Source organism: Kocuria marina, from assembly GCA_014652975.1.
GTDB classification, from domain to species: domain Bacteria; phylum Actinomycetota; class Actinomycetes; order Actinomycetales; family Micrococcaceae; genus Kocuria; species Kocuria marina.
Map to the genome: position 1 here is coordinate 1 of BMZV01000001.1, position 56,473 is coordinate 56,473.

A 56,473-nucleotide genomic window follows, 5' to 3' on the forward strand; every position below is an offset into this window, starting at 1 on the left:
CAGTTCCTTCGGCATAACTCCATCCTCGTTTCCAAGGTCAGGAGCCTCCAACAAACTCAGGGCGCTTCACACAGCACGGTTCACTAGGCTGGGCGGGTGAGCACAAACCTTTCCAAGATCTTCGTCGCGAGACTCATCGGCCTGGACGTCTTCGACCCGTTGGGCGACCGCCTGGGGCGATTGCGCGACGTCGTGGTGCTGTTGCGCCCGGGTAGCAAACCGTCGGTGCGCACCCGCCCGCTCGTCGTGGGTCTCGTGGTGGAGGTGCTCGGGAAGAAGCGTGTGTTCGTGCCCATGACGCGTGTTACGAGCATCGACGCGGAGCAGATCATCTCCACCGGGCTCGTGAACCTGCGCCGCTTCGAGCAGCGCGGTGCCGAGACGCTGGCCGTGGGTGAGCTCTTCGACCGCACCGTGGTGCTGTTGGACGGTTCCGGGACCGCCACGATCGAGGACGTGGCCATGGAGAAGAGCAACAACCGGGGTGACTGGGTCATTTCGCAGTTGTTCGTGCGCAGGTCGCAGGCCACGGGAGGCTTGATCCGGCGTCGTAATCAGACGCTCGTGGTGGACTGGGAGGACGCGGACGACCCGTCCAACGCGGGGCCGCAACCGGCCACGCAGTGGATCGCGCAGCACGAGGAGGACCAGGCCGCGGACATCGCGGACGAGCTGCGGGACATGCCGGACAAGCGCAAGCTCGAGATCGCGGCGGAACTGCAGGACGAGCGGCTCGCGGACGTGCTCGAGGAGCTGCCGGAGGACGACCAGGTCTTCATTCTGACCCACCTGGACAACGAGCGCGCCGTCACGCTGCTCGCCGAGATGGACCCCGACGACGCGACCGACCTGCTCAACGAACTGCCGGAAGCGGAGGCCGAGCGGTTCATCACCATGATGGAACCCGAGGACGCGGAGGACGTCCGGCGCCTGCGCGAGTACGAGGAGGGCACGGCCGGTTCGCTCATGACGCCCGTCCCCATCGTGCTGCCCCCGGAGGCCACCGTGGCGGAAGCGCTCGCGCACATCCGCCAGGAGGAGGTCATCCCGGCCGCGGCATCCGCGGTGCTCGTGTGCCGCCCGCCGCTCGAGACCCCCACGGGTAAGTACCTGGGTCTCGTGCACACGCAGCGACTGCTGCGTTACCCGCCGCCCGAGGCGATTGGTAACCTAATCGATCGGTCCATCGAGCCCGTCTCGGACCAGGCGTCCTTAGCCGACGTCGCTCGCGAACTGGCCACGTACGACCTCACGATCCTGCCGGTCGTCAACGACCAGGACCGGCTCGTGGGTGCGGTCACGATCGACGACGTCCTGGACGCCCTGCTGCCCGAGGACTGGCGCACGTACGACGACGGAACCCCGGTCCGGAAGGTGGGTAAGCGGTATGAGTAATCCCCGGCGCAGCGCGTCCTCGCAGTATTCGCCCGCCCCCCTGGACCAACCGCGCGAGAAACGCCCGGGGTACCTGACCCGCTTCCGCCCCAACCCGGACGCCTTCGGGCGGCTCACGGAGTCCTTCGCCCGCTGGATGGGCACGCCCCAGTTCTTGCTGTGGATGACCGTGTTCGTCACGGTGTGGTTGGCGTGGAACACCCTGGCGCCCGAGAGCATGCAGTTCGATCCGCGCGCGTTGAACTTCACGCTGCTGACACTGATGCTCTCGTTGCAGGCCTCCTACGCCGCTCCCTTGTTGCTGCTCGCGCAGAACCGGCAGGACGACCGTGACCGCGTGGTCGCCGAGGAGGACCGTAAACGCGGGCAACAGAACCTCGCGGACACCGAGTACCTCACCCGGGAGATCGCGTCCCTGCGCATCGCGTTGCGCGAGGTCGCGACCCGCGACTACGTCCGCTCCGAGTTGCGCGGGCTGCTCGAGGAGATCCTCGAGGACCAGGACCGCCGCGCCGCCGGTCAGGCCGCCGCGCAGTCCCAGGCCACCAAGTCCAAGACCAAGAAGTCCGAGGGCAAGAAGTCCGACGGCTCCACCAGGGCCCCGCGTGCGAAGAAGATCGAGCTCGAGGACCCCGAGCAGGAAGGACCGCATCAGTGAACGGGAGCACCATCGACCCCCGACTGCGCGCAGCCCTGGACGGCGTGATCGACCCCGAGCTGCGCCGCCCGGTGACCGAGCTCGGGATGATCCCCGAGGCCGTCCTCGAAGGCGGGACGGCACGCGTGACCGTGCTGCTCACGGTCTCCGGGTGCCCCATGCGCACCACGATCGAAGCGGATCTCCGTGCCGCCCTGAACGAGCTCCCAGACGTCCGCGACGTCGCCGTGGACGTGGGTGTGATGACCCCGGCGCAGCGCCAGGAACTGCAGGAGAAGCTCGGGCACCACCGCACCAACCCGTTCGCGGACCCGCATTCACTCACCCGCGTGCACGCGATCACGAGCGGCAAGGGCGGGGTGGGAAAGTCCAGCGTGACGGTGAACATCGCCGCCGCGCTGGCCGCGATGGGACGCACCGTGGGCATCGTGGACGCGGACATCCACGGCTTCTCAGTACCCGGTCTTCTGGGGATCGCGCAACCACCCACGCGCGTGGGGGACATGATCCTGCCGCCCGTCGTGGAGGTCCCGGAGGGTGCGGACCGCCGGCCCGAGGACAGCGCGGCTGGGGCCGGTCACCGCTCGCGCGGGGTGCTCAAGGTGATCTCGATCGGGATGTTCGTGGATCCCGCCCAGCCCGTGGCGTGGCGCGGCCCCATGCTGCACCGCGCGGTGGAGCAGTTCCTCACGGACGTGCACTTCGGGGACCTGGACCACCTGCTCCTGGACCTGCCCCCGGGCACGGGGGACATCGCGATCTCGGTGGGTCAGCTGCTGCCCCGCTCGGGCGTGGTCGTGGTCTCCACGCCCCAGCACGCCGCCGTGAGCGTGGCCCAGCGTTCGGGGACGCTCGCCGAGCAGACCGAGCAGAAGGTCACGGGCGTCGTCGAGAACATGTCTGCGATGGTCATGCCGGACGGCACGCGCATGGAAGTCTTCGGAGCGGGCGGTGGCGAGACGATCGCGAGCTCGCTGTCCGAGCGCCTGGGCTACCCCGTCCCCCTGCTCGGCAGCGTCCCCCTGGACGTCACCGTGCGGGAGGCCTCGGACCGCGGCGTGCCCGCGGTATGGGATCGGCCGAACTCCCCCGCCGCCGAGCAGCTGTGGGCCGTCGCGCGCGCCCTGGATCAGCAGGGCCGCGGGCTGGCCGGTAAGAATCTGGGCATCACGCCGCGCGGTTGAGCGATCTCCCTCGGGACGCCGCCGCCGCACGGCCCGGTTCCCGCTCGCCCGGCACCTACCCGTCTGTTCACGCGGCGTCGACCTCCGCGCGGCGTCGGTCTGATGACGGGACGGTTGTCAGCTCACGCGGCGCGCGGCCGATAGCGCGGCGGCCGGTTGCTCACGCCGCGCTCGACGGCTCACGTGGCCTCGGTGTCGAACGGGGCGCGTTCGCCTCGTGCGAGCCGTCGCACCGTGGGTGCGGCCACGGTGGAGGCCTCGTACTGGTGGCGGTTCTGTTCCTCGTCGTCCTCGAGCAGCGCTTCACGCACGATCACGCGCGGGTCGTACTGCCGGGGGTCGAGCTTGCGCCAGTCGAGGTCCGAGAATTCCGGGCCGAGAGTCGCCTTGAGATCGTCCGTGGCACCCGTGGCGTAGCGCCGGATGGACTTGACCATGTCCTTGAACTTCTCGGCGTACTCGGGCAACCGCTCGGGCCCGATGATCACCAGGGCCACGATGAGAATGATGATGGCTTCCCCGCCTGAAATCCCGAACACCCGCTGAGCCTATCAACGTCGTGGAACGCCCCGGTGGGGGCGGTCCTTAACCGAAAATTTCCTTGAGTCCGTCCGCGACCGTGGCCCCGAAACTCTCGTCCTTCTGCGAGGGCAGGCTGACCCGTCCCCGGTCCTCCGCCACGACTGCGCTCACGGTCTGGGCCAGGGTGGCCGGTGCGGTGTCCGATGTGAGGGTGTACACGGCGTCCGGGCGCACCATCACCGCGCGCCACGGTTGGGAGCGGTCCACCCACAACCGCGCGCCGTCGAGCACCGACCGGTGCATGCCCTCGGCGCCCACGGGGAGCCCGGTGATGCCGTCCATGGGGTTGTCGGGATTGATGTCACCGCGCTGCTCCACGATGGTCACCGAGCCGTGATCGTTGTGCAGGGCCACCGCCACGACGGGCTGGCCCCCCACCTGCGACTGTTGGATGTCCGCGACCGAGTACCCCTTCGCGGCCAGACCCGGAACGGCCCACCCCCGGGCGCGCAGGCTCTGGATGTCGGCCTCCGAGGTGGTGTCTACCATTCCCCGGGGACCGGGTGACCACGTGGCCTCCGACCGAGCGTCCGCGCTCTGGCGCTGCTGCACCTGCTTGCCCACGCTCCACACGGCGGTGGTCAGCAGGGCGACGCACACGCAGGCCGCGAAGGCGGTCATGAGACCCACGGCCCGCCGACTCGGCCGACGCCAGGGCCGGCGCACCCTGCTGCGACCCGCGACCCGTGTGGACACCCCGTCCCCCTCCCTGTTCGTCCCCTGCTGCGACCGCCCTGCGGCGGCCGCGTTCGACGCCCCAATTGTGCGGCAGGATTCTGACAGCGATCTGGACACCGACCGGGCGTTCCCGGCGGTGCCCTCAGACCGCGATAAGCTGAAGCACCGTGAGCCCGGACATGACGCCGGGCCCGCCACGTCGAAGCGCTGGGTCCGCGGGGATCCGGGCACACACAGCAGTGAAGGGCACGCCGCGTCCATGAGCACGGATAAAACCACGAGCTGGGCCTATTGCGAGGCCTACGCCACGGAGGACGAAACCGCTTTCCGTGCGCGCGAGCGCTCCCTGGCCCTGCGCTTGGACCCCGTGACCCCGGCCACCGCGGCGCTGCTGACCGTCCTGGCGTCGTCGTCCCGCCCCGCGACCGTGGTGGAAGTGGGCACCGGTGCGGGCGTCTCGGGGCTCGCGCTGCTGCGCGGGATGCCGTCCGAGTCCGTCCTCACGACCATCGACACCGACATCCGGGCCCTGCGCGCCGCGCGGGACACGTTCCGCGAGGCCGGTTTCGAAACCAAACGCACCCGCACGATCTCCGGTGCGGCCTCCCTGGTGCTGCCGCGGCTCACCGAGAACGCGTACGACATGGTGTTCATCGACGCGGACGTGGTCAACACCGCCGAGTACGTCATCGAGGGTGCCCGGTTGCTGCGTCACGGCGGGATGCTCGTGGTCAACGACGCCCTGCACCAGGACCTAGTCCCCCAGCCCGCGCAGCGCCAGGAGGAGACCGTGATCATGCGCGACGTCGTGCGCACCCTGCGGGACGAACCGCGGTTGTCCACGGCCGTCGTGCCCACGGGAACGGGTGTACTGCTGGCCGTCCGGCTGTGAGCGGCTCCCTGTTCAAGGACGCCGGACTCGTGGCCCTCGGCGGCGCCGCGGGGAGTCTGGCCCGCTGGTGGGTGTCCCTCGTGCTTCCGGCAGGATCCGGGTGGTCGTGGGCCACGTTCGCGGTCAATGCCTCCGGCGCCTTCCTGCTCGGGCTGCTGCTCGAAGCGCTCACCCGCCCCGGCCGGGAGCGCCGTGGTGCCCACACCGCGCGCATGCTGCTCGGCACCGGGCTTCTCGGCGGGTTCACCACCTACTCGACCTTCGCACTGGAGCTGTGGGAGCGCGTGCGCTCCGGGGCGAGCGCGGCCGCGTTCGGTGACGCGGTGCTGATGCTCGTCGCGGGGCTGGCCGCCGCGGCCGCGGGTCTCGCGGTGGGCGCCTGGCTCCGGGGACGACGCCGCGGCACGCCCACCGCGGGAGCGGCGCGGTGATCGCGGTACCCGCCGTGGCCCTGGGCGGCGCCGTGGGAGCGGTCCTGCGTTTCCTCCTGGACCGCGGGATCACCGCCCGGTGGGCTCCCACCTTCCCCGCGGCCACACTGCTGATCAACGTGACGGGGTCGTTCGTGCTCGGTGTGGTCACCGGACTGAGCGCGGTTCTGGGACCCGTGTGGACGCTCGCCCTGGGCACCGGGCTGTGCGGTGGCTACACGACGTTCTCCACGGCCATGGTGGACGCCGTACGGCTCGCGCGAGAACAACGTGCCGGGGCCGCGGTGGTGTCGGTGCTCGGAACCGTCCTGTGGAGCCTGCTCGCCGTGGCCGCGGGGCTCACCCTCGGGAGCCACTGGGCGTTCTGAGCCCCGAACGCCGCGAGGGCCCCTCACTCGATGTGAGGGGCCCTCGCGACACGGGCGTGGGGGGTGTCGGTGCTACTGCGTCACCGAAGCCAAGCACTCGCGCAATTCCGCGGCCTCGTCCGACTTGAGTTCCACCACCAGACGCCCTCCGCCTTCCAGGGGGACCCGCATGATCAGACTGCGTCCTTCTTTGGTGACCTCCATGGGTCCGTCACCCGTCCTCGGCTTCATGGCCGCCATTTATGAGCTCCTCTTCGTGAGTACTTACGCTCGCTATCTTATCGAACGCTCAGCCAGTACCGTGACCCGGCACACGACGCGGGAGCGCTCGGAACCATCTGTGCCATAGCGCGCAGCGCGTGTGTGGACAGCGCCTGCGGCAAGGGCCGCCGCGCGGGGTCACGGCGGGTAGTCGCCACCGCCGGGTAGTTGCTTCCAGTGCCACAGCCACCCGACCCACACGATCTGCAGCACTGCCCCGAAGATCACGAGCAGCACCCGATAGGCCCGCGAGTCGCTCACGTGCACCAGGGCGGCGGCGAGCGGCGCCCACGGCAACAGCAACCGGAACGTGGAGCTCTGCGGGTTGAGCACGAGCAGCAGATAGCACCCGTAGGCCGCGATCCACACACGGACAAAGAACGGCAGGGCCCGCTTGACCGTGTCCGAACGCAACAGCATCACGACCGCCGCCACGAGCACCACGGGAGCGACGAGTCCGGCGATCGGGCCCAGCAGATCGGTGGCCTCGCGGAACCACGGCAACACGGGGATCACGTGCTGGCTCCCGCGCCAGGCGGCCTCCGTCTCGGTGTAGGCCATGGGCTCCCGCGTGACGACCCACGCGATGGCCGGCCACGCGAGGGCGGCAGCGCACGCGATCAGCGCCACCACGAGCCAGCGGTCCAGGCACCGGTACCACGCCCGACGTCGCGCGAGCACGTCCCCCACGCTGCGCCACAACCACCACACCCCCAGCGCCGCGGCCAGGGCCACGCCGGTGGGTCGGGTCAGTGCCTGCGCCACCACGAACACGGTGACCCACACGGGCCGGTCCCGCACGACGCACAACATGGCGCTCAGCAAGAACAGCATGCTCAGCGCCTCGGCGTACGGGGTCTGCAGCACGGGTGCCACGGGGTTGAACGCGAACACCGCCACGGCCCACAGTGCCGGGCGTGAGACGCCCCCGGGAGTGCGGGGCCCGGCCATCACGGGTGCTTGGCACACCAGTCGGTAGAACACCAGGGCCGCACCGAAACCGGCCACGAGGGACACCGTGGCGGCCGTGACGGCCCACCCGGTCCCGGTCAGTGCGTCGATGCCGCGCACGAGCAGCGGGAACACGGGGTAGAACGCCCACGCGTTCTCGGACACCGTGCCCAGCGAGTCCCGGGGCACCTGGAACGGATACCCCTCCCGGAAGATGGTGTGGTACCAGTCGGCGTCCCACGTGTTCACGAAATCCAGGTAACCCAGGGCGCCGTTGCCCCACGGCCCGGGACCCTGTTGGGCACCCACGACCGTGAACACCGCCCAGCCCCAGACCCGCGACACCCCGTAGACCACGAGCACGGCGAGCCACCACGGAGCCGCCGCCCACAGTCGACGCATCCTCCCCGCACGGGAGTCGTGCGCGCTGCGCGCGGGGTCCGCCACCGCCGTGGAACTCACGCGCCGGAACCGGGGGCGCGAGCGTCGTCGCCCCTGGAACGGGGTATTGCGGTGCCAGGGTCGGTGTCGCCGCGCACGGAACCGCGCGCGCCATCCGCGGGAGCGGCGTCGTCGCCCCCGGAACCGGGCGCCGCGGCGTCGACCGCTGCCTTGCCCGGGGCGGGAGAGGCACCCGGGGCGGGGCCGGAGACCGGGATGCCGTCGTCGTCGGCGTGGACCGCGGTGAGGATCTCCACGACCTCGGCCACGCTGTCCGTGACCCGGAACAGTTCGAGGTCCGCGGTGGAGACCTTGCCGTCGGCCACCAGCGTGGTGGTGATCCAGTCCAGCAACGGGCCCCAGTAGTCCGTGCCCACCAGGATCACCGGGAAACGCGTGATCTTGCCCGTCTGCACGAGGGTCAGTGCCTCGAAGAGTTCGTCGAGCGTACCGAAGCCGCCCGGCAGCGCCACGAAGCCCTGGCTGTACTTCACGAACATGGTCTTACGGGCGAAGAAGTAGCGGAAGTTGATGCCCAGGTCCACCCAGTCATTGAGGCGCTGTTCGTGGGGCAGCTCGATGCCGATCCCTACCGAGTGCGCGCCCACGTCCACCGCTCCCCTGTTCGCGGCCTCCATCACACCGGGGCCGCCGCCCGTGACCACGGCGTAGCCGGCCTTGCCGATTTCCCGTCCCAGCTCGCGCGCGAGCTCGTACTCCGGGTGCCCCGGCGCGGTGCGCGCCGACCCGAAGACCGAGACGGCGGGGCCCAGGTTCGCGAGTGCGTCGAAGCCTTCAACGAACTCCGCCTGGATCCGCAGGACGCGCCACGGGTCGGTGCGGGTGAAGTCGTCCGGTTCGGCGGGGCGCTGGTCCAGGAAACGCTGGTCGGACGTGCGCCGATGCAGCTGTTTGCGGCGCAGCACCACCGGCCCCTTGTGACGCTCGGGGGGTAGGGAACGTTCGTGCGGTGTCTCAGGGGTGTGCATGCCCACCAGGCTACGTTCTCGTGCTGCACGACGCCGCAGAATTCCCCGGCGCACAGCCTCCCGACCGGGGGGACGCCACGCCACGAGATCCGTGTTGTGTTGCGCATTACTTTTTCGTGAACGGTGCATTAGTTTGTTCCCATGTCTCACGCAGCAGCCTCCTCCACCCCGCCGCCCGGGGACCGTTCGGCGGCGTCGTCGGCCCCCGTATCGACCGCGCGACCCGCCGCGGACGACGTCGCTCCCGCGGACCGCGCGCACGGCGCCGATCGCGGCGACGAACCCCTGGTCCGGATGAAGGGCGTCAACAAGCACTTCGGGGACCTGCACGTGCTCAAGGACATCGACCTGGAGGTCGCCCGCGGCGAAGTGGTCATGATCATCGGGCCCTCGGGCTCGGGCAAGTCCACGCTGTGCCGCACGATCAACCGCCTGGAGACCATCGACAGCGGCGAGATCACGGTGGACGGCAAACCCCTCCCCTCGGAGGGCCGGGGGCTCGCGCGATTGCGCGCGGACGTGGGCATGGTGTTCCAGTCCTTCAACCTCTTCGCCCACAAGTCCGTACTGCAGAACGTGACACTGGGCCCGGTCAAGGTCCGGCGCAAGGACCGCGGGGCCGCCGAGCAGCGTGCCCGGGAACTGCTCGACCGCGTGGGCGTGGGCAATCAGGCGGAGAAGCTGCCCGCCCAGCTCTCCGGCGGTCAGCAGCAACGCGTGGCGATCGCCCGCGCCCTGGCCATGGACCCCAAGGTCATGCTGTTCGACGAACCCACGTCCGCGCTGGACCCGGAGATGATCAACGAGGTCCTGGACACCATGGTGTCCCTCGCGAAGGCGGGGATGACCATGGTCGTGGTCACCCACGAGATGGGCTTCGCCCGGCGCGCCGCGGACCGCGTGGTGTTCATGGCGGACGGGGCCATCGTGGAGCAGAACACCCCCGAGGAGTTCTTCACAAACCCCCGCAGCGAGCGCGCCAAGGACTTCCTGGGCAAGGTCCTGGGCCACTGAGGCCAGCACCGCAGGACTCCCACTTCTCTTCTTCACCGCAGCACCACCCGTTCATCCCTGGATCCCGAGGAGTACATCGTGAAATTCCGTAAGAGCGTCGTCGTCACCGCCCTGGCCGCCACCGCCGCCCTGTCCCTGTCCGCGTGCGGCGGGGGCGGGGACTCGGGCGGCTCGGGAGGTTCCTCCCAGGCGGGCGGGGACACCCTGCGCGTGGGCATCAAGTACGACCAGCCCGGCCTGGGCTTCAAGGACGGCGACACGTACAGCGGGTTCGACGTGGACGTGGCCCGCTACATCGCCAAGGAACTGGGCTACCCGGAGGACAAGATCGAGTGGGTCGAGTCCCCGTCCGCGAACCGCGAGAACATGCTGTCCAACGGGCAGGTGGACATGATCGTGGCCACCTACTCCATCACCGACGCCCGCAAGCAGACCGTGGACTTCGCGGGACCGTACTTCGTGGCCGGTCAGGACCTGCTCGTCAAGGCCGACAACACGGACATCAAGGGCCCGGAGGACCTCGAGGGCAAGAACCTGTGCTCGGTCACTGGTTCCACGTCCGCCCAGAAGATCAAGGACAAGTACGCGGGTTCGGTCAACCTCGTGGAACAGGGTGGCTACGCGGACTGCGTGACCATGCTGGGCTCCGGTGGCGTGGACGCCGTCACGACCGACGACATCATCCTCGCGGGTCTTGCCGCCACGGACGCCAACAAGGGCAAGTTCAAGGTGGTCGGCGCGCCGTTCACCGAGGAGAAGTACGGCGTGGGCATCCCCAAGGATTCCGACAAGTGCCAGGCGATCAACGACGCCATCACCAAGATGGTGGACGACGGCTCGTGGGAGAAGGCCGTGACCTCCAACACCCAGGGCGCGGACTACAAGTACAACACCAAGCTCAACCCGCCCAAGCCCGAGCCCTGCTCCTGATCCAGCGTTCGGTCCGTTCCCGGCGTGCGCGGTTCGCGCACGCCGGGACCCCCGGGAGGAAATAGTGTCCGACTACCTCGGTGACTTCACGTCACTCCTGTCCCAGTACGACGTCCTCGCGGCGTTCTGGGTCAACATCCAACTGACCTTCTGGGCCGCCCTGGGGTCCCTGGTGCTGGGTTCGGTCCTGGCCCTGATGCGGATCAGCCCGGTCGCTTCGCTGCGTGCCATGGGTGCCGGGTACGTGAACATGGTGCGCAACACCCCGTTGACCATCATCCTGGTGTTCCTGGTGCTGGGGGTGTGGTCCCAGCTGGCCATCAACTTCAGTTCCGACTTCAATCGCAACTTCTTCATCTACGCGATCATCGGCCTGAGCCTCTACCACGCGTCCTTCGTGTGCGAGGCGATCCGCTCGGGCGTCAACACGGTCCCCCTGGGACAGGCCGAGGCCGCCCGGGCGATCGGCCTGGGGTTCTTCCCCGCGGCGCGCCACGTGATCTTCCCCCAGGCGCTGCGCGGTGCCGTGACCCCGTTGGGCAACACGTTGATCGCCCTGACCAAGAACACCACGGTGGCCGCGGCGGCCTCCGTCACGGAGATCTCCGCCCTCATGAAGACCATGATCGAATTCCGCCCGGACGTCATCGTGGCCATCTTCCTGACGGTGGCGCTGGGCTTCGTGGTGATCGTGATCCCCGTGGGTCTGCTGACCACGTGGTTGTCCCGGAAGGTGGCGGTGAAGCGATGAGCACCACGGTCCTGTTCGACGCCCCCGGCCCCCGCACGCGGCGGCTCACCCTCGTGCTCAACGTGGTGGCCCTGCTCGTACTGATCGGCCTGGCGGTCGTGGTGCTGCAGAAGCTCGGGGCGCAAGGACAGCTCGAGCCCGCCAAGTGGCAGGCCCTGCTCACCGAGCGCACGTGGGCCAACTTCCTGATCCCCGGTCTGATCCAGACCCTCAAGGCCGCGCTGCTCGCGGTGGTGGGCTCGGTCGTGTTCGGTCTGGTCTTCGGCCTTGCCCGGCTCTCCGGGGCGTGGCCCGTACGGGCCGTGGCCGCCGTGGTCGTGGAGTTCTTCCGCGCGGTGCCCGTGCTGGTCATGATGATCTTCTTCTACCTGGGGCTCGCGCGCACCGGGTTGGTGTCCCCGTCCAGCACGCCGTTCTGGGCCGTGGTGATCGGGCTCGTGCTCTACAACGGCTCCGTGATCGCGGAGCTCGTGCGCTCGGGCGTGTACCAACTGCCCCGAGGGCAACGCGAGGCGGGGCTCGCGGTGGGGCTCACGCCGTCACAGTGCCTGCGCAGCATCCTGCTCCCCCAGGCGCTCACCGCCATGCTGCCCTCGCTGATCTCCCAGTTCGTGGTGATCCTCAAGGACACCGCACTCGGCTACATCATCACCTACCCCGAGCTGCTCGCCTCCGCGCGCCGGCTCGGCTCCGGTGACGGCAACATCCTGCAGACCCTGCTGGCCGCCGCGGTGGTGTTCATCGTGATCAACACGCTGCTGTCGCTCGCCGCCGGGCGACTGTCCCGCAGGCTCAGCTACCGCACGGCGGGCAAGACGCGCGCTCTGCACGAGGCCGCCGAGGGCAACGAGATCGGCTGAGCCGCCCGTCCCTCGGGCTGTTCAGGACTCAGGACAACCAGGACGCGAGCGCGCGGTGGCAGGCCCGGACGGCGTCGTCGAACACGTGCTCGTCGTCCGTGTGCGCGAGCAACGCGTCCCCGGGGCCGAAGTTCACGGCGGGCACCCCTGCCTCCGAGAAACGGGCGACGTCCGTCCAGCCGTACTTGGGCATGGGATCCCGGCCTACGGCGGCCACGAACTGCGCGGCGGAGGGCCGGTCCAGTCCCGGACGGGCCGCGGGTGAGAGGTCCTGCCACTCGAGCTCGTAGCCGGTGAAGACCTCCCGCATGTGCTCCTGCGCCTGCTCGAGGGACTTGTCCGGGGCGAAGCGGTAGTTGATCTCGACCCACGCGGTGTCCGGGATCACGTTGCCCGCGACTCCCCCGCCAATGCGGATCGCGTTGAGTCCCTCGCGGTAGTCGAGACCCTCCACGGTCACGGTGCGCGCCTCGTACGCGCTGAGCCGGGCGAGGACGTCCGCCTGCTTGTGGATCGCGTTCTCCCCGATCCACGACCGCCCGGAGTGGGCGGCCTTGCCGTGGGTCGTGATCCGGAAACGCATGGTGCCGTTGCACCCGCCCTCGACCGTCCCGTTCGTGGGTTCGAGCAGCACCGCGAAATCCGCCTCGAGCAGCTCGGGGCTGTTGCGCATGACGCGGCCCAGCCCGCTCGCGTCGCTCGAGACCTCCTCGTGGTCGTAGAACACGTAGGTGACGTCCCGGTTGGGCTCGGTGAGTTCGTGCGCGAGCACCAGTTGGACGGCCACGCCACCCTTCATGTCGGTGGTGCCGCGGCCGTAGATCACGTCACCCTCCGCTTCCCGACGCCGCGTGGCCGGGACCCCGCCCAGCGATCCCTCCACGGTGGGCAGGGGCACGGTGTCCAGGTGGCCGGCGAGGATCACGCGTTCGTCTCGGCCGCGGTCCGTGCGGGCGATCACGGTGTCCCCGTCCCGGTGGACACTGAGATGGGGCAGAGCGCGCAGGGCTGTTTCGACGGCGTCGGCCAGGGGGCGCTCGTGATCGGACACGGACTCCACGTCCACGAGCGCGGCGGTCAGATCCGCGGGATCCATGGTGAGGTCGAGGGTCACGGAAGCGTCTGAACTCATGCGTGCCAGCCTACAGTTCGCCCCTGCGCCCCGCAGTGTGGCTATCTCAACCCCACTTGGCCCCGGGATGACGGCCGGAAATGGACCCACCTTGCGCGAGACCAGCGTCATGCCTGCGATGCCGGGCATGTCATCGCATGGGACGAGCCAGTTGTCATCGGCGGCCTCCACGGGTAGCGGTATGGGCCACTCGATGGGCGGCGCGATGCTGCTCTACCACGCGACTGCCGTGGTGGTGAGCTGGCTGCTGGTGATGGTGGGCGAGGCGTTTTCGCGCCTACTGAAGCGATGGTTGCGCGGCATCGAGATCCCGTCCTTGCGGTGCCCGCCGCGTCGTTTCGGGTCGTCCATGTGGCCCGGTTGATTCTTGTGGAGCGCCCGTGGGCGCTCAACGCTCCGAACCTATTGAGGGGCCCCCGGTAGCGGTGTGAGGCGGCACTTTCCGCGGCATGCCCTACGCGACTTCGCTGGGCCTGTCAATTTGTCTGTGTAAGCGGGGTGTTCACAGGTAGGGGTTGATCCTGTCGGGATAGGCCGCTGCGAGCTGCGCGAGGGCCTGTTTCCAATTGGTGACGACTTGGCCTTCGACTAGTCGGCCCTGGGCCTTTCGCTGGCTGGTGGGCTTGCCGCGGTCCTTCTCGCGTTCTGCGGCGCGTTTGTCTTCGATGTTGCAGATCGCCAGCCACAGCAGCTTCACTGCCGCTTCCGTGGTGGGGAAGTGTCCGCGGTTCTTGGTGACCTTCCGTAGCTGGAAGTTCAGCGATTCGATGCTGTTAGTCGTGTAGATGACCTTGCGCAGCATGGGCGGGAACTGCAGGAACGGGATGAACCGCTCCCACGAATTCGCCCAAGTCGCACTCGCGGAGGGATACTTCTGTCCCAGCTCGGAGGCCTCGAACTCGGCCAGCGCCTTGCGGGCGGTCTCCTCGCTCGGGGCGGTGTAGATCGGCTTGAGCGCGGTGGCGACCTGTCTGCGGTCCTGATAAGCCACGAACCGCATCGCGGCCCGGATCAGGTGGACCACGCAAGTCTGGACCATCGACTCCGGCCACGCCGCCTCGATCGCCTCCGGGAGGCCCTTGAGCCCGTCGCAGCACACGATCAGCACGTCCCGCACACCCCGGTTGGCGAGGTCCGCGCAGACGTGGGCCCAGAACGCCGAGCCCTCGGTGTCCTGGACCCAGATCCCCAGCACGTGCTTAATCCCGTCGAGGTCGACGCCGACGGCGATGTAGGCGGCACGGTTGAGGACCTGGTTGTTCTCTCGGATCTTGATCCGGATCGCGTCGAGGTAGATGACCGGATAGAACTCTTCCAGCGGCCGCGATTGCCAGGCCAGGACCTCCTGCGAGACCGCGTCGGTGATGTTGCTGATCGTCTCGTGGGAGAGCTCCGTGCCGATCGTGGAGGCCAGGTGGTGCTGGATATCGCGGATCGTCATCCCGCCGGCATAGAGGCTGATGATCATCTCGTCCAGCCCGCCCAGGCGCCGCTGACCCTTGGGAACCAGCCGCGGAGTGAACGAGCCTCCCCGGTCGCGGGGCACATCCAGCTCGATCGGCCCGACCTGGGACTGAACCTTTTTCGACGTCGTGCCGTTACGGGAGTTGGCGTGCTTCGCCGCGTCCTCGGAGCCTTTCTCATAGCCCAGATGGCTGGTCAGCTCCGCCTGCAGGCCCCGCTCGAGGGCTGCCTGGACGATGGCCGGCACGAATCCATCATCGCCGGTCAGCTCGACCTTGCCCGCGTCGATCTGGGCGAACAGGGCATCGAGCTGCCCGGAGGCCTTCAACTGCTCGACCAACTCCTGGCCCGAAGGACCACCGTCTCGCTGTTCCTCATCGGTCATAGTCATGATTCTCGCCGTTCCTCTCGTTACGGCTTACACAGACCATCTGACACGCCCACTTCGCTCGCGCCTTCTCAATCCGGCCCCTTTGGGCTGCAGGAGACACCACAACCCATGAGTACTTCCATGGCGCCCTCGCGCGCCGACATGAACCCGAACGACCCATCAACACCCTCACGATGGCTATCGAGCCCCGCCACGCCGGCATCGCCGTGGGCCGGCATGGCCCGGCGACTCCACTTCTACGCCGGCTTGTTCATCGGCCCCTTCCTGCTGGTGGCCGCCGTCACCGGCTTCTTCTACTCCCTCGCTGCGACAGCGGAACAGTGGATCCACCACGACCAGATCGCCGCTACCAGCCCCGCGCAGACAGTGCCGCTGGACCGGCAAGTTGCCACGGCCTGCTCGCTCCACTCATGCCACGGATCACGACCATGACCATCTAAAGGACTCACGGCACCGTGCTCCCGCCGCGCCAAGATGAAGCTAGGAACCGTCATCAACCCGGCCAGTCACGGTGATGCCGAGGCACGACTCTCGGCTACTTAAGGGGGCGGTTATCGACGAGCCGGTCTCGCTGGATCGCTTTGGACGATCCAGCTCTAAGATGGCGTTGCGCCGATCGCCCTGATCCTCACCCCTGACGAGCTCGACGCCCTGTTCGTGCGCCCTGTTCGTGCCCAGGCCCGGTGCGGGTGGTCGGCGCGGCGCCCGTTGCCCAGGAGACCGTGGTGGCGGCTGTGGACGTCAGCACGGTCACCGCGTGATCCCCGGGTTCATCTCTGACGCTGGGGTTGCCTGCGTCGAGCGAGTTCGGATGACACCCTCGTGAGGAAGCCCGATGATACTCCCAAGCTCCTTGGCGGCAATCAACATTTCGAGATGTGACGTGGGGGTGGTCGGGTTTGACAGGGGTCAGCGGTTTTGCCAAGCGTCTGGCGCGGTGAGCAGTTGTCGGATGTGCTCGGGGTACCGCCCGCTCAGGACGTCTTGGAGGCTCACGTCGTCGAGCACTTGCCGTAGTGCGACTCGCAAGGCGACCCATAGTTTGGGAAGGTGGCTGGCCAGATCCTCGTAGGACGTCTCGTGCGGCCGTAGCCCGTGGACCCGGGCCAGCGGGCCGTCGACCGCACGGAAGATCTCGCCGATCGACACTTCTGAAGGGTCCTGTGCCAGCTGGTAACCGCCTGCCGGTCCGCGCTGGCTGGTGACCAACCCGTCACGCCTGAGGTCGGCCAGGATCGCCTCGAGGAACTTGCGCGGGATGTTCTGCGATTCAGCGATGGCGGCCACTGACGAGGAGCCAGGCTGGGCGGCGAGGTACAGGAGCGCCCGTACGGCGTATTCGACGCGGGTGGACACGTTCACGATGGACCATTCTGCCAGCACCGCGCTCACGGACCGGGATGGGTGTCGCCTAGGACCGGACTCCCCGAGGTTGAAGTGCGTCCTGCATTCCGGACAGTTGGGGACCGTCGGTTGCGCCCTCGGGATAAATCCTATAAAACCGATGTACTAACTAGGAAACGGCGATGAAGGATTTCGCGATGCTACACACCGCACGGCACCACGATGTGCTGACGCGCGCCATGGTGGGCATGCAGCACCGACCGGGGATGTCCCGGCTGGTCGGTAGGTACCTCACCGCTCGTCGTCACGTCGACCTCCTGCGGGTCTCCTCGGCGCTCTGTCGCTGATCCTGACGTTCGTCCCGTTAGTCCGCAGCAGCCAGCCGCGTGCCAGCTGCAGTCCGCACACATGCATGGTCCTTCAGCACGGCCTTGGGTCCACGTGATCAACGTCGCCGGACGGATCTGCACCCCGCTGGTGGTGGCCGGCAGCGTGGTCATCTCCCTCGTCGGCATCACCATGGGCACCCTGCTTCGCCTGGCCGGACGCGCCTCCGACGAGACCATCAGCGGCTGAACCAGCCACACCGCGTCCGCCCCTAAAACCACCCTCGGTTCTTCCGCGAGAGGAATTCCCATGACCATCACCACTGACAAGCCCACCACCGGCACAACCAACCTTGGCCCGCGCATCGAACCGCTCGGCCCCTCCATTGGGGCCAGGGTGCGCGCCGTCGACCTGCGCCAGTTGACTGACAGCGACGTCGCCGTTGTCCACGAGGCCCTGCTGCGGCACAAGGTGCTGTTCTTCTCCGGTCAGGAGCTCACCGACGTCACCTTCGTGCAGCGCCCGCCGGCCGGCTCCATCCTGCGCGCCGTGACCCTGCCGCCCACCGGCGGTGACACGCAGTGGGCCGACAGTCAGGCCGCCTACCGCTCGCTAGCAGAGCCGGTGCAGCACGAACCGGATGCGCTCGAGAACGCCCACGAACACAGCACGGGAAGTACCGACAGTGCAGTGCTTGTGGACGCCGACGCCTGAGCCCATTACGCCATGACCGACAACCCAGTCACCCGCCCCACCGCCTCGACGCGAGCCGCCACCGCGTCCGAACTGGTCCAGTCCGGGCCGGGCCCCTCGTCCGGTCCGGACGAGCCCACCCGTCGGCGGCCTCCCTGGCCGGGACGCACCCGCCTGAGACTCTGGGGCACGGACTTTGCCGCTTTCCTGGTTGTCCTGTTCGTCTGGTGGGCCCTCACCGCCAGCAAGACGATCCAGCCCCTGTTCCTCCCCAGCCCCCAGTCGGTGGTACGCGCCTTCATCGAGGCGAACTCCTGCCGTCCGATCGCGGCCGGCAACCCGCGCGTCGTCTGCGGCGAGCAGGGTTACTTCCTGTGGGAGCACCTGCTGGCCAGCCTGCAACGCATCGGCATCGGCGTCCTCGCCGGTATCGCGGTGGGAGTGCTGCTGGGTTTCGCGATGGCCCTCATCCCGGTGCTCGATCGGCTGATGGAGCCCTACCTGAACTTTCTGCGGTCCCTGCCGCCGCTCGGCTACATCGGCCTGCTCATCGTCTGGTTCGGAATCGGTGACACCTCCAAGATCTGGCTGCTGTTCCTGGCTGCATTCCCACCGATTGCCCTGGCGACCATCGACGGTGTCAAGGGCATCCGCAGTGATCGCGTCCACGCGGCCCAAAGCCTGGGCGCCAGCAGGATGCAGGTGTTGCGGTTCGTGATTCTGCCCGCCAGCCTGCCCTCGATCATGAGCGGCGTCCGGCTCGCCACCGGGTTCGCCTGGACCACGGTCGTGGCGGCGGAACTCAACAACGGCATCCCGGGAATCGGTGGCCTCGCCTACCTGTCCGGCACCCAACTGCAGACACCGTTGACCATTGCCTGCATCATCGTGATCGGCATCGCGGCGATCCTGCTCGACGCGCTGATCAAGCGCATCACCTCGCTGCTGGTGCCATGGCAGGGACGCGCATGACCAGACCGCACAAGCCCACCGCCCGCCCCGCCCATGTCACCAGTCCAAGGAGTCGCACCGTGCCCTCACCCTCCGCATCACCCGCCCGGAGCAGGAGCCTGCGTGCCCTGGCCGCAGCCGCGGCCGTGGCACTGCTGGGGACCGGTGTGCTCACCGGATGCACCACCGCCCAGGAGGCCGAGACCAACGCGAACGCCTCCCTGGGCACCACCACCTGCCCCGTGACGACCAATGACGACGTCACCGGCACTGTGCGCATCGGCTACCAAGCTGTGCCGAATGCGAACCTGCTGGTGAAGAACCAACGCTGGCTGGAAAACTGCTTCCCGCACGCCACCATCTCGTGGCTGAAGTTCGATTCCGGTGCCGACGTCGTGCAGGCGTTCGGCTCAGGCTCCGTCGACCTGGCCACCCTCGGATCGAGCCCCGCCACCAAGGCCCTCTCGGCCCCGCTCAACATCGACATGCAGGTGGTGTGGATCGACGACATCATCGGCAAGGCCGAGTCACTGGTGGTGCGCGAATCCGGCGTCACGTCGATCCAGCAGCTCAAGGGCAAAACGATCGCGACGCCGTTCGGGTCGACATCGCACTACAGCCTGCTGCAAGCGCTCAGCGCCGCAGGCCTGAGCAGCACCGACGTCAAACTGGTCAACCTCGCACCGGACAAGATGATGGCGGCATGGCAGGGCAACCAGATCGACGCCGCCTGGGTCTGGGACCCCGTGCTCAGCCAGCTCACCAAGACCGGCCACATCATCACCGGCAGTGACGCCACCGCGGCCTCCGGGCACCCGACCTTCGACCTGGAGGGCGCCACCACCTCGTTCATCCAGTCGCACGCCTCGTTCATGGAGACGTGGACCAGCGTGGAGGATTACGCCGTGGGCCAACTCGTTGCGCATCCCGACACCGCGGCGCAGTCCATCGCCGTGGAGCTCGGCAGCACGACGGATTCGGTGACCACACAGCTCAAGGGCTACATGTATCCGACCGCGAAACAGCAGGTGTCGCTCGTCAAGAAGCTGCCCAGCCAGCTGTTGGCGACCGCCCAGTTCCTCAAGACCCAACAGGGGGTGGACGCCGTCAGTTCGCTCAACGCCTACACATCTGGCGTCTACACCACCGCGATCACGAAGGTGGCCTCATGACGACCATCAGCCCGGCACCCACGCCGGCGTCCGGTGCACCGGGGACGCTGCACAAAATCGAGTTCGAGGAGGTGACCAAGACCTACCGCACCGACTCCGGTGACAGCGTGCAGGCCCTGGCGTCCACCACGCTGTCAATCGACGAGGGTGAGTTCGTCTGCATCGTCGGCCCGTCGGGCTGTGGCAAGAGCACGCTCATGCAGATGCTCGCCGGCTTCCACCAACCCACCACCGGCCGGGTGCTGGCGGATGGCGCGCCGGTCGTGGGGCCCGATCGCGATCGCGGTGTTGTGTTCCAGCAGGCCAACCTGTACCCGTGGCTCACCACCCGCGCGAACGTGGAGCTCGGCCCGCGCATGCGCGGGGTCGCCAAGGCCGAACGCCGCGCGGTGGCCGACCAGTACCTGGAAATGGTGGGGCTGACGAAGTTTGCCGACCGCAAGCCCTACGAGCTGTCGGGCGGCATGCAGCAGCGCGCGCAGATCGCCCGCGTGCTCGCGAACGCCCCTGACGTCATCCTGATGGACGAGCCATTCGGCGCACTGGATGCCCTCACCCGGGAGAGGATGCAGATGGAGCTGACCCAGATCTGGCGCGAGCGGCGCACGACGGTCGTCTTCATCACTCACGATGTCGAGGAGGCGATCTTCTTGGGGACGCGGGTGCTCGTCATGACTGCCCGCCCGGGCAGGCTGATGATGGACCTCCCCGTGCAGCTGACCTCCGACGGCGTGGCAGTGCCGGAACTGCGCTCGCAAGCCAACTTCATCGAGCTGCGCGACACCGTCACCGAGGCCATCTACCGCGCCCAGGACGGAGCGACCCAGTAACGATCACCTTGACCCATGATCGCCCCGGCCCCCGACGACACACCCCGCAACCCCCAACGACCCTGCAAACCCTTCCGTCCCCACCGACCGCGGCGGGGGAGTGTCTGACTTAGGGAGGACCCGGATGATTGATGTCATGCACCTGTTCGGCGGGCGCGGGTGTGCGCGAGGCGGTAAGAGTGGGTGCCGGTCTCGATGATGGTGGCGTTGTAGGTGAGGCGATCGACGATCGCTGCGTACAAGCGGGGGTCGGTGAAGGTGGAGGCGGGTCGCGAGGGTGTAGCGGACACGGTAACCCTGCTCGGCAGCGGCCGTCCCGAGGGCGATGAGCAGGTGGGACTTGTCTGTGCCGGAGTCCCCGATCAGGCACAGCGGGTCACCGCGACGGATCCAGTCGCCGGTCGCGAGCTCGTTGATGGTGGCGGGATTAATGTTCGGGTTCACGTCGAAATCGAAGTCGGCCAGCCACTTCTCCCGGGGGAAACCGGAGCTCTTGATGCGACGCGGGGTGGAGCGCCGGTCCCGGTCGTCGACCTCGGCGAGCAGGAGCTCGGCCAGGAAGCCCTGGTAGGTGAGCTGTTCCTTCGTAGCAGCCGCCACTGCGTCGTCGACGACGGCACGGATGGTGGGCAGCCGGAGCCGGCGGCAGGCCTGGTCGATCGCGGCCTGCGCGGCTTGTTCGGTGAGGCCCTGACGGCGACGAAGACTGGCGGGCCGGGCGCTGCTGGTGGTCATGGGGTTCCTGTCGAAGTGTGGTGATGGACCTCGGCGCGGGCCGGGGCGGAGTCGGCGTGTCGTCGCCGCAGGAGCTCGTCGTAAGCGGTCACGGTGGGCAGGGGCCGAGTGTCCTCGGGGAGCTGCGCGATGACCTGGTGCGGGTCGATGGGGCGCCGTGGCGGCAGGTTCACGACCGTCCCGACACGGCCCGTGGCCGGTGTTGCAGGTGTGTGGCTGGCGGCGTGGCGGCGGGCCTCGACGGTGACGACGTCCGGGCTCGTGGCACCGACCGACAGGGCGGAGGTGATGCCGGCGATGACGGCATCCGCCGGGAGGGATCGGTGGAGCAGGAGCACGTCGATCAACGCTTGGGTTCCGGCCACATCGCCGCTGGTCTTGCGGGCGGCGGCCCAGAACGCGTCGTGGGCAGGGGTGAACGCCCCGGCGGCGCGGGCCTCGAACACGACCACGCACGAGGCACGCAGGAACACGCGGATGCGTTGGCCGATCAGGTGCGCGGGCACGGAGTACTTGACCATGCGGACGGTGACCAGGGCGGAGCGGTCGACGCGGGGTGCAGGATCAGGCCGGGGTCGAAGTCGTCGGCCGGCAACGGCGCCAGGTGAGGCAGTTCGGCATGGTAGTCCTACCCGACCGTGGTGGCATGCCCAGCAATGCGGCGGGTGTTGTCGTCGACTTCCCAGGCGCGGATCTGGTCGTTGAGCTCGTCCAGGATGGCGACCTCGGGCATGGGGGTGAGGTGGTTGCGGCGGAACCAGCCGACCTCGCCCTCGACGCCGCCCTTCTCATGGGCGCCGTCGATGCCGGGCTGGCAGTAGAACGCGTCGAAGCCGTAGTGGGAGCGGAACAGCACCCAGCGTTCGTTCTCGTCGCGTAGCCGGTCACCGCCGTGGATGACCTGCACGACGGCGGAGGTGAGGGTGTCGTAGCGGATGTGGCGGGCCGGGATACCACCCAGGGCGGGGAAGGCCTCGATGTGGCCCTCGAGGACGGCTTCCTGCCCGCCGGTCGGGTAGACGCGGTGGCTGGCCTTGCCGAAATGGGACAGGCGGTAGACGAACATGTGGCACTTGGTCTTGACACCGTCGAGGATCACGTACACCTCGCCGAAGTCGACCTCGGCCTCAGCGCCGGGGGCGTGATCCTGCGGCACCATCGTCTCCACCCGGCGACCGGCCTCCAGCTGGATCTGCGCCCGGCGCACCCTGACGTAGTCGCGCACGGTCGAGTAGGACAGGTCGGTGGCGTCGTGCTCGTCACGCAACCGGGCCAGGATCCGGGTCGCGGTGTGGCGCTGCTTGCGGGGTGCGGTCAGGTCATAGAGCAGCATCGCGTCGATCGCGGACTTGTACGGATCTAGACGCGGAGCGGACCGTACCGGGGTCTTGCGGGGCGGGGGTTCGGCTGCGGCCAGCGCCTGGCGCACGGTGTGGCGATGTACTCCGTGCTTGGCCGCGAGTTGCCGGATGGACAGGCCATCGACTCTCGCGTCATGGCGGATGTCGGCGTACAGCTGCACTCGTGACCCCATCTCGGCTCCCTCGCCCCTTGAATAGTTCCCGTAGATGGGGACCAGCGTTCAGAGGTGGGGCCACTTCAGACCGTCAACACCCCGGCAAGTCGCACGCGGGGCCAGTTCAGGCCGTCACAACGAGGCCCAATCAAGCTGTCACAACCACCGCAGTGGGCGTCGCGGTCGGCTGCCGCGGGGCCTCATTGACGAGCCGCGCGGGTCGGGTCATCTACCACCGGGTCACGGGGCATCTTTTAGGATGGGCCCATGACTTCAACGAGCGAGAGCACCGAGAATTCCCGTATCGCCTCCGGAGTGGGGCTGGCCACCGTGGTGGGCTCCGGCGAGCGGGAGGGGACCGTGCTGGACGTCTTCTACCCTGCGCCGAGCCTGAGCGCCAACCCGGATACGAGCTACGAGGCGGATCTGCGCGTGGCCGCCACCACGGACCCGGATCGCAACGTGCGCTCCGAGATCGTGACCACCGTGATCAACCTGGACGAGGCACCCCAGGACGCCGCGGACGCCTACCTGCGCCTGCACCTGCTGTCCCACCGCTTGGTGCGGCCCAACACCCTCAACCTGGACGGCGTCTTCGGCAAGCTCGCGAACGTGGCGTGGACCAGCCGCGGTCCCGTGCTCGCGGAGGAACTGACCCGCTCCCTGCTGCGCCTGCGCGCCAGCGGGACCGTGACCGTGCTTGGCGTGGACAAGTTCCCGCGCATGGTCGATTACGTGGTGCCCTCCGGTGTGCGCATCGGTGACGCGGACCGCGTGCGCCTCGGTGCCTACCTGGGCGAGGGCACCACCGTGATGCACGAGGGGTTCGTGAACTTCAACGCCGGCACGCTCGGCGAGGCCATGGTTGAGGGCCGGATCTCCGCCGGCGTCGTGGTCCACGACCACACGGACGTGGGCGGCGGCGCATCCATCATGGGCACGCTGTCCGGCGGCGGCAAGCAGCGGATCACGCTGGGCCAGCGCTGCCTGCTGGGCGCCAACGCGGGCGTGGGCATCTCCCTGGGTGACGACTGCGTCGTCGAGGCCGGCCTGTATGTCACCGCCGGTACCCGCGTGAGCCTCATCGAGGGCGGCGCCGAACCCCGCGTGGTCAAGGCGTCCGAGCTCTCCGGCGTGAACAACCTGCTGTTCCGCCGCAACTCCACCAACGGCGTCGTGGAGGCGCTGCCCCGCCAGGGCAGCACGGTGGAGCTCAACGCCGCACTGCACGCCAATTGATCCCCGCCGTCGCGCGTCCACGGATCGCGACGACGACGCCGCTCGGCCGGGTCCCGCAGCTCGCGGGCCCGGCCGCGCGTTTTCGTGAGGTCCACTGGATAGGGTGGGGACCATGAAGATTCTTGTCACCGGGGGAACCGGGTACATCGGCTCGCACACGGTTCTGGCGCTGCTCGAGGCGGGGCACGACGTCGTCGTCCTGGACAACCTGTCCAATTCGTCCAAGACGTCGCTCGAGCGGGTGGCGGAACTCGCCGGACGCGACGTCGCGGCGTTCGAAGAGGTGGACCTGCTGGACCGCGAGGGTCTGGACCGCGTGTTCGCGCAGCACCGCCCGGACGCCGTGATCCACTTCGCGGGGCTCAAGGCCGTGGGGGAATCGGGGCAGAAGCCGCTGTGGTACTACACGAACAACGTCAGCGGGACCGTGAACCTGTTGTGGGCCATGGAGGAGAACGGGTGCCGCAGCATAGTGTTCTCGTCCTCGGCCACCGTGTACGGCGCCCCGGAGACCATGCCGCTGACCGAGAAGCTGTCCATGGACGCGCAGAACCCGTACGGCCGTACCAAGGAACACATCGAGGACATGCTCGCGGACCTCGCGGCCTCTGATGACCGCTGGTCCGTGGCCCTGCTGCGCTACTTCAACCCCGTGGGCGCGCACGAGTCCGGGCGGATCGGTGAGGACCCCTCGGGGATCCCCAACAACCTCATGCCGTTCGTCGCGCAGGTGGCCGTGGGCCGGCGCGAGAAGCTCATGGTCTTCGGCGACGACTACCCCACCCCGGACGGCACCGGCGTGCGCGACTACATCCACGTGGTGGACCTCGCGGACGGACACCTACGTGCCCTGGACCGGATCAGCCGGGACCACGGCGTGCACGTGTGGAACCTGGGCACCGGCCGCGGCTACTCCGTGCTGGAGGTCCGCGAGGCATTCCAGAAGGCCTCGGGCCGGGAGATCCCCTACGAGATCGCCCCGCGCCGCCCCGGCGACGCCGCTGTGTCCTACGCCGATCCCTCCTCCGCCCTCGCCGAACTGGGCTGGTCCGCGGACCGGGACATCGACACCATGTGCCGGGACCACTGGAACTGGCAGAAGAACAACCCGAACGGTTACGACGGCTGAGCCGAGCGGCGGCGTCGTGCCCGCACCGACGAACGAGCCCCGATCACCGAACGGTGATCGGGGCTCGTCGGTTTGACCGGGGAACTCAGTTGGCGGTCGGGTAGTGGCGTTCACCCTCGCCCACGTAGAGCTGGCGGGGGCGGCCGATCTTGGTCTCGGGGTCCTCGATCATCTCGCGCCACTGCGCGATCCAGCCGGGCAGGCGGCCGATCGCGAAGAGCACGGTGAACATCTTCTCGGGGAAGCCCATGGCCTTGTAGATCAATCCCGTGTAGAAGTCCACGTTCGGGTAGAGCTTGCGCTCCACGAAGTAGTCGTCCGCGAGGGCCTTCTCCTCCAGGCCGATGGCCAGGTCCAGCAGCTCGTTGTTGCCGCCCATCTTGGCCAGGACGTCGTGCGCGTAGCCCTTGATGATGCGGGCACGGGGATCGTAGTTCTTGTAGACACGGTGCCCGAACCCCATGAGGCGGACGCCGTCCTCCTTGTTCTTGACCTTCTCCATGAACTCGTCCGCGGAGAGCCCACGGTTCTGGATCTGGTCCAGCATGGCCAGCACGGCCTCATTGGCACCGCCGTGCAGCGGGCCGTAGAGGGCGTTGATGCCCGCGGAGACGGACGCGAACATGTTGGCGTGGGAGGAACCCACCAGGCGCACCGTGGAGGTGGAGCAGTTCTGCTCGTGGTCCGCGTGCAGCATGAACAGGATGTCCAGGGTCTTGGCGACCACCGGGTCCACCTCGTAGTCCTCGGCGGGCACACCGAAGCACATGCGCAGGAAGTTCTCCGCGTAGTTGAGGTTGTTGTGGGGGTACAGCTGCGGCTCGCCCACGGACTTCTTGTACGCGTACGCGGCCAGAGTGGGGACCTTTGCGAGCAGGCGGATGGTGGAGATCTCCACGTGCTCCTTGTTGAACGGGTCCAGGGAGTCCGAGTAGAAGGTGGACAGCGCGGACACGGCCGAGGACAGCACGGGCATGGGGTGCGCGGAGCGGGGGAAGCCGTTGAAGAACATCTTGATGTCCTCGTGCACCATGGTGTGCGTGGTGATGCGGTGCTGGAAGTCCTCGTACTGCTCACGCGTGGGAAGCTCGCCGTAGATCAGCAGGTAGGCGGTCTCCAGGAAGTTGGAGTGCTCCGCAAGCTCCTCGATGGGGTAGCCGCGATAGCGCAGGATGCCCTGGGCGCCATCGATGTAGGTCACCGTGGAGCGCGTGTTCGCGGTGTTCACGAACCCGGGGTCGAAGCTGACGTTGCCGGTCTCCTTGAGCAGGGAGCCCACGCCGTAGCCCTTGTTGCCCTCGGTCACCTCCAGCACGGGGAGCTCGAGGGACTTGCCCTTCTCGTAGTTCAGCTCCACCTTGTCGGTGGACTTCTTGGCCTCTGCCATGATGTGTCCTTCACGGTTCGCTAGGTGTTCCACGACGGGTTCGCGGTGCGGTTCACCCCCACGCCGTCGTGGCGGTTCGGGTCGGTGCGCACCGGGCGGGAACACGGTGTCATTCCCCACCAACCTACCCGTTGGTGTGATCGGGATTCCACTTGCCCACCCGTGTGCGGCGGGCTCAGACGGCGCCTGAGAGCCGTTGCACGGCGGCCGCCATGCGCTCGTCGCTCGCGGTCAGGGACAGCCGCACGTAGCCGTGCCCGGCGTCCCCGTAGAAGGTCCCGGGGCCCACCACGATGCCCAGGCGGGCGAAGCGTTCCACGGTGTCCCACGTGTCCTCACCGGCGGTGGCCCACAGGTACAAGCCGGCCTCGGAATGCTCGATCGTGAGCCCGAAGGCCTCCACGGCGGGCTTGAGTGCCTCGCGCCGCTGCCGGTAGAGGTTCTTCTGCGCCGTCACGTGCGCGGTGTCCCCCAGGGCCACGCGCATGGCTTCCTGCACGGGATAGGGCACGATCATCCCGGCGTGCTTGCGCGAGTTGATGAGCGAGGGCATCAGCGCGGGGTCACCCGTGAGGAACGCGGCGCGGTAGCCCGCGAGGTTCGACTGCTTGGACAGCGAGTACGCGCTGAACAGCAGGGACGTGTCCCCGCCGCTCACGCGCGGGTCCAGGACGGACGGCACGGGTTCGCCACCGCGTGCGGGATCCCACTGACCCCAGCCGAGCTCGGCGTAGCACTCGTCGGAGACCACCACGGCCCCCTGCGAGCGGGCCTGGTCCACGAGCCGCTTGAGACTCTGCGCGTCCCGCACGATGCCCGTGGGATTGCCCGGCGAGTTGACCCACACCATGCGCACGCGCTCGCGCACCGAGGGCTCGAGCTCGTCCAGCGAGTCCGCGGCCACGGCCTCGGCGCCGGCGATCTGCGCCCCGATGTCGTACGTGGGGTAGGCGACCACGGGACGCACTACGACGTCGCCCGGGCCCAGACCCAGCAACAGCGGCAGCCACGCGACGAGTTCCTTGGAACCCACCGTGGGCATCACGGCGTCCGGGTCCAGATCGGGCACACCGCGACGATCGGCGAACCACGCGGCCACGGCCTCCCGCAGCGCGGGGGTCCCGTGCGTCGTGGGATACCCGGGGGCGTCCGCGGCGGCGGCGAGCGCATCCTGGATCACGAGCGGCGTGGGGTCCACCGGGGTCCCGATGGACAGGTCCACCACACCATCCGGGTGCTCCTGCGCGGTCCGGCGGTACGGCGCGAGGGAGTTCCAGGGGTAGTCGGGCAGGTTCAGACCGAATCCGCGGGCCACGCTCACCGGATCAGTCCTGGTTCTGCGGGGGCAGTTCCGCGATCATGGGGTGGTCCTTGTGGGTGTTGCCGAGCTTGGCGGCCCCACCCGGAGAGCCCAGATCGTCGAAGAACTCCACGTTCGCCTTGTAGTACTCGGCCCATTCCTCGGGGGTGTCGTCCTCGTAGTAGATGGCCTCCACGGGGCACACCGGTTCGCACGCACCGCAGTCCACGCACTCGTCCGGGTGGATGTACAGGGATCGCTCGCCCTCGTAGATGCAGTCCACGGGACATTCCTCCACGCAGGCCTTGTCCTTGACATCCACGCACGGCTGCGCAATTACGTAAGTCACGGTTGACGAACCTCTCCTTCTGTTCCCAAGTCCTCGACCATTCTAGCGGCGGGCATTCGAGGCTACCGCGCCCGCGAGCGCACCAGCCAATGCCCCGTAACAATCACGGAGGCCATGACCGCCACGAAGATCACGGCGAACCACAGCAACCCCACGATCCCCACGGGCTCGGCCCACGTGGTGACCACGAGCGCCGAGCCCTCTCGCAGGTACGCGGTGGCCCAGGCGATCACGTACGTCACGAGCCCTGGGACGGCAGCCGCCCACACGCGCCGGGTCGCGGTACCGCACCACACGCTCGCGCACAGCAGCAGCGCCCCGGAGAATACGAGCCCCCACGGGAGCCACCAGCCGTCCAGGTACCAGATGTTGGCGTGCATGGCCGTGGCCACCGCTCCCGCCACGAGTCCCGTGAGCAGTGCCGTCACCAACGACGACGCCGCTCCCGGCCGTTGCTTCTCGGCACCCCCGGGCGCGTGGTCGCCGGCGGTCTGCGTGGCCGGGGCGCTCTCCCACGGGGCGGTGCGGTGCAGTCCGGACGCGCTCATTGTCCGCCCCGGCGTAACAGGCGGAACGTCTCGGTGGCGCTGAGGGTCTGCGGCACGCCGTTGGATAGCTTGTACGTGGTGCCCTGCGGGTCCTCGCCCAGGGTGATCTGTGTGGCGTGCGCCGCCATTGCGGCGCGCTTCACCGCCAGATCACCGTGGATCGCCGCTTGCGGCCGTTCGTCCGAGGGGTTCACGTCGCTCTCGATCCCCCACGTCAGGGGGACGTCCCACGCGTCGTGGGCGGTGTCCGGTGCTGACGCTGCGAGGTCCACGGCGCGCAGCGTGACCCCGTGCGTGGCCACGTGGTCCGGGTGACCGTACCCGCCGTCGTCGTCGTAGGTGATCACGGCGTGGGGACGCACCGCGCGGATAGCTGCGGCCACGTGGGCGGCGGCCTCCTGCGGATCCGCCGCCGTGAGCGCTGCGGGTGAGACGTCCTCGGCGGGCTGCGGGCGGCCGTCGGGCCCCCAGCTCATCCCGGAATCCACGTACTTGTCCGCGCCGTTGGCGAAACCCTCGGCGGGATCGTGGGCGGGGGGCTCCCCCGCGAAGAACCGGTCCGCGAGCCCCATGGCGGCCGCGGCGGCGTCGAGCTCACCCACACGGTAGAGCCCCAGCGCGGTGCCGTCGGTGTCCGGGCACCCGGGTTGGCCCACCTCGAGATGACGCAGGGCGGGCGGGATAACCTCACCGCGTTCGCCGCGCGTCATGGTCAGCAACACCGTGGTGGCGCCCAGCGCGCCGTAGTACCCGATGGATACGCCCGTGACGATGGCTTCGTCGTCCGGGTGGGCGTGCACCCACAACACACGAGCCCGGGCGGGATCCACGCCCCCGGGGAGCAGTGTCTCCACCGCCCCCTCGGTCGCGTGTCCCCCGCCCGGGTATCGAGGATCGGCCACGATCAGGCGCGCGCCCGCTGCCGGGCGACCTTGAGGCGCTCGTTGGCGTCCAGGACCACCTTGCGGATGCGGATGGCCTCCGGGGTGACCTCCACGCACTCGTCCTCGCGCGCGAACTCGAGGGACTCCTCGAGCGTGAGCTTGCGCGGGGGCGTGAGGTTCTCGAAGCTGTCCGCCGTGGACGAGCGCATGTTGGTGAGCTTCTTCTCCTTGGTGATGTTCACGTCCATGTCGTCCGCGCGGGAGTTCTCACCCACGATCATGCCCTCGTAGACCTCGGAGGTAGGCTCCACGAAGAACGAGCCGCGCTCCTGCAGGTTGATCATGGCGTACGGGGTGACCACACCGGCGCGGTCCGCGATCATAGAACCGTTGGTGCGGTACTCGATCTCCCCGGCCCACGGCTCGTAGCCGTCCGCGTAGGAGGACGCGATGCCCGCGCCTCGGGTCTCCGTGAGGAACTTGGTGCGGAAGCCGATCAGACCGCGCGAGGGGACCTTGAACTCCATGCGCACCCACCCGGTGCCGTGGTTGCTCATGCCCTCCATGCGGCCCTTACGCGCGGCCATGAGCTGGGTGATCGCACCCAGGAACTCGTCCGGAGCATCGATCGTCATGTGCTCGTAGGGCTCGTGCACCTTGCCGTCCACGGTCCTGGTGACCACCTGTGGTTTGCCCGCGGTGATCTCGAAGCCCTCGCGGCGCATCTGCTCCACGAGGATGGCCAGGGCCAGCTCACCGCGGCCCTGCACCTCCCACGCGTCCGGGCGCTGGGTGGGCAGCACGCGCAGCGAGACGTTACCGATGAGCTCCTTGTCCAGGCGGTCCTTGACCTGGCGCGCGGTGACCTTGGCCCCCTTGACGCGTCCGGCCAAGGGCGACGTGTTGATCCCGATGGTCATGGAGATCGCGGGATCGTCCACCGTGATCAGCGGCAGCGGCTCGGGGTTCTCGAGGTCCGTGAGGGTCTCACCGATGGTGATGTCCTCGATCCCGGCCACGGCCACGATCTCACCAGGCCCGGCGCTCTCCGCGGGCACCCGGTCCAGGCCCTTGGTGGCCAGCAGTTCGGAGATGCGCACGCTCTTGAGGGTTCCGTCGTGACGCGCCCACGCCACGGTCTGGCCCTTCTTCAGCGTCCCGTTGAAGATGCGCAGCAGGGCCAGGCGACCCAGGAACGGGGAGGCGTCCAGGTTGGTCACGTGCGCCTGCAGCACGCCGTCCGGGTTGTAGGACGGCGCGGGGATGTGCTCGATGATGGTGCGGAACAGCGGCTCGAGGTCCTCATTGTCCGGCAGTTCGCCGTTGCCGGGCTGGTCGGTGGAGGCACGGCCGGCCTTACCGGAGGCGTAGACCACGGGCACGTCCAGGACGGCGTCCAGGTCCAGGTCCGGGTGGTCCTCGGCGATGTCCGAGGCCAGGCCCAGCAGCAGGTCCATGGTGTCGGAGACGACCTCGTCGATCCGGGCGTCCGGGCGGTCCACCTTGTTGACGACGACGATCACGGGCAGCTTGGCCTCGAGGGCCTTGCGCAGCACGAACCGGGTCTGGGGCAGCGGGCCCTCGGAGGCGTCCACGAGCAGCACGACGCCGTCCACCATGGACAGACCGCGCTCCACCTCGCCACCGAAGTCGGCGTGACCCGGGGTGTCGATCACGTTGATTGTGATGGTCTCACCGTTGGCCGCGGGGCCGTCGTAGAACACCGTGGTGTTCTTGGCCAGGATGGTGATGCCCTTCTCCCGCTCCAGGTCGCCCGAGTCCATGACTCGTTCCTCGACCTCTCCGTGGCTGGAGAACGCGTTCGTCTGCTGGAGCATGGCATCGACGATGGTGGTCTTGCCGTGGTCAACGTGGGCCACGATGGCCACGTTGCGCAGATCGGCGCGCTGGGTGGTGGTTTCAGACATGCACAGGTCTCTCTTCATGAGTGGATGCAGAGGGGAATCGTGGCGATTCTACTCCCCTCCGCCACCACCCGGAGCACACGTGATGCATGTCTCCCGTGTGCTCAGCCGAGCAGTTCGGGGCGCTGCCATTCCTCACCCAGCACGTGTTCGGCCAGGAACGCGAGCACGGTCTCGTACCACGCCCGCGAGTTGGCCGGCTTGAGGATCCAGTGGTTCTCGTCCGGGAAGTACAGGAACCGGTGGCCCTCCACCCGGGTGCGCAGCTGCAGATCGGACCACAGCTCGATGCCCTGGGAGATCGGGACCCGGTAGTCCTTGTCCCCGTGGATCACGAGCATGGGGACCTGGATCCGGTCCACGAACCGGTGCGGTGAGTACACGGCGGCCTGGGCCGGGCCCATGGCCTCACGCCACTCGGTGTTGTCCGTGGTGGCACCCATGGAGTCCAAGTTCCACAGGGACGCGTGGGTCACAATGCACCGGAACCGGTCCGCCGTCTGGGTGGCCACCCAGTTGGCCATGTACCCGCCGTAGGAACCGCCCAGCAGGGCTTGGCGCTGGGCATCGATGTCCGCCCGCTGCGTCGTGGCCTCCACGAGCGCCATCACGTCCGTGAACGGCGCCCCGCCCAGCTCCTGCTGACCGCGGTCGATCATGGCCTGTCCGTAACCCGTGGAGATGGCCGGGTCCGGGAACAGCACGGCATAACCGCGGGCCACGAACGGCCACGGATTCCAACGCCAGCTCCACTGGTTGTTGGACGCCCACGGCCCACCGTGAACGAACACGAGCAACGGGTGTTCGGTTCCTTCCCCCTCGGGCAGCGCGAGCCACGCGCGGATGCTCGTCCCGTCCTCGGCGGTCGTGGTGACCTCCTCGAGGCGGCCGGGGACGGCGTCGTCGGGCACGAGACCGTCGATCCGGGTGGGCTCGGCGCAGAACTCCCGACCGGACCACGTCACCGCCTCGAGGGGGTGGTCGTAGGTGGCCCGCAGACCGTAGAACGCGTCCCCCACGGGGTGGACCGCGCAATAGGTCCACGGCTGCTCGGCACCGCCGGCCAGGACGTCGATCGAGGAGTCCCCGCCCCGCGGGCACGTGACCCTCAGCACGATCCCCCGGCCCTGATAGTCGGACGTGCACACGAAGGAGTCGTCATCGATCCACCGGGATCCCCCCGCCCAGTATTCGTCTGTGGGCACGACTTCCGTGTCCCGACCCGTGCTCAGGTCGTGGATCCACAGCGAGATCTGCAGGTTGACGCCGTCGCGCCACACGACGTCCCGCTCCAGGACGACCCGGCTGCCGTCCGGGGAGACGGGCCCGGGCTCCCACCAGTCCTCCTCGGTGGCGTCCCGGAACAGTTCGGCCTGACCGGCGCCGTCTGCCGTGATCGGCACCCGCCACAGCTGGGACCGTTCCCAGCCCTCCGGCAACCACGCGGTCAACTGTGCGATCAGCCAGGTGCCGTCCGGGGCGACCGAGTAGCGCGTCAACCGCCCGGCGGGCAGATCCACGCGGCGCACGGCCTCCCCCGCGTCCCGGGACTCGGCGAGCGCGGCGGTGTCCACGAACCACAGGGCGGTCTCGGCGGCTGGGAGGTCATGGTCCCAGTACCGGAACGGCGCGCGGTCGTAGAGCATGGGACTCGCCCCGGATTCCTCACGCAATTCGTGCAGTTCACGGTTGCGGGCGAGCTCGTCCGCCGCACCCTTGGCACTCGGGTGCATGCCCGAGAGGAAGAACAGCATGTCCCCGCCCAGCTTGGGGTCCGAGATGCCCTCGGGCATGTCCAGCACCATGCGGGCGTCGCCGCGTTCGGGGAGCAACCACAACCGGGAGCGCTTCTCGTGGTCCCCGTCCATGGGTCGGTCGGACGTGAAGTAGAGCTCCCCCGACGGCGCCGGGCACACCTCTTGGACTCCGTGATCGCCGGAGGTCAGGGGGACAGGTGCACGATCGCCGTCGGTCGGGCGGGGTACCGACCACGCGTGTTTGACGTAGCGCTTACCGTCTGAGGACAGTTCCTGCCGCAGGGCGATCACCGGGCCGTTCCGGTGTCCGCTCAATCCGGTGAGTCGTGGGGTGGCCACGAGCTGTTCGGAAGTTTCATAACGGGGTGTCATATGAGTCACATTACAGACGTGCCGGTCACGCATAAGCGCGCACGTGTCACCCCAGCCACTAACGTGGCCCTCGGCCACGTGGCGCAGCGGTGGCGGATGGGAGTGGAACGCATGAGTTCGGACAAGGGGACGTTGGCGTGGGCGGTGCGCGTCACGGTTCCCGTGGCCATGGGATACATGCCGCTCGGGATGGCCTTCGGCGCCTATGCGGTCTCGCTGGGGTTCGCTCCCTACCTGGCGCCCCTCACGGCTCTCGTGGTCTTCGCGGGCTCGATCGAGTTCCTGCTCGTGGGATTGGTCTCGGCGGGAGCGGGCCTGCTACAGATCGCCGTGACCACTCTGCTGGTCAACAGCCGACACATCTTCTACGGCTTCTCCTATCCCACCCACCTGCTGCGTTCGCCCTTCGCCAAGCTCTACGGCCCCTATGCCCTGACCGACGAGGCCTATGCGCTGATCAACAGCGGCGTGCGCCCCACCACGCAGCACGAGCTCATGCTGATCCAGGGCATCTCCCAGTTCTACTGGGTCTTCGGTGCCGCGGTCGGAGCCGTGGCCGGCGGACTCATCCCGGAATCGTTCGACGGTTTCGACTTCGCACTGACCGGGTTGTTCACCCTGTTGTTCGTGAGCGCCCTGAGCGCGGCCTCGCAGCGCGTGATGATCGTGCTCGCTGCCCTGGCCTCCATTGCGGTGGGGCTGCTGCTGCCCCGCGACCTGTTCCTGCTCGGTGCCATGTTGTGCTACGCGGTGCTATGCGTCGTGCTCGTCAAACGCCCACGGCACGGTCGTTCGTCCCAGACCGCGGAAGGCGGCGCCTGAGATGCTCGCAGCCATCGTCGTGTGCGCCGCCGTGACCTATTCGTTGCGGCTGTTCCCCGTATTGTTGGCCCATCGGTTCCGCGATCGCGAGGACCTGCGGGAGATCTCCGCCCTGCTCCCCGCGGGACTCATGTTGATCCTGGTCGCCTATACATTGCTGGAGGCCGATTCCGGGGTGCAGCTGAGCCGATTGATTCTCGCGGCGGTGATTTCCGTGATCGTGAACGCAGTGAGCAAGAATTTCCTGATGGCATTCATCGCGGGATTCTCGGCATATTCATTGTCGGGATTATTTCTGTAAATTTTCGAGGTAATTCGAGCGGCCCCGGAAACCCTGAGCCCCGCCGCGCAGTGAGTGAGCACACACGCCCCGCGCGCATCTGCGATGAGCCGACGACGGGGTCGCAAGCTCACTCGAACCATTAGATCAAATATTGTTTCCCTATTCTGGTGAGTGCACCCTCAGCAAACTCAGGCATACCTAACCCCAATTAGGTAACGACCTTTTACCATAAGGGTCAACTTACTGGCGCGCCCCGAAAAACACCCGTAGTGTCCATATCAGTTCATCCGACGATCAGAGCACCACCCGAATCACAGGAGAAGATCATGGCCACTCTCACCGCTGTTTCCGCTTGCACCGCCACCGGCTGCGCCTTCAACGACAACGGCTGCACCGCCCCCGCCATCACGGTGGGCGGCCAGGGCTCCGAGGCCTCGTGCACCACGTTCATCTCGCTCGACGCCCGCGGTGGCCTGCCCACCGCCAACGGCCAGGTGGGCGCGTGCCAGCGCCTCGAGTGCGTGCACAACAAGGACCTATTGTGCACCGCCTCGTCGATCGAGGTCACTGCGGACGCCAACTGCGCGAGCTACGAAGCCCGCTGATCGCGGAGCTCATCGAGTAACAACTGCAGACATGAGAGGACCGCGAGTCATGCGACTCGCGGTCCTCTCATGTCTGCAACGATCGATCGAGCCCCGGCAGGCTCACACGACCGCCGGACAGCCTCGGGGTGTGACGCTGCCGCTGGGGTACCGGCGCGGCGTCACGCTGCGGCGGGGGTGCCCAGCAGGGATGCGAGGTTGTCGGCGAGGTCTTGCGCGGACGACGTCGGACGATGGAACGGGACGAAGTAGACGCTGGTAGCGGTCGAACCCTCGCGCAGAACCGTGACCCCGGTGAGATCCACGTCCACCACGAAATCCCGATTCCGGGTGTGAGCGCACCCGCCACTCGAGGGCTTACGCGTCAGCAGGTGGGCGGGGATCCATCCGTTCTCCGCGGCATCGCACATCCCGGCCAGATCGATTGGATCCACGGACACCGCGGCGTCCAGGGCCACGACTTCGGTGTTCACCGCGGCCATGGAATCCCCGAGCTCGCGGCCGAACGCCCGCACCTGGTCGACGTTCAGTGGCGTGGCACCCGAACCGTCATGAACCACGACCCGTGCCGTGGAGACGATCGCGAGTCGCCCGGAGGCCGTGTCGGCCACGGCCGCCACGAGCTTCGGCAACTCCCCCGTCATGAGGAGTTCGTCGGTCTCACCCGGGGTCAGCCACTCAAGACCCGCCAGGAAGTGTGCACTGGCCGCCACGATGCGTACGGAGGGGTCCGGAGCGAACTTGGCGATGTCCACGCGCACGTCCACGGTCTGCCCCGCCGGGGTCAGCGCAGCGACGTCGGGGTGAGGAGCCGCGGCCATGACCATCCGGCCGTTTGGCATGAACCCGTGCGCCAAGCACGGCAGTGTAGGTTGACCCTCGAGGCGGTAGGCGACCACGTTCGCTCGGCCCGCGCCCGCGAGCATGCGGTGCGCGAGTGACACGACTCGCTCCGACACGCCCACGTACCCGAGCTGTGCACCGTTGTCAGTTCGACCCACGACCGTCCCCGCTTCCGTTGTGACCAATCCCACCGGGTCCGCCGAGAACATCCCGATCGCACCCGATTCGCAAAACTTAGGAAAGCCTAACCTCCCTAAAAGGTGGACGGAAGGGTTTACGACGAATTTGGTCAGATTTTTATGACCTAAACGGAGGTGATTCATATCACGGACGTGTGCGATAGCATCGCAGCATGCCTCCCCTACCCCTCCGACCCCGTTCATCCCGCGCCGCCCGGCGATCACGCTCGCCGCGGATCGCCGGGGCCGCGGCACTGACCGGGGTGGCGTTGCTGGTCTCCGGGTGCGGGGCCTTAAGCGGGGACGCCCAGGAGGACGCGGGGCAGAATCCCGGCACAGCGACGTCGTCCGCCACCAACCGGGCGACGAGCGAGACGGCCCGTACGAGCGAGCCCGGTAAGGGCCCGGAGTGTCCCGAGGACGCGTGCTTCACCGTGGCGATGACCGGTGATCTCCTGCTGCACGAAGGCCTGTGGCGCAACTTCGCGGTGGACCCGGCCATGAACGAAAGCAGACACTTCGACTTCGACCCACTGCTGGCCGGTCAGAAGCCGTACCTGGACCAGGCCGACGTGGCCATCTGCGAAATGGAGACCCCGGTGGCGCCCAAGGGTGGGCCCTACTCGGACTACCCGAGCTTCAGTGTGCCGCCGGAGATCACCGTGGCGGCCAAGAACACGGGTTACGACGCGTGCACGTCCGCGACCAATCACACCGTGGACCGCGGCACCGAGGGCGTGAACCGGACCTTGGCGACCCTCGACGAGGCGAGCCTCAAGCACACCGGCTCGTACACTTCCGAGCGCGCGTCCAAGGAGCCCATGCTGCTGGAGACCCCGGCCGGGACCGTGGCCGTGGTCACCGGGACCAACAGTCTCAACGGCCAGCGGGCGGAGCACGACTGGCAGGTGGACCGGCTGCGGGACCCCGCCGAGGAGCCGCAGCCCGCGCGACAGGACATCGACCGCGCCGTGGCGCAGGCGAAGAAGGCGCGCCAGCAGGGCGCGGACGTGGTGATCGCGGCCATGCACTCGATCATCGAGTACCAGGACGACGCCGACGCCTACCAGAAAACCACGGCTCACTCGCTGATTGATTCCGGTGCGTTCGACGCCGTGTACGGTCACGGTTCGCACAGCGTGCAGCCCATCGAGCACTACAACGGCAAGTGGATCGTCTACGGACTGGGCAACACCGTCACGGAGACATCCCCGGCGTACGAGAACAACAACCAGGGTCTGATCACGCGCTTCCAGTTCGCGCGCGGGGACGACGGCGGGTGGCGGGTCAGCGACCTGGCCTGGGCACCGAGCTCCAACACCCAGGACGGCCGGTTCCAGTGGTGCTCCACGGCCTCGGACCAGCCCAACGGTGTGTGCCGCTCCCCGCAGGAGGACCGGCAGATCCGCGAGCGCATCGCGGGGATCATCAACACGGACTCGGCGACGGCGAACGGGTTGCGGGAGTGGCGGGTCGCGGAGGAAACGGAAGACTGAGCGGCGGAACGTCCACGAGAGAAGGCCGGTTCCACGACCCCGTGAGGGTCCCGGAACCGGACTTCTCCGTGCTCGTGACGGGGGGGGCGTCAGCCCTGCACGCCGAGCTTCCCCAGGATGATCTGGCGCACGCGTCCGGCGTCCGCCTGGCCGCGCGTGGCCTTCATGACTGGTCCGATCAGGGCGCCCACGGCCTGGACCTTGCCGCCCTTGATCTTCTCGACCACGTCCGGCATCTGGGCCATGGCGTCGTCCACGGCTGCGGTGAGGGCGCCGTCGTCGGAGACGACCGCGAGCCCGCGGGACTCCACGATCTCCGCCGGGGTGCCCTCACCCTCGACCACGAAACCGAGGACCTTCTTGGCCAGCTTGTCGTTGATCTTGCCGCCGTCGATCAGCCCGTTGAGTTCGACCACGTGGGCCGGGGTCACGGGCAGGTCCGCGATCTCGACCTCGCGCTGCTTGGCGAGGCGGGCGATCTCACCCATCCACCACTTGCGCGCCACGGCGGCGGAGGCGCCCGCGGCAATGGTCTGCTCGATCTCGTCCAGCACACCCGCGTTGACGACGTCGCGGAACTCCTCGTCCGTGTACCCCCAGTCCGCCTTCAGCCGCTTGCGGCGCTCGGCGGGGGGCTCGGGAAGGCTCGCGCGCAGTTCCTCGATCCAGTCCGCCGTGGTCACCACGGGCACCAGGTCCGGTTCGGGGAAATAGCGGTAGTCGTCCGCGTCCGACTTCGGTCGCCCGGCCGTGGTGGAGCGGGTGTCCTCGTGCCAGAAGCGGGTCTCCTGCGTGACCTTCTCCCCCGCGGCGAGCACGGCGGCGTGGCGCTGGATCTCGTAGCGCACGGTGCGCTCCACGGCGCGCAGCGAGTTCACGTTCTTCGTCTCCGAGCGCGTGCCGAACTGCGTGGCGCCCTTGGGCATCAGGGACACGTTCGCGTCGCAGCGCACGTTGCCGCGCTCCATGCGGGCGTCCGAGATGCCGAGGTTCTTCACGATCTCGCGGATCGCGGCCACGTAGGCGCGGGCCAGTTCCGGCGCCCGCTCCCCCGCACCCTCGATGGGCTTGGTGACGATCTCGATGAGCGGCACACCTGCGCGGTTGTAGTCCACCAGGGAGTACTGCGCGTTCTGGATCCGCCCGGCATCCCCGCCCATGTGGGTCAGCTTGCCGGCGTCCTCCTCCATGTGGGCGCGCTCGATCTCCACCCGGAACTCCGTGCCGTCCTCCAGCTCGAGGTCCAGGTGCCCGTCGAACGCGATGGGCTCGTCGAACTGCGAGGTCTGGAAGTTCTTGGGGGTGTCCGGGTAGAAGTAGTTCTTCCGCGCGAAGTGGCACTTCTGCGCGATCGAGCAGTTCAGCGCGAGACCGAGCTTGATCGCGGATTCCACTGCCTTGCCGTTGACCACCGGCAGCACGCCGGGCAGCCCCAGGGACACCGGGGTCACGTTGGTGTTGGGCTCGTCCCCAAAGGTGTTGGGGGCAGCATCGAACATCTTGGTCTTGGTGTTCAGCTCCACGTGCACCTCGAACCCCAGAACGGGGTCGAAGCGCTCGAGGGCTTCCTCGAAGGACAGCACGTCCTGGCTCATCACTTGCCTCCCTGCGCGGCAGTGGCCGCAAAGTCACGAACGGTGGCGGTCACGTCGGCGCGTTCCCGCCACAGCGGGCCGCCCCACTGCTCGGTGAGCAACCGCTCCAGACCGGCCCCGGCGCGGTACACGCGGGCGTCCTCGCGCGCCGGTGCCATGAACTGGATCCCCACGGGCAGCCCGTCCTCCGGTGCCAGGCCGCCCGGCAGGGAGATCGCGGGGATCCCCGCGAGGTTGGTGGGGATCGTGGCGATGTCGTTCAGGTACATCTGCATGGGATCCGCGGACTCGTCCACGCCCCCGATGTCGAACGCGGTGGTGGGCGCGGTGGGCGAGATCAGCACGTCCGCCTCCTCAAACGCCGCCGCGAAATCACGCTGTACGAGCGTGCGCACCTGCTGTGCGGAACCGTAGTACGCGTCGTAGTACCCCGCGGACAGCGCGTACGTCCCCAGGATGATCCGGCGCTTGACCTCGTCCCCGAAGCCTGCGGCGCGGGACGCGCTCATGACCTTCTCGATGGTGGGCGTGCCCTCGGGAGTGACACGCAGACCGAAGCGCACGCCGTCGTACTTGGCCAGGTTGGAGGAGACCTCCGAGGACATGATCAGGTAATAGGCACCCAGCGCGTACTCGAAGTTGGGCGTCTGGACGTCCACGATCTCGGCGCCCGCGGCGCGCAGGAGTTCGAGGGACTCCTCGAAACGCTGCTGCACCCCGGCCTGGAAACCCTCACCGCTCAGCTGCTGGACCACGCCCACGCGCAGCCCCTTGAGCCCGCCCTCGGCGGCACCCTCGCGCGCGGCCCGGGCGTAGGAACCCACGGGATCCGTCAGCGACGTGGAGTCGGCCGGATCGTGACCGCCCACGACCTCGTGCAACAGCGCGGCGTCGAGCACCGTGCGGGAGCACGGGCCCACCTGGTCGAGCGAGGACGCCATGGCGATCACACCGTAGCGGGACACGGAACCGTACGTGGGCTTGACGCCAACCGTGCCGGTCACGGCCGCGGGCTGACGGATGGAGCCACCGGTGTCCGTGCCCAGGGCCAGGGGCGCCTGGAACGCGGAGACCGCGGCGGCGGAACCGCCACCGGAACCGCCCGGGATCTTGCGCAGGTCCCACGGGTTGCGCGTGGGACCGAACGCCGAGTGCTCGGTGGACGAACCCATGGCGAACTCGTCCAGGTTGGTCTTGCCCAGGATGGGCATGCGCGCCGCACGCAGCTTGCGGGTCACCGTGCCGTCGTACGGGCTCATCCAACCCTCGAGCATCCGGGACGCCGCCGTGGTGGGCTGGCCCTTGGTCACGATGAGGTCCTTGACCGCCACGGGCACACCCGCGAGTTCGGGCAACTGCTCACCCTTGGCGCGTGCCTCGTCCACACCACGGGCCACGTCCAGGGCCTCCTCGCGGTTGCGGTGCAGGAACGCGTTCAGCCCGTCGGTCCCGCGTGAGCGGTCCTGGGCGTCCAGCGGGGTGCCGTCCGTGGCCTCGATCTGCTCGAGGTGCGCGGTCACGGCGTCCACCGAGGAGACCTCACCGGAAGCCAGCTTGGCCGCGAGGTCCGCGGCGGACAGTTCTACGATGCGCTCGCTCATGCTCACTCCCCGTCCAGGATCGCCGGGACCCGGAACTTGCCGTCCTGGCTGTCCGGTGCGTTGCTCAGGGCTTCCTCCTGCGTGAGGGTCTCCCCCACCACGTCCTCGCGGAAGACGTTGTGCAACGGCAGGGGGTGGCTCGTGGCGGGGACGTCGTCCCCGGCGGCTTGGCTGACCGAGGCCACGGATTCGACGATGAGATCGAGTTCACCGGCCACGCGGGCCAGTTCCTCGTCCGACATCTCGATGCGCGCGAGTTCGGCCAGGTGCGCCACCTGCTCGCGATTGATCGCAGACATGCATGCTCCTGGTATTCGCTGATTGGTTCCGATCCAGTCTAGCGAGCGCCTACCCTGGACTCAGCACTCCCGTTCTCCCGCCGATCTCCCGAAGGGGTCCCACTTCGTGGCTCAGTCCTCCGCCCGTTCATCACGACGCCGCTCCACGCCTTCCAAGGGCACCTCCCGGATGACCCGGGCGGACGCCGCGCGCGCCCGCGTGGATCACGACAACGCGTGGCGCCAGTGGGTCTCGGACTCCGCCGTGGAGACCGTGGACACCGCACTGAGCCACGTCCAGGCGGTCGTGGAGGAACAGGTGCGCCAGTACGGAGCATTCCCGGCCTTCCTGGTCACCGGTGCCAAGGACGGGGAGTTCGAACTGGATACGGTGGACCCGTCTCGCGTGAACGATCTGGCCCCCCAGGATGTGCTGGCCGAACTGCGGGACATCGCGCGCGAGAAGGCCTCCGGATTGCTCGTCGCCGCACTGGCCTACCCCGCCACCCTCCCGGACCGCTCCGGTGCCACCGCGGTGATCGTGGAGGTCGCCCACCGCGAACGGCTCAGCCTGGAAGTTATCCAGGAATACAATGTCGTGGAGGCCAAGGGCCGCACGTTCGTGAACTTTGGCGATCCGCACACGGATCGAGCGGATCCGTGGTTGTTCGCGGTGCGTGACTGAGACCCGGACATCGCCTCCTCCGACGGGACGACCCGTCAGCACACCGGATAGCTCGGGGACGACCCCGCCCGGACCGGGGCGCACACCGTCCCGAGAAACGAGCTGACGCTTCCATGTCCACCACACGTCGTTCCATCCTGACCCCGGGAGCCCTGGCCCGCGTCATCGCGGGATGGGGGCTCTTCGTGGTGCTCCAACTCTCCGGCTCGCTGCTGGCCCCGCCCGTGTCCTCCCCGCTGCTCGTGGGGGCGCTCGTGGTGATCGTGGGCGTGATCCTGTACGCGGCCACGGGTGTCGTGCGGCAGGCCGAACACCTGGCCCACCGGCTCGGTGATCCGTACGGTTCGCTGGTGCTGACCCTGTCCATCGTGGTGATCGAGGTGGTGTTGATCTCCGCGGTCATGCTGGGCCCCGGTGAGCACGCCACGATCGCGCGGGACTCCGTGATGGCCGTGGCCATGATCATCCTCAACCTGGTGATCGGTCTGTGCCTGCTCGTGGGCGGCCTCAAGCACGGGGACATGGCCCACAACCGGACCGGAACCTCCAACTACCTGGCACTGCTCGTGGTCCTGAGCGCCCTGGCCTTCGGACTGCCCGCGGCGCTCGGCACCGACGGCGCGTACCAGCCGTGGCAGGAGATCCCCATCATCGCCGTCACCGTGGCGATCTATGCGTTCTTCCTGTATCGCCAGACGGGCGCGCAGGCCGTGGACTTCACCGAGGTGGACCCCCGGTTGCGCCCGGGTCCGGAGACCGCGGCCCCGGAGACGACGACGCCGCGTCCTTCCCTGCGCTCGGTCCTCACCGCACACCGCACCGAGATCCTCGCGCGCCTGGCATTGCTCGTGATCACCGTGGTGCCCATCGTGCTGCTGTCCCACGACATGGCGTCGCTGTTGGACGAGGGGCTCGGCCGGGTGGGGGCACCGCCCGCACTGGCCGGCGTGCTGATCGCGGCCATCGTGTTCCTGCCCGAATCCCTCACCGCGCTGCGCGCCGCCCTGGCCGGGGAGATCCAGCGCGTGAGCAACCTGTGCCACGGGGCGCTGGTGTCCACGGTGGGGCTGACCATCCCGGCGGTGCTCGTGATCGGGCTACTCACGGATCAGACGGTCGTGCTCGCCGAGAGTCCCGCGAACCTGGTGCTGCTCGGGATCACGCTGGGACTGTCCATCACCACGTTCGCGTCCTCCAGGGTCACGTCGATCCACGGTGCGGCGCACCTGGTGATCTTCGCGGCCTACGGGATCGCGGTGTTCTCCTGATGCGCGACTGACCCCGCTGGGAGGCCCAGCGGGGTCACTCCGACAGCGGATCAGCGAGCCGCGTTCACCACGCGGGGAGCTCGGGCAGGGCGCCCTCGGACTCCACGAACTCGTCGTCGCCGCGGGCCAGCCACTGCAGCATGCCCTCGCGGTCGGAGGTGATGAGCTGACCGCCGTCGCCGATGATCCACTCGTCCCGCTCCTCGGTGCGCAGGGTCATCCCCGGAGCACCCTTGGCCCGCATGGTGCGCACCGCGGCCTCCACGGCGTTGAGCAGGGAGTCCGGGTCCGCTTCCTCCACGGTCCACGTGGTGTCCAGGTCGTGGTGGTGCACCACGACCTCCGCGATCCGCACCGCGGGCACGGACGTGGCCGGAACGGGCTTGCCGTGCAGGTCGAGCTCCTCGGTGACGATGTCGCCCTTGAGGCGCTCGCACTGCTCGGCGAAGAACTGAGCGTTCTGCTTGAAGGTCTCGATCAGCTCGTCCTTGGGCAGCGCGGCGAGCTCGTCGATCTCCTGCTCGCGCGCCTCGTGGGACTCGTAGGGCTGCTGCGGTTCACCCGTGGTGGCCCAGTCGATGAGCTTGACCAGGGCGCGGGCGTTGGAAGCCAGGTGCGCGATCACGTGCGCGCGGTCCCACCCCTCGCACAGGGTGGGGCCCACCATTTCTTCGTCCGAGAGGGACTCCACGGTCGCGAGGAACATGTCGGTCTCCCGCCCCAGACGGGAGAGGTCGGAGTTGAGGCGTGCCGGATTCATCATGGCTCCCACTGTAGTAATTCCCCACGCGAGCCAGCGCACGATGGCAGGGCTCAACACATACGCATATCGTCCGAGTCCCCCATGGGCGGAGCCCCGGGCAGCCGCGCGAACCGCGCTGCTCCCGGGGCTCCGATCATGCTCAGGACACCGTCTGGGCCAACTGCTGACGCAGTTCGCGGCGCGTGCGCTGGGCCTCGGGCGAGGGCACGGGCACCGCGGCGAGCAAGCGCTTGGTGTACTCCTGCTCGGGGTGGCGCAGCACCGCTTCGCGCGAGCCCTGTTCCACGATGTGCCCGTGCTGCATGACCACGATCCGGTTGGCGAGCCGGTCGATCACCGCGAGGTCGTGGGTCACGAACAAGCACGCGAAGCCCATCTCCGCTTGCAGCTGCTCGAACAATTCCAAGACCGTGGCCTGCACGGACACGTCCAACGCGGACGTGGGTTCATCCGCCACGAGCAGTTTCGGCTTCAGGGACAGGGCCCGGGCGATGCCCACGCGCTGCTTCTGACCGCCCGAGAGCTCGTGCGGGTAACGGTTGCGGTAGTTGCGCGGCAACCGCACCTGGTCCAGGAGTTGCTCGATGCGCTGCTGCAGTTGCGCCCCTTTGGCCTCGCCGGCCAGGAACATGGGCTCACCGATCGACTCACCGATCGGCAGCCGCGGGTTCAGCGAGGACGCGGGGTCCTGGAAGACCATGCCCACGTCCTTGCGCACCGCGTTGAGCTTGGCACGCGGGGCACCGTGCAGTTCCACGCCGTCCACCACAAGCGATCCCTCGACCACGGGCAGCAGTCCCACCGCGGCGCGGCCGATCGTGGTCTTGCCGGAACCGGATTCACCCACGAGACCCACGGTCTCCCCGGCCGCCACGGTGAGGCTGACGCCCTCGACCGCGCGGAACGCGGGATTGCGGCCCTGCTTGGGGTACTCGATGGCCACGTCCTTCAACTGCAGCACCGGTTCCACAACCCGCTGGGCGAGCGTGTCCATGGACGCCGCCTCCGCCGTGCTGCGGTCCACCACCATGGGCATGACCACGGAACGCTCGAGCGCGGCGACCATGTCCACGGACTCGTCGTTCTCGTTGCCCTGGCCCAGGTGGGGCACGGCCTCGAGCAACGAGCGGGTGTAGGGGTGGCGCGGTGCGGTGAAGATCTGCTCCGCCGTGCCCTGTTCCACGATCACGCCCTTCTGCATGACCGCGATGTTGTCCGCGAGGTCCGCCACCACACCCATGTCGTGGGTGATCAGGATGACCGCCGAGTCCAGCTGGTCCTTGAGGTTGCGAATCAGGTCCAGGATCTCCGCCTGCACGGTCACGTCCAGGGCCGTGGTGGGCTCGTCCGCGATCAGCAGTTTGGGGTCGCACGAGAGGGACTGCGCGATCATCGCGCGCTGCCGCTGACCACCGGAGAGCTGGTGGGGGTAGGAACGGAACGCCTTCTCGGGGTCCGGCAGTTCCACCATGGTGAGCATCTGCCGGGCACGTTCGGCGGCCTCGGCGGGTGAGATGTCCCGGTGCAGTCGGATGGTCTCCACGATCTGCTGGCCCACCGTGTACACGGGGTTCAGCGCGGTCATGGGCTCCTGGAAGATCACGGCGATCTCCTCGCCGCGCACGCGCCGCAGTGCGTTGCCGCGCAGCCCGATCAGTTCCTCCCCGGCCAGCACGGCCGAACCGCGCACGCGTGCGTTGGAGGGCAGCAGCCCCAGCATGGACATCGAGCTCGCGGACTTGCCCGAGCCGGACTCGCCCACGATCGCGAGCACCTCCCCCGCGGCGACGTCGTAGGTCAGGTCGATCGCGGCCGGCACCCAGTCACGGTCCACACCGAAGTCCACGGACAGCCCGCGCACGCTCAGCACGGGTTCACCGCGGGCCACGGTCCTGCGGGCCGGGCCGCGCCGCACGGTGGGTTCGTTGCGCTGCGCCCGCCGACCGCGCCGTTTCTGCGCGCCCTCGGCGGTGGCACCAGCCGCGGCACTGCCGCCGGCGGCGGCACCCGCGGCCGCGGTTCCGTCGGCGCGACCGGTGACCGGAGCGGCGTCGGCGGCCGTGGCACCGGACGATCCGGCGGCCTGATCGTGGGCCGCGGAGGGGTTACCGGGGCCTTCGGTGGCCACGCGCCCGTCGCCGCTCGGCGTGCCGTCCCACGGGGCGTTGTGCTCGGCCGCCGTGGCCTCGTGCGACGACGCCGCGGCGTCCGGGTCCTGCGCCGCGTCGTGGGGTCGCGGGGTGCCCTCGGGGATTCCCCCGGGCTGGCTCGAGGTGCTCATCGTGTGTGCTCCATCGTGTCGAGAACTGGGCGCGCGGCCGCGGCACGCGCGCATTGCCTAGCATGGGGGTCATGACCCGAGAACCCGCCGCCGAGCCCGAAACCTACCGAGCGTCGTCGGCCCCGTGGCTCACGGGATTCCTGGTGGTCCTGGGTCTGGTGGTGTGCTTCGCGGGCTGGGGCCACACCGTGGCGCACCACGCGGGCGCCGTGTCCGGTGGTCTCGCCCTGGCGGCGCTCGGGTACGCGCTGTACTGGCGCCCCCGGCTCGAGGTGCACGCGGACGACGTGTGCGTGGTGAACCCCCTGCGCACGGTGAGCATCCCGTGGAGCCGGATCGTGGACGTGCGCACCCGTTTCGCGGTGACCATCGCCACGGACCAGGGCGCCCATTCGTGTTTCGCCCTGCCCTCCGCCGGTGCGGGCGCCGCCCTGCGCTCCGGCGTGGACGCCGTGAACCGCAACCACCCGATCGCCCGGCCGGGCGGTGCGGTGCGCGTGGGCGACCTGACCTCGACCGCTTCCGGCGCCGCCGCGCACCGCGTCCGCGACACGTGGCAGCGCAAGATCGAGACCGGGGAACTGGACGTCTTCGCCCGGGACGGTGCACCCGATCCGGTGCGGACCCGGTACGCGCCCGGCCCGCTCGCGGCGGTCGTGGTGCTGACCGCCGCGAGCGCCGTGCTGTTCACGGTGTGAACTGATCATCGTCCGTCCCGGCCGGTGTCCCCGCGCGTCCCGGTGTCGGCCCCGGCGTTCACCGCGGGCTTCGTACCCGGCTCGGACGCCGTGAGCGCGTCCGGGTACTGGTCCGTGCGCTCGCCGGACTCGCGGGCGCGCTTGGGGTTGAACTTGCGCTGGCGCGGGTCGAACGCGTCACGCAGACCGTCACCGATGAAGTTGATGGTCAGCGCGATGGCCACGATGAACACACCGGGCCACCAGAACAACCACGGACGGGTCGCGAAGGCGGTCTGGTTCTCACTGATCAACCGGCCCAGGGACCAGTCCGGGGCCTGGATGCCCAGACCCAGGTAGGACAGCGCGGTCTCCAGCAGGATCGCCGAGGACATCAGCAGCGTGATGTTCACGGTGATCACACCCACGGTGTTGGGCAGGATGTGCTTGAAGATGATCCGACCGCTCGAGGCTCCGGCCAGTCGCGCGGCGTCCACGAACTCGCGTTCACGCAGCGTGAGGAACTCACCGCGCACCAGACGCGCGAGCGGCGGCCACGAGGCCAGACCGATCAGCAGACCCAGCGCGATCACGGTGGCGAACGTGGGCAGGTTGTTGGTACGCACCCACGAAATGGCCAGGCGGCCCAACAGGGCGGCCAGGATCACCAGGGGGATGATGATGATCACGTCGGTCAGACGCATCAGGACGGCCTCGGTCCAGCCCCGGAAGTACCCGGAGAGGCCACCCACCACGGTGCCCACGAGGCCCGCGATGACGCCCACCACGATCATGACCACCAGGGAGTACTGGGTGCCCTGCATGGCCATGGCAAAGAGGTCACGGCCCAGGTTGTCCTGGCCGAACGGGTGCTCCCCGAGCGAGGGCGGGAGCAGGGACAGCGTGGGCCGGCCGCCGTTGAGCACGGTTCCCGTGGCGTCCGGGTCCCACTTCCACCATCCCGGGACGGGGCCGACACCCAGCGAGGTGACGGCGAGGACCACGATGAACAGCAGGACGATCAGGGACACCACGGCGCCCGTGTTGCCGAAGAAGCGCTGGCGCACCAGCTGGCCCTGGCTCTTGCCGCGCACGTCCTGGGGCTTCTCACCGGTCTGCGGGTTCTGTTCGACCTGTTGGGGGACGTCGATAGGTTGTGGCTGGCTCATGCTTTCACCCTCACACGCGGGTCGAGTACGGAGTACACCAGGTCGGCGATCAGGTTGAAGACCATGGCGACGATGCCGGTGATCAGGAACACGCCCATCACCGGGTTGGGGTCCACGTTGCGTACCGATTGGACGAACAACTGCCCCATACCGGTGAACGCGAACACGGATTCCGTGATGATCGCTCCGCCGATCAGACCGCCGATGTCGTAGGCCACGAGCGTAGCCAGCGGGATCAGCGCGTTGCGGAACGCGTGACGCATGACCACGGTCCGCTCGGACAGGCCCTTGGCGCGCGCGGTGCGCACGTAGTCCTGGCCCATGATCTCGAGCATGGACGCGCGCGAGTACCGCGAGTAGGACGCGAGCGCCAACAGGGTGAGACAGATGGTGGGCAACAACAGGTGGGTGAACCGGTCCAGGCCGGTGATCCAGAAGTCACCCGACAGACCCGGGGTGGAGGAGTTCGCCGTGGCGATGGGCCGGCCCCGGATGTGACCGGAGTTCACGTAGTCCGGCCACGACTGCATGAAACGGTCCAGGATGATCAGCAGGGCCACGAAGAACCCGGTGACCCCGCCCACGCGGGCGCCCTGGCCGCGGTCGTAGCCACCGGCGATGTAACCGGCTCCCACGCCCACCAGGATCATCACGATGACCAATCCCAGCGCGCTCAGCAGCCCGCCCCCGGCGAAGAGCGCCTGGACGGGGAAGTAGAGCACGAGGCCCACCGCGACGGTGGCCAGCCCGGCGTAGAGGGCCCGCTTGTTGCGCAGTCCCGCCATGAGGACGGTGGCGATCACGGCCACCAGGATCCCGGTCAGCGCGATCAGCGGGATGCCCAGGAAGGGGTGTGCGAGCCAGTTGGTCGCGAGCACGAAGTAGATGATCCCGAACGTGATCACGAAGCCCAGAACACCCATGAGGATGCGGGTCCGTATTCGCCCGAACGAGACCAGGAACCAGATGAGCCCGGCCACCACGGAGATCGCGAGCAGCGCCGCGATGGACAGTGACGGGTTCTGTAGGAAGTCGTTGAACTGGATGGCTGCGACTTCCTTGAGCAACACCGCGAGCCAGAAGCTCGGCAGTGAGAAGCACAGGAAGGTCAGGAAGGTGATGCCGTAGTCCAGGCCCGAGTACTGCCGCAGTGCGGAGACGATACCCAGGGTGATGCCCACGACGATGGCCAGGATGGTGCCCACCGTGACCAGCATGATGGTCTGGGTCATAGCGTGGCCCAGCAGGCTCGTGACCTCCTGACCGTCACGGCTCACGCCGAGGGAGCAGGTGTCCGCAAAGGGCACGAGGCACCCGAGTGCCCCGCCGAGCCACGTGAAGTAACGCAGGACGGGCGGGGTGTCCAGATTGAGGGCCTCCACGCGCGCCGGGATGAGTTGCTGTGCATTAGGGACGCCGTACAGGTCCCACAAAGGGTCGCCGGAGGCCGCCGTCATGAGGTACACGAGGAACGATGCGCCCAGCAGGATGAGAACGGCAGTGATGAGCCGTCTGAGGATGTAGGAGATCATGGTGCTGCCTCTACACGAGTGATGGTCACGAACTGCGCGGGCGCGGCGTGCCACACCCGCGCAGCATCATGATGAGCTGGAGTCGGTCAGAAATATTGGCCGACTTACTTCCGGCTCCACTCCCACACGTTCCAGAACGCACCCCGTTGGTTGGGCTGGTACTGAACGCCGTCCACCTTGTCGGACACCGCGAAGAAGCCGGGTGATTGGAACAGCGGAAGTCCATATCCGTCGTCGAAGAGATGCTTGTCGATCTCAGTCATCTGCTCCACTCGAGCGTTTTCATCCAGGTTGGAGCGCGCCTCATCGGTGAGCTTATCCACCTCGGAGTTCGAGTACTTCGTGTAGTTGCCTCCGCCGCCCGTCTTGAAGATCTGCGACAGCGCCTCGGTACCCACGCCCGGGGAGACCCAGCCGAAGAGGGATGCCTCGTAGTCACCGTCGGACAGCTTCTCCGACCAGTTGGGGTCGCCCAGGTCTTGAACCTTGAAACCGGCCTTTTCCGCGGACTCCTTGATCAACTGGAATGAGTCCACGCGCAGCGGGTTCTCATTGTTGTAGAGAATGCGCACGGTCGGCGTTTTTCCGTCGAGCAGCTTCTTGGCACCGTCAATGTCCACCTCACCGTAGAGGTTCTTGGCATCGTTGTTCTCAACTGCCTTCTCGTACGGCTCTCCCTGGCTGGACACGAAAATCTGTGAATTCAGAGGAGCCGCGTCCTCCTTCACCGGTTTGATGAGCTGATCCACGATTTGCTGGCGCGGGATCGTCTTGAGGAACGCCTCACGTACGTTCTTGTCCTTGAACACGTTGGCCCCGAAATTCAGGTCAACGTGATCGTAGGCCAGTTGGTCTCCTTCTAGCACCTGCGCATTGTCGATCCCTGACACCTGATCCTTGGTGTCCTTATTCACGTTTCCCGGAGCCATCACATCAACTTCACCGTTGCGCAAGGCCTGGATCTGAGCGGTGGCGTCACCGATGAATCGAACGGTAATTTCATCGAGTTTACCCTCGTGTTCACCGTTGTAATTTTCGTTGCGCTTGAGGGTAATCGAGTTCCCCTTGTCGATCGCAGCAATCTTATATGGGCCGTTCGAGACCAGCACGGATTCGTCCGAGGGCATTTCTGTGAAGTTGAACGATGTATCCCAGGATTTTGCAATCTTGGTCAGTTCCGGGCGCTCCTTCGGCTTGGCAGGGTCCCCCTTGGGTTCATCTTCAAGAACCTTGAGCAATTCATCTTCGCTCATTCCCGCTTTTTGGGCCACCACATGAGCCGGCTGAAGATCCTGATCAGCGGTGAAAGCAATCTCCCAGTCAGCTTGCGGTTGCTTGTACGTGAGCGTCATCTTTTTTCCGTCATCGGAGAACTCGGGCTTGTCGGTCTTTCCCAAGATGTCCGTGGAGCCCGCGATCGAGAAGTAGCTGGCACCGGCATTGCCAGATTCTGACTTGTCGTTGTAGTAGCCCGAGTTGATGGCCCACCACAGCATGAGGTCGGCCTTGTCCACCGCATTGCCGTCCGACCACTTGGGGTCCTTGAGTTCGTATTCCACCGTGAGAGGGTCGTCCGAGACCTTCTTGTATGTGCCAAACCCCTCATTAGGTTGGATCTTCTGTTCCGGGTCCACGTAGTAGAATCCCTCGCGTGTTGCTGTTGCGATTTTCCCGTTGATATCAAGGTTGGTTTTCACGTAGCCCGGGTTCGCGCCGGTAAAGGCGTTGGTTTCCGCGACGCTCACCACGCCGCCGCTCTGCGCGCTCGCGCTGCTGTCACCGCCCCCACCGTTGTTGTCGTCGCCCCCGCCGCCCACGCTGGCGCAGCCGGTCAGTGTCAGTGCAGCGATTGCCGCGACGGACACGGCAGCCTTCCCTGTGAAGGTGTACTTTCCCATGACGTTTCCTCCCGATGTGGTGTCCATGGACTGTGCGTTGCACCCCGGTGGTTGTTACCCCGAGCCGGGGCCGGCATCACCGATGGATTATGGTGCGTCTCACGATGAAGCACAGGTTACTCGCGGATAACCTTTTCGGGGAGAAACCTCCCGCGTGTCTCGGGAGTGTCGAATGATTTCGTCGTGGCGCGGGCAATGCCGAGCATCGAATCACATTCCGTGATATTGGCCGTACGCTGTTGCCATCATCACTTCGCCCCGTCAGGAGGCCCCCCGTGACCAACACACCGCACGAGCCCCGTAACGCGCCTCGTCTCCCCCCGGACGACGCCGCACGCCCGCCTCACACTCCCGGCTCCCGTTCCGTGGGCAAACCGCTGCGCGAGGGGTACGCGGACGCGCACGCGGCGCCGTCGGCCCCCGTGGACGCGCAACATCCCGGGACGGCGGTCACGGACAGCGGGACCGCGCACTCGGCCTCGGGGGCCGGGGGTACGGCCTCCCCCGTGGATCCCTCGCTGGACAAGCCCGTCAAGCGCGGCGTGTCGGGGACCGTGTGGGCGGCGCTGATCCTGGGCGTGATCGTGCTGATCCTGTTGCTGGTCTTTATCATCCAGAACAACGTGGCCACGCGATTCGAGTACATGGCGTGGACGTTCAGCCTTCCGTTGGGCGTGGCCATGCTGCTCTCGGCGATCGCTGGGGCCCTGATCATGGCCCTCGTGGGGTCCGTGCGGATGTTCTCTTTGGGTCACCGCGTGCGCAAGCTCGAACGCGAGCGCGAACGGATCAGGACCTCGCTGCACGGCTGAGAGCCCACTGCACCACGGCGCGCGGCGCCGGTCGATCGGGACCGGCGCCGCGCGTCGTCGTACTCCGGGGAGTGCGCGAGCGTGACAGCGCGTAGGGCGCGTGGTGACCAGCCGGTGGGCCCGCCGCACACGGAATCGGGTGCGGGCCAGCGGGTATCCTGGGAGGCAGCCCAGTGACCGTCAATGCAAGGAGCCATCGCTCATGCCCAAGATCATCTACACCGAGACCGACGAAGCACCCATGCTCGCTACGTACTCGTTCAAGCCGATCGTGGAGGCGTTCGCGTCCACCGCCGGTGTGGAGGTGGAGACCCGGGACATTTCCCTGGCCGCGCGCATCCTGGCCCAGTTCCCGGACCGCCTCACCGACGAGCAGCGGGTCCCGGACACCCTGGCCGAGCTGGGCGAACTCGTGGAGACCCCTGAAGCGAACATCGTCAAGCTGCCGAACATCTCCGCGTCCATCCCGCAGCTGAAGGCCACCATCAAGGAGTTGCAGGCGGACGGCTACGACCTGCCGGACTACCCCGAGGTCGCCACCTCGGACGAGGCCAAGGACATCCGCGCGCGTTACGACCGTGTCAAGGGCTCCGCCGTGAACCCCGTGCTGCGCGAGGGCAACTCGGACCGCCGCGCCCCCAAGGCCGTGAAGAACTACGCCCGGCAGCACCCGCACTCCATGGGCGAGTGGAGCAAGGACTCCAAGACCAACGTGGCCACGCTCGGCCACGACGACTTCCGCAGCAACGAGAAGTCCGTGATCATCCCCGAGGACGACACCCTGACCATCCAGCTCGTCACCGACCGGGGCACCACGGTGCTCAAGGAGTCCTTGCCCGTACTGGCCGGTGAGGTCGTGGACGGCACCTTCATGAGCGCCGCCGCGCTGGACGCGTTCCTCGCGGAGCAGGTGGCCCGCGCCAAGTCCGAGGACGTCCTGTTCTCCACCCACCTCAAGGCCACCATGATGAAGGTCTCCGACCCCATCATCTTTGGCCACGTGGTCACCGCGTTCTTCCGGGATGTCTTCGACCGCTACGGAGAGGACCTCGCCAAGGCGGGGCTGTCCCCCAACGACGGCCTGGGTGGAATCTTCTCGGGCCTGGACGCCCTGGACAACGGCCAGGAGATCAAGGCCGCGTTCGACAAGGCGATCGACGAGGGCCCCGAGCTGGCCTACGTGAACTCGGACAAGGGCATCACCAATCTCCACGTGCTCTCGGACGTGATCGTGGACGCCTCTATGCCCGCCATGATCCGCACGTCCGGAAAGATGTGGGGTCGCGAGGGCGAGCAGAAGGACACCCTGGCCGTGTTGCCGGACTCCTCCTACGCGGGGGTCTACCAGGTCGTGATCGACGACTGCCGCGAGAACGGCGCGTACGATCCCACGACCATGGGTACCGTCCCCAATGTGGGTTTGATGGCACAGAAGGCCGAGGAGTACGGCTCCCACGACAAGACCTTCGAGATCCAGGACGCTGGCACCGTCCAGGTGGTCAACGGTGCCGGTGAGGTGCTGCTGTCCCACGAGGTCCAGCCCGGTGACATCTGGCGTGCGTGCCAGGCCAAGGACGCCCCCATCAAGGACTGGGTGCAGCTGGCCGTGCGGCGTTCCCGCGACTCCGGGATGCCCGCCGTGTTCTGGCTGGACGAGTCCCGCGCCCACGACCGCAACCTGATCACCAAGGTGGAGCAGTACCTCGCGGAGGAGGACACCGACGGTCTGGACCTGCGGATCCTCTCCCCCGCGGAGGCCACCAAGTTCACGGTGAAGCGGCTGCGCCGCGGCGAGGACACCATCTCGGTGACCGGTAACGTGCTGCGCGACTACCTCACGGACCTGTTCCCCATCCTGGAACTGGGCACGTCCGCCAAGATGCTGTCCATCGTGCCGCTCATGAACGGCGGTGGCCTGTTCGAGACCGGCGCCGGTGGTTCCGCGCCCAAGCACGTGCAGCAGCTGCAGGAGGAGAACCACCTGCGCTGGGATTCCCTGGGTGAGTTCCTGGCGCTCGCCGCGTCCTTCGAGCACCTCGCCAGCCGCTACGACAACGCCAAGGCGCAGGTCCTCGCGGATACCCTGGACCGCGCGACCGGGACCTTCCTCAACGAGAACAAGTCCCCGTCCCGGAAGGTCAACGAGCTCGACAACCGCGGTTCGCACTACTACCTGGCCAAGTTCTGGGCCGAGGAGCTCGCGCAGCAGACCGAGGACTCCGAGCTCGCGCAGGCGTTCCAGAAGGTCGCTTCCGAGCTGCGCGAGAACGAGGACACCATCAACGCCGAACTGCTGGACGTGCAGGGTTCCCCCGCGGATCTCGGCGGGTACTACTGGCCCGTCCCGGAGAAGGTCTCCGCGGTGATGCGCCCCTCCGCCACGCTCAACGAGATCGTGGACGGGCTCAGCGCCTGACGTTCCGGAGTGTCTCGCGCGTGTGACGGACCCAGGTTCGCGCACGCGCGGCAACCGACGACGACGCCGCGTCGCCTCCGCACGGGGGCGGTGCGGCGTCGTTCGTTATCCGTCCCGAAAGATCCGGACACGCGAAAGGGGCGGGACCGCACGGCCCCGCCCCTCCTCCGGTGAGCTGATCAGGAGACGGCGGCGACAGCGGCGTCGTAGTCCGGCTCCTCGGTGATCTCCTCGACGAGCTGGGTGTGGACGACCTTGCCGTTCTCGTCCACGACCACGACGGCGCGGGCCAGCAGACCCTCGAGCGGGCCGTCCGTCTGGGTCACACCGTAGTCCTCGCCGAACGACGAACGGAACGCGGACGCGGTGGTGACGTTGTCGATGCCCTCCGCGGCGCAGAACCGGCCCTGCGCGAACGGCAGGTCCTTGGAGACACACACCACGGCGGTGTTCTGCAGGGACGCGGCGCGCTGGTTGAACTCGCGCACGGACTTGGCACACACGCCCGTGTCCAGGGACGGGAAGATGTTGAGCACCATGCGCTTGCCCGTGAACTCGTCCGAGGCCACGGGGCTCAGATCCGCTCCCACGAGGTCGAAGGACGGCGCGGACTCTCCCTGGGCGGGCAACTCGCCGACGGTGTGGACGGGGTTTCCTTGGAATGCAGTAGTAGCCATGTCTCCATTGTGGTGCGCGCCACTGGCCCGTGACACGTATGTCCGCCGTGCGCTGAACCGGGCTCGCTGATAGCCTCTGTGCCACCCCGCCCCGTGAGACGAGTCACACGGGTACCCCGCATCAGAGTCGCGTGACCGCCGGGCACCCCGGAGCGCGCAGCCCAGGAGGAATCACCGTGAATACCACTCCCGTCACCGTGGCCGTGACCGGCGCCGCCGGCCAGATCGGATATAGCCTGCTGTTCCGGATCGCTCACGGGGACCTGCTCGGCCCCGAACGCCCCGTCCGGCTGAGGCTTCTGGAGATCCCGCAGGCCCTGCCCGCCCTCGAGGGAACCGTCATGGAACTGCAGGACTGCGCGTTCCCGCTGCTCGCGGACGTGGAGATCGACTCCGACGCCCGCACGGTGTTCGACGGCGCTCAGCTCGCCTTGCTCGTGGGTGCCCGCCCGCGGGCCAAGGGGATGGAACGCAGCGACCTGCTTGAGGCCAACGGTGCGATCTTCACGGAACAGGGCCGAGCCCTCAACGACGTGGCCCACGACGACGTGCGCGTGGTCGTGACCGGCAACCCGGCCAACACCAACGCGCTGATCGCCCAGCGCCACGCCCCGGACATCCCCGAGTCCCGGTTCAGCGCCCTGACCCGGTTGGACCACAACCGGGCCGCGGCCATGCTCGCCGCTGAGACCAAAACCTCGGTCGCGAAGGTCAAGAACCTCAGCGTGTGGGGCAACCACTCCGCCACGCAGTACCCGGATCT

Annotated in this window: 55 protein-coding genes and 2 pseudogenes (1 of these 57 cut by a window edge); 30 read left to right on the forward strand and 27 right to left on the reverse strand. The window is 67.9% G+C overall.

Going from position 1 to position 56,473, the window contains the following annotated elements; translation table 11 throughout:
• The first annotated feature begins 96 nt into the window (after positions 1-96).
• The 3 genes from IE157_RS00005 to IE157_RS00015 are packed head-to-tail and all read left to right on the forward strand — an operon-like array spanning position 97 to position 3,237.
• Positions 97-1,395 (forward strand): magnesium transporter MgtE N-terminal domain-containing protein, encoded by a 1,299-nt coding sequence (locus IE157_RS00005; protein WP_064846075.1) that lies wholly within the window; start codon positions 97-99, stop codon positions 1,393-1,395.
• Positions 1,388-2,053 carry a DUF1003 domain-containing protein gene (locus IE157_RS00010; protein WP_085107180.1) on the forward strand — a complete coding sequence of 222 codons (666 nt, stop codon included), beginning with the start codon at positions 1,388-1,390 and terminating at the stop codon, positions 2,051-2,053. Before IE157_RS00005 ends, IE157_RS00010 begins: the two co-directional genes overlap by 8 nt.
• Positions 2,050-3,237, forward strand: a complete 1,188-nt coding sequence (locus tag IE157_RS00015; RefSeq protein WP_085107178.1) for a P-loop NTPase — start codon at positions 2,050-2,052, stop codon at positions 3,235-3,237. The genes IE157_RS00010 and IE157_RS00015 overlap by 4 nt, the downstream gene beginning before the upstream one ends.
• A gap of 179 nt (positions 3,238-3,416) precedes the next feature.
• On the opposite strand, the gene IE157_RS00020 is transcribed toward IE157_RS00015, so the two are convergent.
• Together IE157_RS00020 and IE157_RS00025 are read right to left on the reverse strand one after the other, a co-directional pair.
• Positions 3,417-3,776 carry a sec-independent translocase gene (locus IE157_RS00020; protein ID WP_085107176.1) on the reverse strand — a complete coding sequence of 120 codons (360 nt, stop codon included), beginning with the start codon at positions 3,774-3,776 and terminating at the stop codon, positions 3,417-3,419.
• A 46-nt stretch (positions 3,777-3,822) separates the two neighbouring features.
• Positions 3,823-4,440: a hypothetical protein gene (locus tag IE157_RS00025; RefSeq protein WP_085107208.1), complete on the reverse strand. Its 618-nt coding sequence runs from the start codon at positions 4,438-4,440 to the stop codon at positions 3,823-3,825.
• Between the two features lie 316 nt (positions 4,441-4,756).
• Between IE157_RS00025 and IE157_RS00030 the strand changes: the two genes are divergently transcribed.
• Genes IE157_RS00030 through crcB form a run of 3 tightly spaced genes read left to right on the forward strand, consistent with a single transcriptional unit; the run spans position 4,757 to position 6,188 of the window.
• Positions 4,757-5,389, forward strand: coding sequence for an O-methyltransferase (locus IE157_RS00030; protein ID WP_064846071.1), 633 nt, complete (start codon positions 4,757-4,759; stop codon positions 5,387-5,389).
• Entirely contained in the window at positions 5,386-5,820 is a 435-nt protein-coding gene (locus IE157_RS00035) for a CrcB family protein (protein ID WP_085107174.1), read from the forward strand. Before IE157_RS00030 ends, IE157_RS00035 begins: the two co-directional genes overlap by 4 nt.
• Positions 5,817-6,188, forward strand: a complete 372-nt coding sequence (crcB, locus tag IE157_RS00040) for a fluoride efflux transporter CrcB (RefSeq protein WP_085107172.1) — start codon at positions 5,817-5,819, stop codon at positions 6,186-6,188. Before IE157_RS00035 ends, crcB begins: the two co-directional genes overlap by 4 nt.
• Before the next feature lie 72 nt (positions 6,189-6,260).
• Here crcB and IE157_RS00045 read toward each other — a convergent pair whose 3' ends face one another.
• From IE157_RS00045 to IE157_RS00055, 3 genes are all read right to left on the reverse strand, one after another.
• Positions 6,261-6,428: a DUF3117 domain-containing protein gene (locus IE157_RS00045; RefSeq protein ID WP_064846068.1), complete on the reverse strand. Its 168-nt coding sequence runs from the start codon at positions 6,426-6,428 to the stop codon at positions 6,261-6,263.
• Between the two features lie 159 nt (positions 6,429-6,587).
• A complete protein-coding gene (locus IE157_RS00050; RefSeq protein WP_240505703.1) occupies positions 6,588-7,862 on the reverse strand; it encodes a glycosyltransferase family protein in 1,275 nt (424 codons plus the stop codon).
• Positions 7,859-8,830 (reverse strand): LOG family protein, encoded by a 972-nt coding sequence (locus IE157_RS00055; protein ID WP_082943264.1) that lies wholly within the window; start codon positions 8,828-8,830, stop codon positions 7,859-7,861. The genes IE157_RS00050 and IE157_RS00055 overlap by 4 nt, the downstream gene beginning before the upstream one ends.
• A 285-nt stretch (positions 8,831-9,115) precedes the next feature.
• On the opposite strand from IE157_RS00055, the gene IE157_RS00060 reads away from it, so the two are divergent.
• The 4 genes from IE157_RS00060 to IE157_RS00075 all read left to right on the forward strand — a co-directional run bounded on the left by IE157_RS00060 (position 9,116) and on the right by IE157_RS00075 (position 12,385).
• Positions 9,116-9,844, forward strand: coding sequence for an amino acid ABC transporter ATP-binding protein (locus IE157_RS00060; protein ID WP_183085818.1), 729 nt, complete (start codon positions 9,116-9,118; stop codon positions 9,842-9,844).
• Positions 9,845-9,922: 78 nt separating this feature from the next.
• Positions 9,923-10,774 (forward strand): glutamate ABC transporter substrate-binding protein, encoded by an 852-nt coding sequence (locus IE157_RS00065; protein ID WP_162228722.1) that lies wholly within the window; start codon positions 9,923-9,925, stop codon positions 10,772-10,774.
• A gap of 64 nt (positions 10,775-10,838) precedes the next feature.
• On the forward strand, positions 10,839-11,525 hold the full coding sequence (locus IE157_RS00070; RefSeq protein WP_193518785.1) for an amino acid ABC transporter permease: 687 nt from the start codon (positions 10,839-10,841) through the stop codon (positions 11,523-11,525).
• On the forward strand, positions 11,522-12,385 hold the full coding sequence (locus IE157_RS00075) for an amino acid ABC transporter permease (protein WP_193518786.1): 864 nt from the start codon (positions 11,522-11,524) through the stop codon (positions 12,383-12,385). Before IE157_RS00070 ends, IE157_RS00075 begins: the two co-directional genes overlap by 4 nt.
• A gap of 28 nt (positions 12,386-12,413) precedes the next feature.
• Here IE157_RS00075 and dapE read toward each other — a convergent pair whose 3' ends face one another.
• A complete protein-coding gene (gene dapE / locus IE157_RS00080; RefSeq protein ID WP_193518787.1) occupies positions 12,414-13,517 on the reverse strand; it encodes a succinyl-diaminopimelate desuccinylase in 1,104 nt (367 codons plus the stop codon).
• Between the two features lie 127 nt (positions 13,518-13,644).
• Between dapE and IE157_RS00085 the strand changes: the two genes are divergently transcribed.
• Positions 13,645-13,881, forward strand: coding sequence for a hypothetical protein (locus IE157_RS00085; protein WP_193518788.1), 237 nt, complete (start codon positions 13,645-13,647; stop codon positions 13,879-13,881).
• A 138-nt stretch (positions 13,882-14,019) separates the two neighbouring features.
• On the opposite strand, the gene IE157_RS00090 is transcribed toward IE157_RS00085, so the two are convergent.
• Entirely contained in the window at positions 14,020-15,372 is a 1,353-nt protein-coding gene (locus IE157_RS00090) for an IS256 family transposase (protein WP_404820539.1), read from the reverse strand.
• A 108-nt stretch (positions 15,373-15,480) separates the two neighbouring features.
• On the opposite strand from IE157_RS00090, the gene IE157_RS00095 reads away from it, so the two are divergent.
• Positions 15,481-15,804, forward strand: a complete 324-nt coding sequence (locus IE157_RS00095; protein WP_318281216.1) for a PepSY-associated TM helix domain-containing protein — start codon at positions 15,481-15,483, stop codon at positions 15,802-15,804.
• Positions 15,805-16,281: 477 nt separating this feature from the next.
• On the opposite strand, the gene IE157_RS00100 is transcribed toward IE157_RS00095, so the two are convergent.
• Positions 16,282-16,764 (reverse strand): RrF2 family transcriptional regulator, encoded by a 483-nt coding sequence (locus IE157_RS00100; protein WP_318281217.1) that lies wholly within the window; start codon positions 16,762-16,764, stop codon positions 16,282-16,284.
• 218 nt (positions 16,765-16,982) lie between these two features.
• On the opposite strand from IE157_RS00100, the gene IE157_RS13035 reads away from it, so the two are divergent.
• The 6 genes from IE157_RS13035 to IE157_RS00120 all read left to right on the forward strand — a co-directional run bounded on the left by IE157_RS13035 (position 16,983) and on the right by IE157_RS00120 (position 20,689).
• A complete protein-coding gene (locus IE157_RS13035) occupies positions 16,983-17,063 on the forward strand; it encodes a putative leader peptide (protein WP_404820586.1) in 81 nt (26 codons plus the stop codon).
• Between the two features lie 94 nt (positions 17,064-17,157).
• On the forward strand, positions 17,158-17,292 hold the full coding sequence (locus IE157_RS12740) for a hypothetical protein (RefSeq protein WP_318281218.1): 135 nt from the start codon (positions 17,158-17,160) through the stop codon (positions 17,290-17,292).
• A gap of 60 nt (positions 17,293-17,352) precedes the next feature.
• Positions 17,353-17,757 carry a TauD/TfdA dioxygenase family protein gene (locus IE157_RS00105; protein ID WP_193518790.1) on the forward strand — a complete coding sequence of 135 codons (405 nt, stop codon included), beginning with the start codon at positions 17,353-17,355 and terminating at the stop codon, positions 17,755-17,757.
• Between the two features lie 12 nt (positions 17,758-17,769).
• Positions 17,770-18,708, forward strand: coding sequence for an ABC transporter permease (locus tag IE157_RS00110; RefSeq protein ID WP_193518791.1), 939 nt, complete (start codon positions 17,770-17,772; stop codon positions 18,706-18,708).
• Positions 18,709-18,767: 59 nt separating this feature from the next.
• Entirely contained in the window at positions 18,768-19,859 is a 1,092-nt protein-coding gene (locus IE157_RS00115) for a taurine ABC transporter substrate-binding protein (protein WP_318281219.1), read from the forward strand.
• On the forward strand, positions 19,856-20,689 hold the full coding sequence (locus IE157_RS00120; RefSeq protein ID WP_193518792.1) for an ABC transporter ATP-binding protein: 834 nt from the start codon (positions 19,856-19,858) through the stop codon (positions 20,687-20,689). Before IE157_RS00115 ends, IE157_RS00120 begins: the two co-directional genes overlap by 4 nt.
• 134 nt (positions 20,690-20,823) lie before the next feature.
• On the opposite strand, the pseudogene IE157_RS00125 reads toward IE157_RS00120, so the two are convergent.
• Together IE157_RS00125 and istA are read right to left on the reverse strand one after the other, a co-directional pair.
• A pseudogene (locus IE157_RS00125) lies at positions 20,824-21,424 on the reverse strand (ATP-binding protein).
• Positions 21,421-22,958: pseudogene (gene istA, locus IE157_RS00130) on the reverse strand (IS21 family transposase). Before istA ends, IE157_RS00125 begins: the two co-directional pseudogenes overlap by 4 nt.
• A 249-nt stretch (positions 22,959-23,207) precedes the next feature.
• On the opposite strand from istA, the gene dapD reads away from it, so the two are divergent.
• Positions 23,208-24,179 (forward strand): 2,3,4,5-tetrahydropyridine-2,6-dicarboxylate N-succinyltransferase, encoded by a 972-nt coding sequence (dapD, locus tag IE157_RS00135; protein WP_193518793.1) that lies wholly within the window; start codon positions 23,208-23,210, stop codon positions 24,177-24,179.
• A 112-nt stretch (positions 24,180-24,291) separates the two neighbouring features.
• On the forward strand, positions 24,292-25,308 hold the full coding sequence (gene galE / locus IE157_RS00140; protein WP_193518794.1) for a UDP-glucose 4-epimerase GalE: 1,017 nt from the start codon (positions 24,292-24,294) through the stop codon (positions 25,306-25,308).
• 85 nt (positions 25,309-25,393) lie between these two features.
• Here the strand turns inward: galE and IE157_RS00145 are convergent, their stop codons facing one another.
• The 7 genes from IE157_RS00145 to IE157_RS00175 form a co-directional block, all read right to left on the reverse strand.
• Positions 25,394-26,695 (reverse strand): citrate synthase, encoded by a 1,302-nt coding sequence (locus IE157_RS00145; RefSeq protein ID WP_064846064.1) that lies wholly within the window; start codon positions 26,693-26,695, stop codon positions 25,394-25,396.
• Between the two features lie 175 nt (positions 26,696-26,870).
• Positions 26,871-28,016 (reverse strand): succinyldiaminopimelate transaminase, encoded by a 1,146-nt coding sequence (dapC, locus tag IE157_RS00150; protein WP_144997940.1) that lies wholly within the window; start codon positions 28,014-28,016, stop codon positions 26,871-26,873.
• A 4-nt stretch (positions 28,017-28,020) separates the two neighbouring features.
• Positions 28,021-28,344 (reverse strand): ferredoxin, encoded by a 324-nt coding sequence (fdxA, locus tag IE157_RS00155; protein WP_035965353.1) that lies wholly within the window; start codon positions 28,342-28,344, stop codon positions 28,021-28,023.
• Between the two features lie 62 nt (positions 28,345-28,406).
• Positions 28,407-28,892 carry a hypothetical protein gene (locus tag IE157_RS00160; RefSeq protein WP_318281220.1) on the reverse strand — a complete coding sequence of 162 codons (486 nt, stop codon included), beginning with the start codon at positions 28,890-28,892 and terminating at the stop codon, positions 28,407-28,409.
• Complete coding sequence (locus tag IE157_RS00165) at positions 28,889-29,746, reverse strand: PIG-L family deacetylase (RefSeq protein ID WP_318281221.1); 858 nt, start codon at positions 29,744-29,746, stop codon at positions 28,889-28,891. Before IE157_RS00165 ends, IE157_RS00160 begins: the two co-directional genes overlap by 4 nt.
• 50 nt (positions 29,747-29,796) lie before the next feature.
• The gene (typA, locus tag IE157_RS00170) at positions 29,797-31,704 is read right to left on the reverse strand and encodes a translational GTPase TypA (RefSeq protein ID WP_064846062.1); all 1,908 of its coding nucleotides are present in this window, start codon (positions 31,702-31,704) and stop codon (positions 29,797-29,799) included.
• A 101-nt stretch (positions 31,705-31,805) separates the two neighbouring features.
• Positions 31,806-33,830 carry a S9 family peptidase gene (locus IE157_RS00175; RefSeq protein ID WP_193518796.1) on the reverse strand — a complete coding sequence of 675 codons (2,025 nt, stop codon included), beginning with the start codon at positions 33,828-33,830 and terminating at the stop codon, positions 31,806-31,808.
• A gap of 111 nt (positions 33,831-33,941) precedes the next feature.
• Here IE157_RS00175 and IE157_RS00180 point away from each other — a divergent pair, with 111 nt between their 5' ends.
• From IE157_RS00180 to IE157_RS00190, 3 genes are all read left to right on the forward strand, one after another.
• Positions 33,942-34,652, forward strand: coding sequence for an AzlC family ABC transporter permease (locus IE157_RS00180; protein ID WP_193518797.1), 711 nt, complete (start codon positions 33,942-33,944; stop codon positions 34,650-34,652).
• Between the two features lies 1 nt (position 34,653).
• Complete coding sequence (locus IE157_RS00185) at positions 34,654-34,953, forward strand: AzlD domain-containing protein (protein ID WP_085107151.1); 300 nt, start codon at positions 34,654-34,656, stop codon at positions 34,951-34,953.
• A 308-nt stretch (positions 34,954-35,261) separates the two neighbouring features.
• Positions 35,262-35,540 (forward strand): DUF1540 domain-containing protein, encoded by a 279-nt coding sequence (locus IE157_RS00190; RefSeq protein WP_035965361.1) that lies wholly within the window; start codon positions 35,262-35,264, stop codon positions 35,538-35,540.
• A 161-nt stretch (positions 35,541-35,701) separates the two neighbouring features.
• On the opposite strand, the gene IE157_RS00195 is transcribed toward IE157_RS00190, so the two are convergent.
• A complete protein-coding gene (locus tag IE157_RS00195; protein WP_318281222.1) occupies positions 35,702-36,484 on the reverse strand; it encodes a hypothetical protein in 783 nt (260 codons plus the stop codon).
• A 251-nt stretch (positions 36,485-36,735) separates the two neighbouring features.
• Between IE157_RS00195 and IE157_RS00200 the strand changes: the two genes are divergently transcribed.
• Positions 36,736-38,058 carry a CapA family protein gene (locus IE157_RS00200; protein ID WP_193518799.1) on the forward strand — a complete coding sequence of 441 codons (1,323 nt, stop codon included), beginning with the start codon at positions 36,736-36,738 and terminating at the stop codon, positions 38,056-38,058.
• A gap of 89 nt (positions 38,059-38,147) precedes the next feature.
• Here IE157_RS00200 and gatB read toward each other — a convergent pair whose 3' ends face one another.
• From gatB to gatC, 3 genes are read right to left on the reverse strand one after another with little or no spacing between them, the layout of a single operon-like run.
• Positions 38,148-39,653 carry an Asp-tRNA(Asn)/Glu-tRNA(Gln) amidotransferase subunit GatB gene (gatB, locus tag IE157_RS00205; RefSeq protein WP_068468792.1) on the reverse strand — a complete coding sequence of 502 codons (1,506 nt, stop codon included), beginning with the start codon at positions 39,651-39,653 and terminating at the stop codon, positions 38,148-38,150.
• A complete protein-coding gene (gene gatA / locus IE157_RS00210) occupies positions 39,653-41,254 on the reverse strand; it encodes an Asp-tRNA(Asn)/Glu-tRNA(Gln) amidotransferase subunit GatA (protein WP_085107145.1) in 1,602 nt (533 codons plus the stop codon). The genes gatB and gatA overlap by 1 nt, the downstream gene beginning before the upstream one ends.
• Positions 41,255-41,256: 2 nt before the next feature.
• Positions 41,257-41,553: an Asp-tRNA(Asn)/Glu-tRNA(Gln) amidotransferase subunit GatC gene (gene gatC / locus IE157_RS00215; protein WP_064846057.1), complete on the reverse strand. Its 297-nt coding sequence runs from the start codon at positions 41,551-41,553 to the stop codon at positions 41,257-41,259.
• Positions 41,554-41,659: 106 nt separating this feature from the next.
• Here gatC and IE157_RS00220 point away from each other — a divergent pair, with 106 nt between their 5' ends.
• Together IE157_RS00220 and IE157_RS00225 are read left to right on the forward strand one after the other, a co-directional pair.
• A complete protein-coding gene (locus tag IE157_RS00220) occupies positions 41,660-42,217 on the forward strand; it encodes a hypothetical protein (RefSeq protein ID WP_318281223.1) in 558 nt (185 codons plus the stop codon).
• Between the two features lie 113 nt (positions 42,218-42,330).
• Positions 42,331-43,485: a calcium:proton antiporter gene (locus IE157_RS00225; protein ID WP_193518800.1), complete on the forward strand. Its 1,155-nt coding sequence runs from the start codon at positions 42,331-42,333 to the stop codon at positions 43,483-43,485.
• Positions 43,486-43,549: 64 nt separating this feature from the next.
• On the opposite strand, the gene IE157_RS00230 is transcribed toward IE157_RS00225, so the two are convergent.
• Together IE157_RS00230 and IE157_RS00235 are read right to left on the reverse strand one after the other, a co-directional pair.
• Positions 43,550-44,248, reverse strand: a complete 699-nt coding sequence (locus IE157_RS00230; RefSeq protein ID WP_162228737.1) for a maleylpyruvate isomerase family mycothiol-dependent enzyme — start codon at positions 44,246-44,248, stop codon at positions 43,550-43,552.
• Positions 44,249-44,387: 139 nt separating this feature from the next.
• Entirely contained in the window at positions 44,388-46,529 is a 2,142-nt protein-coding gene (locus tag IE157_RS00235; protein WP_318281224.1) for an ABC transporter ATP-binding protein, read from the reverse strand.
• Positions 46,530-46,600: 71 nt separating this feature from the next.
• On the opposite strand from IE157_RS00235, the gene IE157_RS00240 reads away from it, so the two are divergent.
• Complete coding sequence (locus tag IE157_RS00240) at positions 46,601-47,227, forward strand: PH domain-containing protein (protein ID WP_318281225.1); 627 nt, start codon at positions 46,601-46,603, stop codon at positions 47,225-47,227.
• A gap of 5 nt (positions 47,228-47,232) precedes the next feature.
• On the opposite strand, the gene IE157_RS00245 is transcribed toward IE157_RS00240, so the two are convergent.
• The 3 genes from IE157_RS00245 to IE157_RS00255 form a co-directional block, all read right to left on the reverse strand.
• Positions 47,233-48,375 carry an ABC transporter permease gene (locus IE157_RS00245; protein ID WP_193518801.1) on the reverse strand — a complete coding sequence of 381 codons (1,143 nt, stop codon included), beginning with the start codon at positions 48,373-48,375 and terminating at the stop codon, positions 47,233-47,235.
• Positions 48,372-49,907 (reverse strand): ABC transporter permease, encoded by a 1,536-nt coding sequence (locus IE157_RS00250; protein WP_193518802.1) that lies wholly within the window; start codon positions 49,905-49,907, stop codon positions 48,372-48,374. Before IE157_RS00250 ends, IE157_RS00245 begins: the two co-directional genes overlap by 4 nt.
• A 104-nt stretch (positions 49,908-50,011) precedes the next feature.
• Positions 50,012-51,805, reverse strand: coding sequence for an ABC transporter family substrate-binding protein (locus tag IE157_RS00255; RefSeq protein WP_193518803.1), 1,794 nt, complete (start codon positions 51,803-51,805; stop codon positions 50,012-50,014).
• A gap of 275 nt (positions 51,806-52,080) precedes the next feature.
• On the opposite strand from IE157_RS00255, the gene IE157_RS00260 reads away from it, so the two are divergent.
• Positions 52,081-52,617 carry a LapA family protein gene (locus tag IE157_RS00260; RefSeq protein WP_318281226.1) on the forward strand — a complete coding sequence of 179 codons (537 nt, stop codon included), beginning with the start codon at positions 52,081-52,083 and terminating at the stop codon, positions 52,615-52,617.
• Positions 52,618-52,819: 202 nt separating this feature from the next.
• Positions 52,820-55,033: an NADP-dependent isocitrate dehydrogenase gene (locus tag IE157_RS00265; protein ID WP_193518804.1), complete on the forward strand. Its 2,214-nt coding sequence runs from the start codon at positions 52,820-52,822 to the stop codon at positions 55,031-55,033.
• 179 nt (positions 55,034-55,212) lie between these two features.
• On the opposite strand, the gene tpx is transcribed toward IE157_RS00265, so the two are convergent.
• Positions 55,213-55,710 carry a thiol peroxidase gene (gene tpx / locus IE157_RS00270; RefSeq protein ID WP_193518805.1) on the reverse strand — a complete coding sequence of 166 codons (498 nt, stop codon included), beginning with the start codon at positions 55,708-55,710 and terminating at the stop codon, positions 55,213-55,215.
• 176 nt (positions 55,711-55,886) lie between these two features.
• Between tpx and IE157_RS00275 the strand changes: the two genes are divergently transcribed.
• Positions 55,887-56,473: the 5' portion of a malate dehydrogenase gene (locus IE157_RS00275; RefSeq protein ID WP_193518806.1), read on the forward strand. 400 nt of this gene lie beyond the right edge of the window; the window shows 587 of its 987 coding nt (coding positions 1-587); it begins with the start codon at positions 55,887-55,889; the stop codon falls past the right edge of the window.

Excerpts from the sequence above, each read along its gene's own strand:
- IE157_RS00010 (WP_085107180.1), top strand. The coding sequence starts at position 1,388 with ATGAGTAATCCCCGGCGCAGCGCGTCCTCGCAGTATTCGCCCGCCCCC.
- IE157_RS00025 (WP_085107208.1), bottom strand. The coding sequence starts at position 4,440 with ATGACCGCCTTCGCGGCCTGCGTGTGCGTCGCCCTGCTGACCACCGCC.
- IE157_RS00030 (WP_064846071.1), top strand. The coding sequence starts at position 4,757 with ATGAGCACGGATAAAACCACGAGCTGGGCCTATTGCGAGGCCTACGCC.
- IE157_RS00045 (WP_064846068.1), bottom strand. The coding sequence starts at position 6,428 with ATGGCGGCCATGAAGCCGAGGACGGGTGACGGACCCATGGAGGTCACC.
- IE157_RS00055 (WP_082943264.1), bottom strand. The coding sequence starts at position 8,830 with ATGCACACCCCTGAGACACCGCACGAACGTTCCCTACCCCCCGAGCGT.
- IE157_RS00075 (WP_193518786.1), top strand. The coding sequence starts at position 11,522 with ATGAGCACCACGGTCCTGTTCGACGCCCCCGGCCCCCGCACGCGGCGG.
- dapE (WP_193518787.1), bottom strand. The coding sequence starts at position 13,517 with ATGAGTTCAGACGCTTCCGTGACCCTCGACCTCACCATGGATCCCGCG.
- IE157_RS00085 (WP_193518788.1), top strand. The coding sequence starts at position 13,645 with ATGTCATCGCATGGGACGAGCCAGTTGTCATCGGCGGCCTCCACGGGT.
- IE157_RS00090 (WP_404820539.1), bottom strand. The coding sequence starts at position 15,372 with ATGACTATGACCGATGAGGAACAGCGAGACGGTGGTCCTTCGGGCCAG.
- IE157_RS00095 (WP_318281216.1), top strand. The coding sequence starts at position 15,481 with ATGAGTACTTCCATGGCGCCCTCGCGCGCCGACATGAACCCGAACGAC.
- IE157_RS13035 (WP_404820586.1), top strand. The coding sequence starts at position 16,983 with ATGTCCCGGCTGGTCGGTAGGTACCTCACCGCTCGTCGTCACGTCGAC.
- IE157_RS00105 (WP_193518790.1), top strand. The coding sequence starts at position 17,353 with ATGACCATCACCACTGACAAGCCCACCACCGGCACAACCAACCTTGGC.
- IE157_RS00110 (WP_193518791.1), top strand. The coding sequence starts at position 17,770 with ATGACCGACAACCCAGTCACCCGCCCCACCGCCTCGACGCGAGCCGCC.
- IE157_RS00120 (WP_193518792.1), top strand. The coding sequence starts at position 19,856 with ATGACGACCATCAGCCCGGCACCCACGCCGGCGTCCGGTGCACCGGGG.
- dapD (WP_193518793.1), top strand. The coding sequence starts at position 23,208 with ATGACTTCAACGAGCGAGAGCACCGAGAATTCCCGTATCGCCTCCGGA.
- galE (WP_193518794.1), top strand. The coding sequence starts at position 24,292 with ATGAAGATTCTTGTCACCGGGGGAACCGGGTACATCGGCTCGCACACG.
- IE157_RS00145 (WP_064846064.1), bottom strand. The coding sequence starts at position 26,695 with ATGGCAGAGGCCAAGAAGTCCACCGACAAGGTGGAGCTGAACTACGAG.
- IE157_RS00160 (WP_318281220.1), bottom strand. The coding sequence starts at position 28,892 with ATGAGCGCGTCCGGACTGCACCGCACCGCCCCGTGGGAGAGCGCCCCG.
- typA (WP_064846062.1), bottom strand. The coding sequence starts at position 31,704 with ATGTCTGAAACCACCACCCAGCGCGCCGATCTGCGCAACGTGGCCATC.
- IE157_RS00175 (WP_193518796.1), bottom strand. The coding sequence starts at position 33,830 with ATGACACCCCGTTATGAAACTTCCGAACAGCTCGTGGCCACCCCACGA.
- IE157_RS00180 (WP_193518797.1), top strand. The coding sequence starts at position 33,942 with ATGAGTTCGGACAAGGGGACGTTGGCGTGGGCGGTGCGCGTCACGGTT.
- IE157_RS00185 (WP_085107151.1), top strand. The coding sequence starts at position 34,654 with ATGCTCGCAGCCATCGTCGTGTGCGCCGCCGTGACCTATTCGTTGCGG.
- IE157_RS00190 (WP_035965361.1), top strand. The coding sequence starts at position 35,262 with ATGGCCACTCTCACCGCTGTTTCCGCTTGCACCGCCACCGGCTGCGCC.
- IE157_RS00200 (WP_193518799.1), top strand. The coding sequence starts at position 36,736 with ATGCCTCCCCTACCCCTCCGACCCCGTTCATCCCGCGCCGCCCGGCGA.
- gatB (WP_068468792.1), bottom strand. The coding sequence starts at position 39,653 with ATGAGCCAGGACGTGCTGTCCTTCGAGGAAGCCCTCGAGCGCTTCGAC.
- gatA (WP_085107145.1), bottom strand. The coding sequence starts at position 41,254 with ATGAGCGAGCGCATCGTAGAACTGTCCGCCGCGGACCTCGCGGCCAAG.
- gatC (WP_064846057.1), bottom strand. The coding sequence starts at position 41,553 with ATGTCTGCGATCAATCGCGAGCAGGTGGCGCACCTGGCCGAACTCGCG.
- IE157_RS00225 (WP_193518800.1), top strand. The coding sequence starts at position 42,331 with ATGTCCACCACACGTCGTTCCATCCTGACCCCGGGAGCCCTGGCCCGC.
- IE157_RS00230 (WP_162228737.1), bottom strand. The coding sequence starts at position 44,248 with ATGATGAATCCGGCACGCCTCAACTCCGACCTCTCCCGTCTGGGGCGG.
- IE157_RS00235 (WP_318281224.1), bottom strand. The coding sequence starts at position 46,529 with ATGAGCACCTCGAGCCAGCCCGGGGGAATCCCCGAGGGCACCCCGCGA.
- IE157_RS00240 (WP_318281225.1), top strand. The coding sequence starts at position 46,601 with ATGACCCGAGAACCCGCCGCCGAGCCCGAAACCTACCGAGCGTCGTCG.
- IE157_RS00245 (WP_193518801.1), bottom strand. The coding sequence starts at position 48,375 with ATGAGCCAGCCACAACCTATCGACGTCCCCCAACAGGTCGAACAGAAC.
- IE157_RS00250 (WP_193518802.1), bottom strand. The coding sequence starts at position 49,907 with ATGATCTCCTACATCCTCAGACGGCTCATCACTGCCGTTCTCATCCTG.
- IE157_RS00255 (WP_193518803.1), bottom strand. The coding sequence starts at position 51,805 with ATGGGAAAGTACACCTTCACAGGGAAGGCTGCCGTGTCCGTCGCGGCA.
- IE157_RS00265 (WP_193518804.1), top strand. The coding sequence starts at position 52,820 with ATGCCCAAGATCATCTACACCGAGACCGACGAAGCACCCATGCTCGCT.
- tpx (WP_193518805.1), bottom strand. The coding sequence starts at position 55,710 with ATGGCTACTACTGCATTCCAAGGAAACCCCGTCCACACCGTCGGCGAG.